45 protein-coding genes and 3 pseudogenes (1 of these 48 cut by a window edge) are annotated in these 57,671 nt (G+C 47.0%); 20 read left to right on the top strand and 28 right to left on the bottom strand.

Annotation, left to right across the window (positions count from 1 at the left end):
* Nucleotides 1–187 precede the first annotated feature (187 nt).
* A complete protein-coding gene (locus tag LFX25_RS07830) occupies nucleotides 188–1,126 on the top strand; it encodes an alpha/beta hydrolase (protein ID WP_238729757.1) in 939 nt (312 codons plus the stop codon).
* A 16-nt stretch (nucleotides 1,127–1,142) separates the two neighbouring features.
* Here LFX25_RS07830 and LFX25_RS07825 read toward each other — a convergent pair whose 3' ends face one another.
* From LFX25_RS07825 to LFX25_RS07800, 6 genes are all read right to left on the bottom strand, one after another.
* A complete protein-coding gene (locus tag LFX25_RS07825; RefSeq protein WP_238729756.1) occupies nucleotides 1,143–1,703 on the bottom strand; it encodes an NADPH-dependent FMN reductase in 561 nt (186 codons plus the stop codon).
* A gap of 69 nt (nucleotides 1,704–1,772) precedes the next feature.
* Entirely contained in the window at nucleotides 1,773–3,989 is a 2,217-nt protein-coding gene (locus LFX25_RS07820) for a PAS domain-containing sensor histidine kinase (RefSeq protein WP_238729755.1), read from the bottom strand.
* 436 nt (nucleotides 3,990–4,425) lie between these two features.
* On the bottom strand, nucleotides 4,426–4,938 hold the full coding sequence (locus tag LFX25_RS07815) for a winged helix-turn-helix transcriptional regulator (protein WP_238729754.1): 513 nt from the start codon (nucleotides 4,936–4,938) through the stop codon (nucleotides 4,426–4,428).
* A gap of 50 nt (nucleotides 4,939–4,988) precedes the next feature.
* Nucleotides 4,989–5,753: an SDR family NAD(P)-dependent oxidoreductase gene (locus tag LFX25_RS07810; protein ID WP_238729753.1), complete on the bottom strand. Its 765-nt coding sequence runs from the start codon at nucleotides 5,751–5,753 to the stop codon at nucleotides 4,989–4,991.
* 225 nt (nucleotides 5,754–5,978) lie between these two features.
* On the bottom strand, nucleotides 5,979–7,427 hold the full coding sequence (locus LFX25_RS07805; protein ID WP_238729752.1) for a catalase: 1,449 nt from the start codon (nucleotides 7,425–7,427) through the stop codon (nucleotides 5,979–5,981).
* A complete protein-coding gene (locus LFX25_RS07800; protein ID WP_238729751.1) occupies nucleotides 7,424–7,990 on the bottom strand; it encodes an ankyrin repeat domain-containing protein in 567 nt (188 codons plus the stop codon). The genes LFX25_RS07805 and LFX25_RS07800 overlap by 4 nt, the downstream gene beginning before the upstream one ends.
* A 160-nt stretch (nucleotides 7,991–8,150) precedes the next feature.
* On the opposite strand from LFX25_RS07800, the gene perRA reads away from it, so the two are divergent.
* Together perRA and LFX25_RS07790 are read left to right on the top strand one after the other, a co-directional pair.
* On the top strand, nucleotides 8,151–8,585 hold the full coding sequence (gene perRA, locus LFX25_RS07795) for a peroxide-responsive transcriptional repressor PerRA (RefSeq protein WP_238729750.1): 435 nt from the start codon (nucleotides 8,151–8,153) through the stop codon (nucleotides 8,583–8,585).
* A 293-nt stretch (nucleotides 8,586–8,878) separates the two neighbouring features.
* Nucleotides 8,879–9,742 (top strand): flagellar hook-basal body protein, encoded by an 864-nt coding sequence (locus LFX25_RS07790; protein WP_238729749.1) that lies wholly within the window; start codon nucleotides 8,879–8,881, stop codon nucleotides 9,740–9,742.
* Here the strand turns inward: LFX25_RS07790 and LFX25_RS07785 are convergent.
* The 5 genes and pseudogenes from LFX25_RS07785 to LFX25_RS07765 all read right to left on the bottom strand — a co-directional run.
* Nucleotides 9,734–9,997, bottom strand: a pseudogene (locus LFX25_RS07785) (MarR family transcriptional regulator); the annotation flags it as partial. The gene LFX25_RS07790 and the pseudogene LFX25_RS07785 sit on opposite strands and share 9 nt — an antisense overlap.
* Nucleotides 9,998–10,058: 61 nt before the next feature.
* Nucleotides 10,059–10,580: an Imm26 family immunity protein gene (locus LFX25_RS07780; protein WP_238729748.1), complete on the bottom strand. Its 522-nt coding sequence runs from the start codon at nucleotides 10,578–10,580 to the stop codon at nucleotides 10,059–10,061.
* A gap of 147 nt (nucleotides 10,581–10,727) precedes the next feature.
* Nucleotides 10,728–12,494, bottom strand: a complete 1,767-nt coding sequence (locus tag LFX25_RS07775) for a PP2C family protein-serine/threonine phosphatase (RefSeq protein WP_238729747.1) — start codon at nucleotides 12,492–12,494, stop codon at nucleotides 10,728–10,730.
* Between the two features lie 118 nt (nucleotides 12,495–12,612).
* Nucleotides 12,613–13,371 (bottom strand): class I SAM-dependent methyltransferase, encoded by a 759-nt coding sequence (locus tag LFX25_RS07770; protein WP_238729746.1) that lies wholly within the window; start codon nucleotides 13,369–13,371, stop codon nucleotides 12,613–12,615.
* A gap of 129 nt (nucleotides 13,372–13,500) precedes the next feature.
* On the bottom strand, nucleotides 13,501–13,875 hold the full coding sequence (locus tag LFX25_RS07765; protein ID WP_238729745.1) for a hypothetical protein: 375 nt from the start codon (nucleotides 13,873–13,875) through the stop codon (nucleotides 13,501–13,503).
* A gap of 96 nt (nucleotides 13,876–13,971) precedes the next feature.
* On the opposite strand from LFX25_RS07765, the gene LFX25_RS07760 reads away from it, so the two are divergent.
* Nucleotides 13,972–14,787 (top strand): helix-turn-helix domain-containing protein, encoded by an 816-nt coding sequence (locus LFX25_RS07760; RefSeq protein ID WP_238729744.1) that lies wholly within the window; start codon nucleotides 13,972–13,974, stop codon nucleotides 14,785–14,787.
* Nucleotides 14,788–14,826: 39 nt separating this feature from the next.
* Here the strand turns inward: LFX25_RS07760 and LFX25_RS07755 are convergent, their stop codons facing one another.
* The gene (locus LFX25_RS07755; RefSeq protein WP_238729743.1) at nucleotides 14,827–15,996 is read right to left on the bottom strand and encodes an adenylate/guanylate cyclase domain-containing protein; all 1,170 of its coding nucleotides are present in this window, start codon (nucleotides 15,994–15,996) and stop codon (nucleotides 14,827–14,829) included.
* 285 nt (nucleotides 15,997–16,281) lie between these two features.
* Here LFX25_RS07755 and LFX25_RS07750 point away from each other — a divergent pair, with 285 nt between their 5' ends.
* Genes LFX25_RS07750 through LFX25_RS07735 form a run of 4 tightly spaced genes read left to right on the top strand, consistent with a single transcriptional unit; the run spans nucleotide 16,282 to nucleotide 19,002 of the window.
* Nucleotides 16,282–17,322 (top strand): MBL fold metallo-hydrolase, encoded by a 1,041-nt coding sequence (locus LFX25_RS07750; RefSeq protein ID WP_238729742.1) that lies wholly within the window; start codon nucleotides 16,282–16,284, stop codon nucleotides 17,320–17,322.
* A 5-nt stretch (nucleotides 17,323–17,327) separates the two neighbouring features.
* Entirely contained in the window at nucleotides 17,328–17,753 is a 426-nt protein-coding gene (locus tag LFX25_RS07745) for a YeeE/YedE family protein (protein WP_238729741.1), read from the top strand.
* Entirely contained in the window at nucleotides 17,750–18,187 is a 438-nt protein-coding gene (locus LFX25_RS07740) for a DUF6691 family protein (RefSeq protein ID WP_238729740.1), read from the top strand. The genes LFX25_RS07745 and LFX25_RS07740 overlap by 4 nt, the downstream gene beginning before the upstream one ends.
* Before the next feature lie 8 nt (nucleotides 18,188–18,195).
* Nucleotides 18,196–19,002, top strand: a complete 807-nt coding sequence (locus LFX25_RS07735) for a sulfite exporter TauE/SafE family protein (protein WP_238729739.1) — start codon at nucleotides 18,196–18,198, stop codon at nucleotides 19,000–19,002.
* A gap of 157 nt (nucleotides 19,003–19,159) precedes the next feature.
* Here LFX25_RS07735 and LFX25_RS07730 read toward each other — a convergent pair whose 3' ends face one another.
* From LFX25_RS07730 to LFX25_RS07715, 4 genes are read right to left on the bottom strand one after another with little or no spacing between them, the layout of a single operon-like run.
* Nucleotides 19,160–20,926, bottom strand: coding sequence for a nitric oxide reductase activation protein NorD (locus LFX25_RS07730; RefSeq protein WP_238729738.1), 1,767 nt, complete (start codon nucleotides 20,924–20,926; stop codon nucleotides 19,160–19,162).
* 6 nt (nucleotides 20,927–20,932) lie between these two features.
* Nucleotides 20,933–21,754, bottom strand: a complete 822-nt coding sequence (locus tag LFX25_RS07725) for a CbbQ/NirQ/NorQ/GpvN family protein (RefSeq protein WP_238729737.1) — start codon at nucleotides 21,752–21,754, stop codon at nucleotides 20,933–20,935.
* Nucleotides 21,751–23,118, bottom strand: a complete 1,368-nt coding sequence (locus tag LFX25_RS07720; RefSeq protein WP_238729736.1) for a cbb3-type cytochrome c oxidase subunit I — start codon at nucleotides 23,116–23,118, stop codon at nucleotides 21,751–21,753. The genes LFX25_RS07725 and LFX25_RS07720 overlap by 4 nt, the downstream gene beginning before the upstream one ends.
* Nucleotides 23,119–23,148: 30 nt before the next feature.
* A complete protein-coding gene (locus tag LFX25_RS07715) occupies nucleotides 23,149–23,835 on the bottom strand; it encodes a c-type cytochrome (RefSeq protein WP_238729735.1) in 687 nt (228 codons plus the stop codon).
* A gap of 413 nt (nucleotides 23,836–24,248) precedes the next feature.
* Between LFX25_RS07715 and LFX25_RS07710 the strand changes: the two genes are divergently transcribed.
* On the top strand, nucleotides 24,249–25,007 hold the full coding sequence (locus LFX25_RS07710) for a DUF1554 domain-containing protein (RefSeq protein ID WP_238729734.1): 759 nt from the start codon (nucleotides 24,249–24,251) through the stop codon (nucleotides 25,005–25,007).
* A 42-nt stretch (nucleotides 25,008–25,049) separates the two neighbouring features.
* Here LFX25_RS07710 and LFX25_RS07705 read toward each other — a convergent pair whose 3' ends face one another.
* Both LFX25_RS07705 and LFX25_RS07700 read right to left on the bottom strand, forming a co-directional pair.
* On the bottom strand, nucleotides 25,050–26,834 hold the full coding sequence (locus LFX25_RS07705) for an FG-GAP repeat protein (RefSeq protein ID WP_238729733.1): 1,785 nt from the start codon (nucleotides 26,832–26,834) through the stop codon (nucleotides 25,050–25,052).
* A complete protein-coding gene (locus tag LFX25_RS07700) occupies nucleotides 26,818–28,440 on the bottom strand; it encodes an FG-GAP repeat protein (RefSeq protein ID WP_238729732.1) in 1,623 nt (540 codons plus the stop codon). Before LFX25_RS07700 ends, LFX25_RS07705 begins: the two co-directional genes overlap by 17 nt.
* Before the next feature lie 578 nt (nucleotides 28,441–29,018).
* Between LFX25_RS07700 and LFX25_RS07695 the strand changes: the two genes are divergently transcribed.
* Complete coding sequence (locus LFX25_RS07695) at nucleotides 29,019–30,746, top strand: FG-GAP-like repeat-containing protein (RefSeq protein ID WP_238729731.1); 1,728 nt, start codon at nucleotides 29,019–29,021, stop codon at nucleotides 30,744–30,746.
* A gap of 46 nt (nucleotides 30,747–30,792) precedes the next feature.
* On the opposite strand, the gene LFX25_RS07690 is transcribed toward LFX25_RS07695, so the two are convergent.
* Nucleotides 30,793–31,833, bottom strand: a complete 1,041-nt coding sequence (locus LFX25_RS07690) for an SH3 domain-containing protein (protein ID WP_238729730.1) — start codon at nucleotides 31,831–31,833, stop codon at nucleotides 30,793–30,795.
* 185 nt (nucleotides 31,834–32,018) lie between these two features.
* Here LFX25_RS07690 and LFX25_RS07685 point away from each other — a divergent pair, with 185 nt between their 5' ends.
* Nucleotides 32,019–32,930, top strand: a complete 912-nt coding sequence (locus tag LFX25_RS07685) for an SDR family oxidoreductase (RefSeq protein WP_238729729.1) — start codon at nucleotides 32,019–32,021, stop codon at nucleotides 32,928–32,930.
* A 40-nt stretch (nucleotides 32,931–32,970) separates the two neighbouring features.
* Here LFX25_RS07685 and LFX25_RS07680 read toward each other — a convergent pair whose 3' ends face one another.
* Nucleotides 32,971–33,981, bottom strand: coding sequence for a hypothetical protein (locus LFX25_RS07680; RefSeq protein WP_238729728.1), 1,011 nt, complete (start codon nucleotides 33,979–33,981; stop codon nucleotides 32,971–32,973).
* A gap of 304 nt (nucleotides 33,982–34,285) precedes the next feature.
* Between LFX25_RS07680 and LFX25_RS07675 the strand changes: the two genes are divergently transcribed.
* Complete coding sequence (locus LFX25_RS07675; protein ID WP_238729727.1) at nucleotides 34,286–34,489, top strand: hypothetical protein; 204 nt, start codon at nucleotides 34,286–34,288, stop codon at nucleotides 34,487–34,489.
* Between the two features lie 38 nt (nucleotides 34,490–34,527).
* On the opposite strand, the gene soxR is transcribed toward LFX25_RS07675, so the two are convergent.
* Nucleotides 34,528–34,980, bottom strand: a complete 453-nt coding sequence (gene soxR / locus LFX25_RS07670) for a redox-sensitive transcriptional activator SoxR (protein ID WP_238729726.1) — start codon at nucleotides 34,978–34,980, stop codon at nucleotides 34,528–34,530.
* A 384-nt stretch (nucleotides 34,981–35,364) separates the two neighbouring features.
* On the opposite strand from soxR, the gene LFX25_RS07665 reads away from it, so the two are divergent.
* The gene (locus tag LFX25_RS07665; RefSeq protein ID WP_238729725.1) at nucleotides 35,365–36,639 is read left to right on the top strand and encodes an MFS transporter; all 1,275 of its coding nucleotides are present in this window, start codon (nucleotides 35,365–35,367) and stop codon (nucleotides 36,637–36,639) included.
* A gap of 187 nt (nucleotides 36,640–36,826) precedes the next feature.
* Here LFX25_RS07665 and LFX25_RS07660 read toward each other — a convergent pair whose 3' ends face one another.
* Together LFX25_RS07660 and LFX25_RS07655 are read right to left on the bottom strand one after the other, a co-directional pair.
* Entirely contained in the window at nucleotides 36,827–37,993 is a 1,167-nt protein-coding gene (locus tag LFX25_RS07660) for a histidine kinase dimerization/phosphoacceptor domain -containing protein (RefSeq protein ID WP_238729724.1), read from the bottom strand.
* Between the two features lie 3 nt (nucleotides 37,994–37,996).
* Nucleotides 37,997–43,000, bottom strand: a complete 5,004-nt coding sequence (locus LFX25_RS07655) for a hybrid sensor histidine kinase/response regulator (protein ID WP_238729723.1) — start codon at nucleotides 42,998–43,000, stop codon at nucleotides 37,997–37,999.
* Between the two features lie 613 nt (nucleotides 43,001–43,613).
* Between LFX25_RS07655 and LFX25_RS07650 the strand changes: the two genes are divergently transcribed.
* Both LFX25_RS07650 and LFX25_RS07645 read left to right on the top strand, forming a co-directional pair.
* The gene (locus LFX25_RS07650) at nucleotides 43,614–44,384 is read left to right on the top strand and encodes a lysophospholipid acyltransferase family protein (protein WP_238729722.1); all 771 of its coding nucleotides are present in this window, start codon (nucleotides 43,614–43,616) and stop codon (nucleotides 44,382–44,384) included.
* Nucleotides 44,381–45,433 carry a patatin-like phospholipase family protein gene (locus LFX25_RS07645; protein ID WP_238729721.1) on the top strand — a complete coding sequence of 351 codons (1,053 nt, stop codon included), beginning with the start codon at nucleotides 44,381–44,383 and terminating at the stop codon, nucleotides 45,431–45,433. Before LFX25_RS07650 ends, LFX25_RS07645 begins: the two co-directional genes overlap by 4 nt.
* Before the next feature lie 130 nt (nucleotides 45,434–45,563).
* On the opposite strand, the pseudogene LFX25_RS07640 reads toward LFX25_RS07645, so the two are convergent.
* Nucleotides 45,564–45,905: pseudogene (locus LFX25_RS07640) on the bottom strand (hypothetical protein); the annotation flags it as partial.
* On the opposite strand from LFX25_RS07640, the pseudogene LFX25_RS07635 reads away from it, so the two are divergent.
* Nucleotides 45,902–46,078, top strand: a pseudogene (locus LFX25_RS07635) (helix-turn-helix domain-containing protein); the annotation flags it as partial. The pseudogenes LFX25_RS07640 and LFX25_RS07635 sit on opposite strands and share 4 nt — an antisense overlap.
* Before the next feature lie 44 nt (nucleotides 46,079–46,122).
* Here LFX25_RS07635 and LFX25_RS07630 read toward each other — a convergent pair.
* The 3 genes from LFX25_RS07630 to LFX25_RS07620 all read right to left on the bottom strand — a co-directional run bounded on the left by LFX25_RS07630 (nucleotide 46,123) and on the right by LFX25_RS07620 (nucleotide 48,033).
* Nucleotides 46,123–46,566, bottom strand: a complete 444-nt coding sequence (locus LFX25_RS07630) for a DoxX family protein (protein ID WP_238729718.1) — start codon at nucleotides 46,564–46,566, stop codon at nucleotides 46,123–46,125.
* A gap of 65 nt (nucleotides 46,567–46,631) precedes the next feature.
* A complete protein-coding gene (locus LFX25_RS07625; protein WP_238729717.1) occupies nucleotides 46,632–47,513 on the bottom strand; it encodes a helix-turn-helix domain-containing protein in 882 nt (293 codons plus the stop codon).
* 148 nt (nucleotides 47,514–47,661) lie between these two features.
* Nucleotides 47,662–48,033: a SnoaL-like domain-containing protein gene (locus LFX25_RS07620; protein ID WP_238729716.1), complete on the bottom strand. Its 372-nt coding sequence runs from the start codon at nucleotides 48,031–48,033 to the stop codon at nucleotides 47,662–47,664.
* A gap of 124 nt (nucleotides 48,034–48,157) precedes the next feature.
* On the opposite strand from LFX25_RS07620, the gene LFX25_RS07615 reads away from it, so the two are divergent.
* The 4 genes from LFX25_RS07615 (at nucleotide 48,158) to amt (ending at nucleotide 54,935) form a co-directional block, all read left to right on the top strand.
* The gene (locus LFX25_RS07615; protein ID WP_238729715.1) at nucleotides 48,158–48,604 is read left to right on the top strand and encodes a MarR family winged helix-turn-helix transcriptional regulator; all 447 of its coding nucleotides are present in this window, start codon (nucleotides 48,158–48,160) and stop codon (nucleotides 48,602–48,604) included.
* 167 nt (nucleotides 48,605–48,771) lie between these two features.
* Nucleotides 48,772–51,936, top strand: coding sequence for an ATP-binding protein (locus LFX25_RS07610; protein WP_238729714.1), 3,165 nt, complete (start codon nucleotides 48,772–48,774; stop codon nucleotides 51,934–51,936).
* A 16-nt stretch (nucleotides 51,937–51,952) separates the two neighbouring features.
* Entirely contained in the window at nucleotides 51,953–52,618 is a 666-nt protein-coding gene (locus tag LFX25_RS07605; protein ID WP_238729713.1) for a LuxR C-terminal-related transcriptional regulator, read from the top strand.
* Nucleotides 52,619–52,802: 184 nt separating this feature from the next.
* On the top strand, nucleotides 52,803–54,935 hold the full coding sequence (amt, locus tag LFX25_RS07600) for an ammonium transporter (protein ID WP_238729712.1): 2,133 nt from the start codon (nucleotides 52,803–52,805) through the stop codon (nucleotides 54,933–54,935).
* Nucleotides 54,936–55,015: 80 nt separating this feature from the next.
* Here amt and LFX25_RS07595 read toward each other — a convergent pair whose 3' ends face one another.
* Nucleotides 55,016–57,671 carry the 3' portion of an LA_1737 family protein gene (locus LFX25_RS07595; RefSeq protein WP_238729711.1) on the bottom strand. It continues 2,987 nt past the right edge of the window, so the window shows 2,656 of its 5,643 coding nt (coding positions 2,988–5,643); the start codon falls outside the window, past its right edge; it ends in the stop codon at nucleotides 55,016–55,018.

Below are 57,671 nucleotides of genomic sequence, written 5' to 3'. Positions count from 1 at the left end.
GTCCTTCTTCGGCTCCTTGATTCGTATACAAACCGCCTCGGGGATCTACGCATTGCTTTGAAGACGAAAACGTACGAAAAACGAAACGAATCTCCTCTTTGTAAGCGGCAAAATCTTCTCGAAAAAAAAACGGGAATTCGAGAAACTTCCAAAGCGAGAAACCTGCAACCGGAGATTGCAAACGACGATGATCCATTTTGAACACAACCCGGCTTTAAAAACTTCCAAATCGACTTCCTCCAAAAATCCGCCCATCCTTTTCGCGCACGGCGCATGGCACGGGGCTTGGTGTTGGAAAGAGAATTTTATCCCCTATTTTCAAAAAGCGGGGTACGACGTTTATACTTTGGATATGAGAGGACACGGAAAAAGTTCGAACCGAGGCGGATCTTTTCGCTGGCATTCGATCCGAAACTATGTTCAAGACGTCCAAGAGGTTCTAAGTCAACTGCCCGAACCTCCGATCTTGATCGGACATTCGATGGGCGGTTTGGTCGTTCAAAAAGTATTAGAAAATACGCATGTTCCCAAGGCGGTACTGCTTGCAAGCGTTCCTCCGCACGGGGTCTTCAAGATCACGCTCGAAATTCTACTCAAATACCCGATCAAATTCCTGAAGGTTTTGATGACCTTGTCCCTTCTCCCCGTCGTCGAAAATCCCAACATCGGAAGAAAGCTATTCTTTTCCAAATCGATCAGCGATGAAAAAGCGCTTCGCTATGCTTCTCGGATGCAGGACGAATCCTTTCTTGCGTTTTTGGATATGCTGGTTCTCACCCTCCCGAAACCGAAAAAGGTAAAAACACCTCTCCTCGTTCTCGGAGGAGAAAAGGACCGGTTTTTCGCACCGTGGGAAGTGAAACGAACGGCTAACGCGTATCAGGCGGAATTCGAAGTATTTCCCGGAATGGGTCACAACATGATGCTCGACGAGGGTTGGGAAAAAGTCGCACGAAGAATCGACTCGTATCTTTCCGATTCCTTCGCGAACTCCGAGAGCGCCGTTCAAGAGGACGGACAAAACGGTTCGAAAGGAATATCGAAAAAGAACGCCTCAACCGTTTCTTCCAAGAAGAAGGTCGGCGCGAAAAAAAGGATACCCTCCAAAAAAAGGAAAACGAAATGACAACAGTCGATTGCGGTTACACGTTATCCGTCACCGACGCCTTCGATTCTGCGATGGCTTTTGCAAATTCCGCAAGCGCGTTTTGAAACGTTTCGATCGTATCTTCTCCGATCAGTTCGTCGTTTTCATTTACCTTTCTGCGCGCCACGGGAACCGGAAACGAAGCCTTTTCGACAATATGTGTGTTCATCACTTTTAGAGTCGTGAGAAGAGAAGCATGCGCTTTTTCCCCGCCGGAATAGGCAGGCGAGGAACTGAGCGCCATCACGGGTTTATTTACGTATTCTCCCGAACCGACGACCCAATCCAAAGAGTTTTTCAAAACGCCGGGGATTCCGTGCGCGTATTCCGGGGTGCAGATCAAAACCCCGTCAGCGTTGTTCAGAGCTTCCCTGTAACGCAGCACAACTTCGGGAGAATTCTCGCCGTCCCGATCCGGGGAAAAAAACGGAAGATCGTCTAACTGCGTATAGGTGATAAACTCCATATCCGAAGGCGCGACTTTGGCAATCGCACGAAGAAGAGAAGAACTGGTTGCCTGGGAACGAAGACTTCCCGAAATAGAAAGAATTTTCATAGCGTAACACTTAGAGCGTTTTGTCCGCCGGTTTGGAATAAAAAAATTTCCTATTTTTCGAGTTCTTTTTTAGAGAAGAATGATTCGAAACGTGGTACCAATGTTGACCTTGCTTTCCACCTCGATCCGTCCGCCCATCGCTTCCACTTGATTTTTGGTGATAAACAAACCGATTCCTTTCGCATCGCGGTTATTGTGAAAGGTTTTGTACATCCCGAAAAGTTTATCCCCGTTTTTATTCATGTCGATTCCGAGCCCGTTGTCGGCGATGCTGAGAACCAGGCGATTCTTTTCGTAAGCCGCGCTGAGAATGATTTCCGGAACTCGGTCCGGATGTCTATATTTCACCGCATTCGTTAAGAAGTTCAAAAGAATACTTTCCATATAAGAGGGGTTGCATCGAACTCGAATCGAATCCGAAACCAGATTTTTGATCTGAACCTGATACTTTTGGATTTCTCCGCCGATCGTTCGAGTGGCCTTATCGACGTATTCCCGCAAAACGATTTCCGTATTCTGAAGATTTTTGTTCGTTTGAATCGAAACGACCTCGTTCAAATTCAGAATCGTATCCATCAAACTGTCCGAGGCTTTCGTGATATATCGAACGACTTCCTGCCGTTCTTCTTCGCTTTCCGACTCTTCCAGAATCGTCAAAAGCATTGTGATATTTCCGGCGTGAGAACGGAGATTGTGCGAAACTATATGAGCGAAATTTAATAATCGCTCGTTCTGATCGTTCATAATATCGAGGGTTCTCTGCAACGCGAGTTCCCTCTGCTTTTGATCGTTGATGTTTTGAAACGTTCCGGAAACACGGATACATTTACCGTTCAGATATTCGGGTTTTCCTACCGAACGGGTCCAAACAAGATTTCCCTTTGCCGTCACGATTTCGATTTCGAGATCGAAAGGTTTTCCGGTCCGTATCGATTCCTCCAGTTTGTCGGCCGCTCGTTTGCGTTCCTTTTCGTTTTTATAAAAACGCGCACCCTCGTTTCCGGGAACGTAATCTTCCGGAACTTCGAAGATGGCCTTGGTCACCTTGCTCCAAATCCGAGTGTTGTTTTCCAGATCCAATTCCCAAGAACCGATCTGCGCCGCCTCGTTGGTTCGCGTAAGAATCTCCTCGAGTTTGCTTCTTTCAAATTCCTTCTTTTTGAGAGCGGTGATATCGGCGGTATACATGAGAATGCCGCCGACTACGTTCTGCGAAACATACCAGGGTCTTACTTCCCAGATGATCCACTGAACCGATCCGTCCAAACGGACAAAGGATTCCTCTTCCTTTCGCATCACCTTGCCCTGCAGACATTCCTGATGAATCCGTTTCCAATCGTCACCGATTTCCGGAAAGATTTCGTAGTGCGAACGGCCGATGATTTCGATTCCTCCGAGACGGTAATCGGTCAACCATTGTTGAGAAGCCGCCATATAACGCATGTTCGTATCGAACATCGCGATCGCGGATGGAGCCTTTTCGATAAAGACCTTGTTGAGTTCATAACTTTCTTTTAATGCGATTTCCGCGTTCTTGTGTTTGGTGATGTCCCAATTCGTTCCGAGCATTCGAAAGGGTTTTCCGGAAGCGAGACGTTGAACGATCGCGATGGCTTTGATATGATGCACCGAACCGTCCGGCCAAACGACCCGAAACTGAGTGTCGAACTCCTTTTCACCCGATACGGCCTGTTTGAATTCGAGCATACAACGTTCTTTGTCATCCGGATGCAGACTCCTTTCCCAATCCGCGACGGCGCCGAGATAATTTTCCGGTCTGATTCCATAGAGATCGAACATCGTGTCATCCCATTCAACCTTCCCGTCAATCAAATCGAAATCCCAAATACCGACTCTCGCCGTACGCGTAGCCAGCGCAAGCCGGTCCACGGTATGCTGCAGTTCGGTTTCAATCCTTTTGGATTTAGTAACATCGAAATAGGTGCCGATCATCAAGACCGGCTTTCCCTTCAGATCCACTTCCACTACCTTACAAGTGCATTTAAACCAAACGATGCTTCCGTTCTTATGAAGAAAACGGATGTCCGCCTCGTAAGGATGACTTACATCCGTCTTTAAATAATCATCGAACTCGTTTCGGATCGGGCCCAGATCTTCGGGAACGATATGCGATTGCCATGTGCGGATCGAATCTTCGAGTTCTTCCTCCCGATAACCGAGCATTCCTTTCCAAGCAGGACTTAGGTAACTGGTGCCATCGACAAAGTTTTTCTCCCAATAACCTGCATGCGCCTGTTCTAGAATCGTTTGAAGAATATGAATCATAATAAGATAGGCATTCCGACCGCCTTTGATCAGAATGGAATGTGTAACGCGCTATATTTTGAACAAAACTCCGCCCTCGGTCAAGCTCAAAAGAACGAACACGTTCTTAGAAACGAATCTTTGAACCGATAAAGGAAGAATTCTCCCGATCCAAGGAATGAAAGAACACGATTTGACAAAAACGGATTCGAACCCAAACAGTTCCGAAAGAATCTTGGAAATTTATTTCCAAGCCGAGCAAGAATGAGTCAGGGACAAAAAAGAAAATCGGATTCGCCTTTCCAGAATTCGATCGACCCGGGATACGGATTTTAAATCCGTGAAAAGAAAACCCGTATTAAGAAATCCTCATTTTATAATTCCGGAGAACATCGTCCGTATTCCAGGAAGATATGTTACAATTTTTGAATGTTTTTACGAACAGTTCGCTCCACGTTTATCGTTTCGATTTTTCGGCGGATGAGGACGCACGTTTTACGGACGACCTCGAACGTCGATCGACGGACTTCTCCAAAAAAAGAAGTCTGACGTCCTTCGAGCCGAGCGATCGGCCGTCTTGGGATTTGATCTCTATCTTTTGAATCGGTTTCCGATTGCGTTCGTCCACGAGAACCTGACTCAGTTCCTTTTTATCGAAGAGATATTTTTCCCCCCATTGTCTGAGAGATACAAGAATCGGAAACAGATCCCTTCCCTTATCCGTGAGCGCATATTCCTGATACGCGCTTCCGTCGCCGGCCGGAACGATTTCTAAAATTCCGTCGGCGACGAGCTTTTGAAGTCTCGAACTCAGAATATTTTTGGCAAGCCCCAGACTTTTTTCGAACTCACCGAATCTGCGTTTGCCTAAAAACGCATCGCGAAGAATGAGAAGAGACCACCATTCTCCGATCGAAGAAAGGGACCTTGCGATCGGGCAATCGTCTTCCTCAAGATTTTTGCGTTTCACAACAAGGCCTCCTCGAATCAGAATCTACGTTGAATCTTGTAAATCGCTTCCTACTTGGCAAGATAAATCGGCGCACCCGCCGGCAAACTGCTCGCACCTCCATCCACGATGATCTCAGCTCCTTGCACATACGAAGAATCGTCCGATGCGAGAAAGGCGACCACGTTTGCGATCTCGTCCGCATTGCCCACTCTTCGTAAAGGAATGGAAGCGGTCAGACCGGAAAGCCTTGCGTCCGCGGATTCGGAACTTCCCCAGATAGGAGTTTTCGTAGCGCCGGGAACGACTGTGTTAATGCGAATTCCTTTCGGACTCAACTCCGCGGCAAGAGACCTTGCCATAGCGCGCACACCCGCCTTGCTCGCAGCGTACGCGCTCACGCCGGCGGCTCCGAGAGTACTGATGACGGAGCCGTTCAGCACGATCGAAGAACCTCGTTTGAGAAGAGGAAGCGAGGATTGGATCGTAAGAAAAACTCCCGTAACATTCACGCTCAGCACCTCTTCGAAAGTCGCTTCGTTCGTATGACCTGCGGGCGTCGGCTTCATGATTCCCGCGTTCGCAAACACTACGTCCAACTCCCCGAATTCTTCCCGGATCGATTGAAAGAGCGCTTCTCTTTGATCGTGATCGACCACGTCCGCACGGATCGCCCTTGCCTTTGGTCCCAATTCTTGAACCGCCGCGTCCAAAGTATTTTGATCTCTTCCGGTAATGATTACGTTCGCACCTTCCGTAACGAATAACTTTGCAGTCGCCAATCCGATACCGCTGTTGCCGCCCGTAATCAAAACTTTCTTATCCTTGAATCTCATGATGTTTTCTCCCGATTCTGGTTTAATAAAAAAACTATATTATCTTGGACCGATTCTGGTTTAATATTGCAACCACTTTTTAAACCAAAATTCGAAAAAAACGGAGCCCCTGAAATAAAAAAAGGAGAAGAAGCGCTTTCGGCGGCGCCTCCTCTCCTTCCGAATTTTCATTTTTTGAAACTCGATTCGTTTTCAAAAAAACGAACGGAGTTTTCCGTTTTCGTATTATCGGATCTCGTTTACTCCCACGCCCGTTTTTTCGGCCAACTTGGTTCCGTATTCGGGATCGCAGCGATAGAAATGTTTTACGTTTGCGACGATCAAACCTTTCGGCAAACCCTTCATCGTTGAAGCGATTGTGGAAGTCAGTCGTTCCCGTTCTTCGGGCTTCATCATCCGATACAAATCCCCCGCTTGCGTATAATCGTCGTTTTCTTTGTGAGAATCATAACGATCCGCATCGCCGGAAATTTTCAGCGGAGGTTCCGCATACGAAGAATCCTGAACCGGTCCTTCAAATCCGTTCGGCTCGTAGTTGTCGTAGTTTCCGTCGGATTGAAATTGAACGCTTCCGTCTCTGTGATATGCGTTCACGGAATTTCTCGGTCTGTTCACCGGAAGTTGTTGGTAATGAACCCCCAAACGATATCTCTGTGCATCCGGATAAGCGAACAATCTTCCCTGCAGCATTTTATCGGGAGAAGCTCCGATTCCGGGAGGCATGTTCGAAGGAGAGAACGCGGCTTGTTCCACTTCTTCGAAGTAATTTTTAGGATTCGCGTTCAGCTCCAACACTCCGACTTCGATCAAAGAATAATCCTTGTGAGACCAGACCTTGGTCAGATCGAAAGGATTGAACTTATACGTTTCCGCTTCCTTTTCCGGCATGATCTGAACGCAGAACTTCCATTTCGGAAATTCTTTCCGTTCGATCGCTTCGAACAGATCTCTCGTCGCGTAATCGGGATCGGTTCCGGCTAACGCGGCCGATCTTTCTCCGCTTAGATTTTTGATTCCCTGCATCGATTTGAAATGAAACTTCACCCAAAAACGTTCTCCCGTAATATTCCAAAGTCCGAATGTATGACTTCCGTATCCGTTCATGAAACGATAGCCGTCCGGAATTCCTCTGTCACCGAAAAGAATCGTCATCTGATGCAGGGCTTCGGGAGCCTTGGCCCAATAGTCCCACATACGGAACGGATTCTTATAACCCGTGACCGGATCTCTTTTTTGAGAATGGATGAAGTCCGGAAATTTCAGAGGATCTCTTTCAAAGAATACGGGAGTGTTGTTACCCACAAGATCCCAGATTCCTTCTTCGGTATAAAACTTGATCGCAAACCCTCTCGGATCCCTTTCCGTATCCGCCGAACCCTTCTCGCCCGCCACGGTGGAAAATCGAAGGAACAACGGAGTTTGTTTTCCCGCCTTTGAAAAAACGGAAGCTCTTGAATATTTCGAAAGATCGTTTGTGATCGTCAATGTTCCGTACGCGCCCGCGCCTTTTGCGTGAACGACTCGTTCCGGAATTCTTTCCCGATTGAAATGCGCGAGCTTTTCGATGAGATGCGTGTCCTGAATCAGAAGCGGACCTCGCGGACCCGCGGAAACGGAATGTTGGTTTTGTGCGACCGGATGACCCCCGGCCGTGGTAAGAGTTTTTCGGCTCATTGTTTTACTCCTTGTATGGTTTGAAAAAGATAGATGATCCAGGATTTAAGAAAGGTTCCGAAACGCACCAAACGGCCGTTCGTCGATACTTCGCTTAACAATTCCGCAACTTCGGTACGACCGAACAGATTCGCAAATTGCAAGGCGGTTTGACCTTTTGGGTTTCGATAATTCTTATCCGCTCCCGCTTCCAGAAGAACCCGAACGATTTCGATATGACCCTTGAAGGCGGCTCCCATCAGGATCGAATTTCCGGCCGCGTCCGTTGCGTTCACGTCCGCGCCTTTGGAAATCAAAAATCGGGTCGCTTCCTCCCTTCCATTGTAAGCGGCTAACATCAGTAAGGTGTAACCCTTAGAGTCCGCTTCGTCGATGTGCGATTCGAAACGCAGGTTACGCGCTAAGCCGACCACATTTCCGTTCCTCGCGAAATCGAAACAAGGAGGCGGCGCCTTTCTACTGCTCCGGTAAGCAAGCCAAGCCTCCGAAAATTCGGACAAAGCTTCCGGAGAAAAGTGGCTTCCGCGGCTTTCTGCGGATTGGTTTTGAACTGAAGATTTCATGTTAAACTGCCTTAAATTCAAGAATACATCGTAAATTTTCATTTTCTAAATAAATTCTTGATTTAGACTAATTCTAAAACAGATTAAAATTAGCTCAAGTCTTTTTTTAGAATTAGTCTAAATTAGTGACAAAAATCAAGGCCCGTGAGAGATTGATCTTATGAAGGATTCGTACGAGAGAAGCAAAAAGATTCTGGAAAACGCGGGAATCAATGTGACGGTTCAAAGACTACAGATGGCAAATCTGCTTTTGTCCGAGCCGCAACATTTGACCGCGGATCAGGTGTTTCAATTGGTAAACGAACACATGCCCAACGCTTCCCGCGCTACTATATTCAATAATCTGAAACTGTTTGCGGAAAAGGGAATCGTGAATCTTCTCGAGTTGAAGTCGGGAATCACTTTATACGATTCGAACGTCGGCAATCATCATCACGCGGTCGACGAGGATACGGGAGAAATTTTCGATATCGATCTGGATTCTAAACTGGAAGAAAGAATTCTTTCCGAACTCAAACGTGACTTCGAATTAAAAACCGGCAGCTCCTTGGAAGATTGCAATCTGTTGATCACCCTCAAAGGAAAAAAGAAATAAGAATTACAAGTATTTTTCCTCGATCGTTGTCGGAACTTTGATTGGACGTGCGGTTCGATCTTGGACCGTATGTCGCTCTAGGTTCGTTTATTTCAAGCCATTCGATTTTCGAGCTTTCTGGAAAATGTAGGATCTCATACGAAATGAGGATATCGGAGGAATTCCCTTCCCTTTTTCATCCGAATTGAAGACCAAATTCGGAAAGTTTCTTCATTCTTTGCCGACTTATGTCCTGAAATTCCTTATGGAATTTCATAAATTCTCCGATTCTAGAAACACTGAGGAGAAAGTGAATGTTACGAGGAATGTATACGGGCGCGAACGGGATGATTATCCAGCAAACGAGAATGGACGTGATTTCAAACAATCTCGCTAACGTCGACAAGACCGCCTTTAAAAGAGACACCACGGTTTTTAAGACATTTCCCGAACTACTGCTCCACCGATTCGACGAAGACGGAGTCGGCAAGGTGCCTATGGGTTCCTTCGACACTGCACCGGTAGTCGGCAAACTCGGATTAGGCGGAGAAGTGAACGAAGTCTATACTCGTTTCGAACAAGGAGCCGTTAAAAAAACGGAGAATCCTTTCGATCTTATGCTACAAGATAGACCCGGCAACGAACATCCGGCATTCTTCAGCGTGATGACAAACCGAGGCGAACGTCTTTCTCGAAGCGGAGCTTTCATCATGGACACGAACGGTTATCTCGTAACCCCGCAAGGCTTTCCCCTGATGGGAGAGAACGGTCCGATCCGGGTCGCTCGCGGTAATTTTTTAATCAAGGAAAACGGCGAAGTCTGGATCAACGGCGAAATCGGAAACGATCCCGTAAACGGAACTTCCATTGAGAAGAACCGTTTTGAAACTCCCGTTCTTTTGGATAAAATCAAAATCCGTACCGTCGAAAATCCGCGCCACTTGGATAAAGAAGGTGATTCTTTTTATGCCGATACCCCCGAGTCCGGCGAGCCCGTTCCTTTTGATCTTAAAGACGAACCTTCGGTGTTACAAGGTTACCTAGAAGCGTCTAACGTGAGTGTTGTTACGGAGATGGTGGAAATGATCGAAGTCAATCGTTCTTACGAAGCGAATCAAAAGACGGTTCAGACGCAGGACAGCTTGCTCGGCAAACTCATCAATGAGGTTCTAAGGTAAATATCCCTTCAGGAGAAAACCAACCGCTGGACCCGATGGTCCTCCGGTTTTCCCCTGAAAAGATCCCCACCTCACCCCTCTTCGTTGACCATCACCCTCAACATCATCAGCAACATTTTTAGCACTCCGAGCATCTTCACACTTACTCACATAGTCTCGATACGCATTCTCACAAATCACATCTAACCCAAATACTTGAGCATTCTTGAGAAAGGAAAACTCATTCAAATACAACGTTGAGTTCTCCGGTTTGACATCCTCAATCGAGCGGGATTCGTGAGAGATTCCATTTTACTTGCAAGATTGAATTACTGAATCAGATTTCATCCGTTCCGGCCTCTCTTTTGATTTCAAGACCTTGATCGGACCATGTTAAGAATTGATAATTCTGGTTCCGCACCAAATACTCCAAGCTACCCATATTTTTACCTTGTAACAAAGTCAGCAATCGATCGACGACATTGTGATGAGCCCAGACTGCGATTACTTCGAGGTCTTTTGCTTCCTCAAACGTACAATCGAATGGGGTACTATCGCGAATCTTTCGTATTGTACCGCTCTGTAAATCGACCGTAACTTTCCAAGCCAGTTCATAGTATTCGGAAGGATAATCGCCGACGCCGACTTTTTCCCATCCGCCTTTACGGGGAGTAGAACGGAAAACTACCACACAAAATGCAACGGGTAAATTTAATATATCATGGATGCTCAGTTCTTTTTTCGTGGATATTTTAAAAAAACGCGTTTCATGATTCGGAACACATTGACAATAACCGTGATTTCCATTCTCCAACGGAAATTTAAAAATAAAACCCGGCTTTTGAACGATTCTTTTCATTTTTCATTCTAAATTCATTTCGGTCTTTTTGATACTGTAAGCACGGAAAAGACTGGCCTATTCTCCCCGCAAAATAAGTGAACCGTCGCCAAGCGGGTGTCATAGCAAATTTTGTTTTGGACGCATTTTACGGAGCGAACGATTCGTTTATGCGAAAGAAGCTGAACTCCGCGCTTTGATTGCTCCGATTATTTTTTTCGCAGGTTCGTATTCGGGATCGATGGCGATCAATCGACCTAAGAGACAATTCACTCGATCCAATTCTCCCGTTCGATAATAGATCTTCGTCAAATTCATCAGACTCTTTTTGCTATTCGGACGACGGTAATGATAACATTCCCCGAGATCGGCCGCAAGTTCTAGATTGTTGATCTTTCGATTGCAGATCGAAGCTATCAAAAATAACGTATCGTGATCTGGATAAGCCTGTATCTGCTCTTGTGCGATCTTAGCTGCGGCTCCAAAGTCCCGCCGTTCCAATGCAAGGTGAAGCATACGACGATTCGTTATGTATTCCGGCCTTATTCCGTTTCGAAATCCGTTCGAAGATTTCTTTTCGCCTTCATAGGAAATCCGCATCAAACTGAAATCGTCTACGAGATCCCCTTGCGCGATCAGAAAATTTTTGATGCCGGTCAAATTTCCCCTGCCGTCTTGCACCGCATTGAGAAAGAGCTGCGTATCCCAGTTCATTTCCAGTCTATCGGCCGCCTTTTTTTTGAGGGAAATATCATCGCGACCGTCGGAACCGATAATGATCGTATCTCCGGGCTGCAACAAAAAAGTTTTCAGAGTGAAAACGTTTTCGACGCAATCATGATAGTGATGTTCTCCCCCGTCTTGAATGACTCGATCGATGATCGGCATTCCCAACTTGCGGATATTCAACTCTTCTTCCAAATAGACCGCTTCTCCTCCGCGATAAAGAACCGTCCACGGATGTTCCGCATTGATATAGTATAAGAAGCCTCGTTCTTCATCCACGAGTCCGAAGACCATCGACATAAACATGGAACCGTCGAAGGACTCGAAAATTTTTTGAAAATCAAGATAACAGGATTTGATCCATTGCTCCGGATAATGCAGTTGATTTCGTTTCGATTTGTTTCTCGCTAAACAAGAGCGAAATACGCTGCCCATGATGATCGCACCGGCCGCTCCTTGCAAAGATTTTCCCATCGCGTCTCCGTTCAGAAACGTTGTGTAATTCTTTCCACGCAAAGTGATTCGATCGGAAATACAAATGTCGCCTCCGATTTCATGGATCTGATCCTTATAATGAAACTTCTTTCTCTGCTCGATCAAAGATTCGACTCGCACCGGACCCGGATGCGCCTTGATCTGACTCAAAGGATTGCTCAAATAGCTGATCAGAAAATAATCCTGCTCCTGTAGTTCCTTCGCTTTCGTAACTTCTCCTAACGCTTCGGACAATTGATTGGATTTCCGAGAGATCGTAGTAAGCAGATAGTAGACGGTGGCCGATACGATTCCTCCGATGGCGACGATGTTCAGCGCGTAAAAGATATCCACGATTTTTTCGGGTAAACGATGGCCGGACGGATTTCCGATCAGGCTCGGTGAAAAGACGGAACCGATCACGACGAGCATGAATGCAAATCCCCAATAAAAAGCGTGACGCGCCCCTTGGTAGATAAACGTCGCGATTACGACCGGAAACATCCAGAGTATGACGCCGCTTGCGTTTTGATATCCTCCCAATACCGTTTGCAAAGTCGGCGGCAATACGAAATACAATCCGAAACAGGTAATCATAAAAACCGAAAATCCTTCCGGTCCCTTGATCCAGTAATAAAGGAGAGTCAAAATCCCGCAGCCCGAATAGATAACGGGGATCAGAGCCGCCGCATGCAGATCATAAATCCAATACGTTACGGACCAAAACGGAACCATAAGAATCGTTACTCCGAACAAGATAACAAGAGAACGTCGCTTTAATTCTTGAGATGAATCCGTATGAATTGGAGATGACCGTACCATTACAAACTCCCGAGTGAAAGGTCTTTCTTCATCAAAGATAAACAGTTACCCGCAAATACGTGGCCGGTATCAAAACTCCGTCCGATTTGCTTTGATTCTGCCCGTTCGCAAGCTCGATCAGTCGACTTCTCAGCTCCTTCACTTTTCCGTTTTTTTCCGCGGCTTCAAACGCGTTCATCGTAGGTCCGTAGAATCGACCGAGTAACTCTACAAGATCTTCCGGAGTTTTATCCGCCGATTGAAAGTTGTACGTATCTTTGATCATCGAAATCCTTTCGACAGGAACTCCGGCCTTTGCGAAATATTCTATAACGCGCGCTTCGACACCCCAAGTCATAGGACTCACAAAACCTTCCGGCGGCAACGGCAGATAGGAAGCGCTGATCGTCAGCAGTTGTGAAACGAAGGAAGTGGAATCGTTCGGAATCCAATTCCCCATCACGATACGACCTCCCGGTTTGGTAACCCGAACCATCTCGCTCGCTACGTCAAAGGGTCTGGGAGCGAACATTGCCCCGAAGACGGAAAGAATTAGATCGAACGAATGATCCGCAATCCCTTGCAGATTGCAGGCATCTCCTTCTTGAAACGTAAGCAGAGAAAGTCCCGCCTCGGCGGCTCTTTGATTTCCTGCTTTAACTAGATTCTCGGCTATATCGATTCCAAGAACTTGCGCACCCGTCCTTGCAAGAGGGATCGCAGTCGTTCCGTCTCCGCAACCAAGATCCAATACGCGTGAAGGTCGTTGTATTGCAAGTGATTCGACTAACTCCTCACCGGATTGCCGCATAAATGCGGCAATCTCCGTAAAATCGCCCTTTTCCCATAAAGTTTTGTTCGGATTTTCCAATTTGGATCCTGAAGATTGTTGTATCATATATGCAAATCCTATTAAGTAGATTCGACGGCACTTCCGATCTTACGGCGCCGAGTAGATTCGGATTTCCGGATCAGCCTTAAGCAAGGGTTTCAAAGCCGTTACGATGTCCTTTGAGAAAAGGTCCGTAGTAAGATAGGCTTCCGCTTGTTTTCGGCTCGCAAAGACGTGCAAGACTTGTACATCTTCATCGCGCAGCAATAGCTCTTTCGATTTTGCGCCTGCGATTTGTTTGAGAAAGGGTTTTTTGAATTTTTCGTAAACTCCTCCTGCTGCGGCTCGATTGTTTGCGTCTACCTTTAAGGTGATTTCAAGATATGCCTTTTCCGCAAAGACAATCGTCGGCGACACGAGCAAGGTTCCGATGAGTAAAACAAAAATTGATTTACTCGTAATACGGGTTAATAATTGATTCATCTAAAGTTCTCCTTTATGCCTTGGATTATATTTGCAGTCGTCGAAAGCTCATTGTATAATTCTGCAAGGTCGAAAAAAAACTAACGGGCCTTTATCATGAAACTGGATTCAACACCGCTCGTACGTCAGGAAAGAATTTGCATTTGGGGGAGCCGTTGTATGTTTGCGGGCTATCTTCCGGATTTAACTCTGCGCCGCAGAGCGGCTGCAACGGTTTGTATCGGCTTAGACGAGGAATTTCAACTTTCTCTGAACGATTCGGATTGGATGAATTTTCGTTCCGTTTTGATTCCGCCGATGGTGGACCATTCCATTCGATTTTCAGGCGGATTTTGTGTTCTTCTTTTTATGGACTTAAGCAGTCCCAATTATGAATTTTTAAGAGCCTCCAACCAGGAAAAAGAAAATCAAGGAATCTTTATAACTCTGCAGGAAGAGAATCAACTCTTCGAGAAGATCAATCAGATCTTGGCGACGGACTCGGAAGAGTCGCTCGTGGAACTGTTGAATCAAATTCCTCCGTTATCCGACGACGAATCGCGGGTTATCGATGAAAGAATTCAAAAGATCGTCGATTTAATCACTTCGATGCCGCAGGAAGATCATTCAGCAAAAGATTTGGCGGAGATTGCGGGAATGTCCGTTTCCAACTTGGAGCACCAATTTAAAAAGGAAGTCGGCATTCCGTTTCATTCGTTTCGCACTTGGTTCCGTCTTAAATTGACCGTCTATTCGTTGTTACACGGAATGAGTCATACCGACGCGGCTCACCGCGCAGGATTTTTCGATTCGGCTCATTTTACGCGAACCTTCCGTTCTACGTTCGGCCTGCCCCCATCCGAAATCTTCAGAAGCACAAGGCAGTTGAAATCGTTCATAGAAGTTCCTGTGAGTTACACCGAATCTTGGTGATCGTAGTAAAAAAAGACCGCGTACATTGGCGAAGAATTCTTATTCGTAACTGAGGTACGTGGTCATCGTTCCTTTTCCTTTCACATCCACGGATCGGCTGAGTTCTATGTTGGATTTATCGCTCAACAATGCGTATGTAGTTTCCGAAATTTGAATTCTACCCGGGATTCCGTGCGATTCCAAGCGACTCGCGGTATTCACAGCGTCTCCCCAAAGGTCGTACGCGAATTTCTTTTTACCGATCACACCTGCAATGACCGGACCCGAATGAATCCCGATTCGAATCCTCAAAACTTTTCCGGAGGACGGATCCCGCATCGTCTTCGTGAACTTCTGCATCTCAATCGCCATCTGCATCGCGGCGTCCGCATGAGCCTCGTCCCAAATCGGAATTCCCGCAACGACCATATACGCGTCGCCGATCGTTTTGATTTTCTCCATCTTGTATTTCTCAGCGAGAGTATCAAAGTGAGAAAAGACTTCGTTTAGAAAATGCACCAATACCTCCGGCGACACTTGTTGTGAGATCACCGTAAAATTTTCGATATCCGCAAACAAGATTGAGACGCTTTGATAGCCGTCCGCGATCGTGGAAGGATTCCGTTTCAATCGATCCGCGATCGGAGCGGGAAGAATATTCAACAGAAGATTTTCCGCACGATCGTGTTCTTGTTTATTTTTAGAAATGAAATAGAACAAACTGAAGAACGTTAATGTGCCCGCGCCGACGATATTGATTACGAAGAACAAAATTCTAAGATTCGGTTCCACTTTCGGAGTCGGCAACCGCAGATAAAATTCCGCGAACCCGCTCAAAGCCAAAACGATTAGAAACGATCCGAACCATACGAGACCTTGCCGAATCGGAGCGAAGGAAAGGGCACCGAGAGGACAGAGAATCGCCCAGATGATTACGCCGCCCGAATTTTCAAATCCGCCTAAACTCAACTGCAACAGCACGGGAAGAATTAAAATAAAAAGAAACTGAAGAAATCGAAACGTTACGTATTTACCCGTGAGGAATACGAAGAACAAACTGAGTAAACTTAAAATCGCATACCATCCAGGAATCAGAGCCGATTGGGGAAATCCCAACCGGAAATAGAGAAAGCTCCACAGAAATCCGGCGACGGTGAAGGCTATCGAAAAAAGAATCAATCCGTTCTTGTGAAGTTTCTCGCGTTCCGCCGTTTGTGCATTCGATGACATATACCCTCGATAGACGATCAAAAAGATATTTCCGATACGATCTTCCAATAGAATAACCTTCGAAAAAACGGTCGCTTGTATAATACTGCAATCCGGCAAAAAAGTTTCAAGGAGAGAACTCTTCTTTTTTTATCGAGGCTGCAGAATTATACAAGGCGATTGTTTTTATGCGAGCTATGCTACCAGACAATGAACATTTTTCCGAAACTTGAACGAGCCTATTCGAATTTCAAACATTGCGCCCGATCGAATTCGGAATACATATGAACATTATAATTTACTAACATGAAAGAAATCCTATTTTATCAACTCTTCGAAACTCAGTCTTCGACTTACACGTATCTCATCGCCGATTGGGAAACGAAAGAAGCCGCAATCATCGATCCGGTATGGGAAACCGTGGAACGGGATCTAAAGCTGATCCGCGACCTCAATCTTCATCTCGTTTACATTTTAGAAACGCATATTCATGCGGATCATATCAGCGGAGCCGATGAAATCCGTCAAAACACGATCGCAAGAACGGCCATAAGCGCGAACGCGGGACTTGATTGCGCTGATATTTCCCTCGAAGACGGACAAGAGCTCCTGCTCGGAAACAAAAAAATCACCGCGATCGCGACACCCGGACATACGAACGCGTGCATGAGCTATTTCTTCGAAGGAATGATCTTTACGGGAGATTCTCTTTTGATCCGCGGAACGGGAAGAACCGATTTCCAGGACGGGTCCGCTTCCAAGCTTTATGACAGCATTACGCAGAGACTTTTTTCTCTTCCGGATGAAACCCAAGTGTATCCGGGTCACGATTATCAAGGTTTAAGTTTTTCAACGATCGGATTGGAAAAAAAATTGAATCCGAGAATCGGAGGCGACCGTTCCAAAGAGGATTTTACGCGAATCATGAGACAACTTCAGCTCGCTACTCCGAAGAAAATGCACTTGGCCGTACCCGTCAATTTAGCCTGCGGCAAATTGGAATCGGTAAAAGTGATGAGCCCGCAGGTAGTATCGGGAATTCCCGTCGTTTCGACGGAGGACGTATTCGAGAACATCGGAAAAATAAAAATTATCGATGTGCGTTATCCGGGAGAATTTCACGGAGCCTTAGGCCATATCAATACGGCTCAACTCTTGCCGCTCGGTTCAGAGCTAACGAAATATTTACAAACCGGAAACCGTTCCGAAGAAATCGTGTTTGTTTGTCGCAGCGGAAAACGGTCCAGACAAGCAACGGAAGAAAGCATTCGATTGGGTTATAAATTCACGGCTAGCATGGCAGGCGGCATGTTGAATTGGAATGAAAGATCGCTGCCGAAGGAGTAAAAGAAATGACCACAGAATGGGTTATGGGATTGATCGGAGGAGCGGTGATCGGGATCGCCGTTTCTCTGATGCTTTTATGGAACGGAAGAGTAACGGGAGTCAGCGGGATCGTATACGGCGTTTTAGTTCCGGTTCAAGGTGACACCGCTTGGCGATGGTATTTCATCGTGGGACTTTTATTGGGAGGAATTTCGTTGAAGTTCACCGCTCCCGAACTTTTAGCGGTAGAACTGCAAACGAAAACCTGGCTCGGCGCGTTAGCCGGTATCCTCGTCGGTTTCGGCGCAATGTTGGGGGGCGGCTGCACGAGCGGGCACGGAGTTTGCGGCGTAAGTAGGTTCTCACTTCGATCGATCGTGGCTACGATTCTTTTTATGGGCGCCGGAATGGGAGCCGTATTGTTTCTTCGAACGATCGGATGGCTCGTATGAAATACAATCTCGGAGCCTTTATCGTGGGTCTGCTCTTTGCCATCGGCTTAGGCATATCCGGAATTTTACAACCGGCAAACATAATCGGTTTTTTGAATGTTTTCGGAAAATGGAATCCCACTCTTCTTTTTACGATGGCGGGAGCGGTTGGAATCCATTTCATCACATATAAATTAATCCGAAAACGAAAAACTCCGATGCTTACGAAAGATTGGTATATCCCGACTCGACAAGAGATCACACCGGCGCTGATCATCGGAAGTCTTATTTTTGGAATCGGCTGGGGATTGGGAGGTTATTGCCCGACGGTGTCGGTCACGTCTCTCGCGAGTTTCGAAACGCGCCCCTTCGTCGTTTTTCTGAGCGTCTTAGCGGGAATGTATCTGTTTCGATTCTTGGATAAAAAAACGAATCTGAAAAACAAACTCGAATAAGAACGTCGATGCTGATACTCGGTTACATCGCATCCTTTCTTATGGGAACTTCGATCGGACTGATCGGAGCGGGAGGGTCCATTCTTATGGTTCCCATTCTTTTCTATATCTTCGGACAGGATGCGGACCAAGCGACGACGAACTCGCTTTTCGTCGTAGGAGTAACCGCGTTGATCGGAGCCTTGCTGAATGCGAAAAAAGGAAATATCGACGGGAAGATAGGAATTCTTTTCGCATTACCGAGCTTTATCGGCATCTATATTGCGAGAGGATTCCTGCTTCCCATTCTTCCGAACTCGTTCGATTCGTATTTCGGAATCGTTCTCTCAAAGTCGCTTTCGATAATGATCGTCTTTGCGATCGCGATGATCTTCAGTGCATGGGGGATGATTCACACTTCCGTTTCGACCTCCGTAGAAACGTCTCGAAATCATGCGGCTTCCGTACCTTGGATGACGATCGGACTCAAAGGATTGATCGTTGGTTTGATCACCGGATTCGTGGGAGCGGGAGGCGGCTTTTTAATCATTCCCGCCCTGGTGCTTCTTCTTAAATTTTCGATCGGCGTCGCGATCGGAACTTCTCTTGCGATCATCGCGGCCAATTCCTTGTTCGGATTTGCGATCAGTTTTTCGACGGCGCAAACGGAAGCTTGTCCCTTCCTTTTAACGATTTGCGTATTGGGAATCGGAGGAATGATTTTCGGACAATTCCTTTCTTCGAGAATGAAGGAACGGTCTTTGAAAAAAGGTTTCGGTTATTTCGTATTCACGATCGCATCCTTGATCCTATTGGATCAGGGTCTTCGTTTATAAGAATTCTTTAAATGGATCGGACCAAAACGAACTTTCACTGACAATTGTCATCGGCTTCTTTGCGGAAATGGAAAGGAGCGAAGGCCCGTTAGACGAAATCCTCTCCCAAACCCGATGATTTTTCGCAAACGTTTCCGCGCGATTTTTCAGATTCCCTTTATTTTATCAGCTTCATATAAAAATCGGAAAGCGCATCCGGAAGATGAACGGGATTGGGAAGAATACGATACGAACCGTGTCCGAGCATCGAAGGGAGATACTGTTTCGCCTGCTTGTCGATCGCAAGAGCATAAAAACCTACGTTTTGTTTTTCACATTCCCGAATCGCTTGTTTTACATCCTCGATTCCGTAACGGCCTTCGTATCGATCGTAGTCGTTCGGCTTTCCATCCGACAAAAGAAGAATCCATCGTTTCGAACTTTTTTCCCGTTCGATCCGAGTCAAAGCGTGCCGAATCGCGGGACCGATTCTCGTATAACCGCTCGCTTGAACGGCGCCTATTTTCTTTCTCGTTTTTTCCCAAACGTCCTCGAATCTCTTGATCGTAAAATAGTCGCAATGATTTCTCGTTCTCGAAGAAAAACAATCCATTTGAAATCGATCTCCGTATTCGGAACAGAGCTGACCGAATAATAACAGCGAAACTTTCTCGACATCCAGAATTCGCCGATTCTCCACAAAAGAATCGGTGGATAAACTCGTGTCCGTCAGTATCAGAATCGAAACGTCGCGAGTCGCTTTTCGTTTGGAAAGATAGATTCTTTCGGAAGGACTTCTGCCGGAGAGAACGTCCGTAGAATGTTCCACGATCGAATCCAGGTCGATATCTTCCCCGTCTAACTGCCGTTTAACGACATTTCGTTCGTTAACGAAACGGTTGAATCGAGACCGGAGTGTGTTCAAAACGGCTCTGTGTTCCGAAACCGCGTTCGCGTAAAACGCGGGATCTTCCCGCAAAAACGTTTTCGGAAAGACGCTACAATACCCTTTCTTATATTTCTTTTTGCCGAAATCCCATTCGTCGTACGAAACCGATTCCTCATTCGAAACGACGTCTTCGGTTTCCCCGAGCGCCGACCCGAACGAATATTCGGTTCGAAAGATGGAATGTGTAGGATCGTCCGAACGGACGGTGTTTCTGAGATCCAATTCCCGAAGGGCTTCTTTTTGTTCCTCGAGTTCGTCGGAACCGTCGAAGTCCCTCCAATTTCCGTTGAATTCTTCGATCGTATCCACTTTTTCAAAGTGATGTTGTAAGGTGTAATCCTTCTGGGATTTCCGATCGACTTGGATCGGATTTATTTTTTCACGAACGACTCCTTCTTCTTCGGTTTCGATCGAATCGTTTCCGCTTAGACGCTCCTTCGGAATTGCGGAATCCTTTTCCGGAAGGACGTCTTTCGGAGCGGACATCCACACTCCGTGAAGAAGCGAAAGATTTTCCTTATATTCGAAAGTTTGATTTTTCTTTTCCCGAAACGCGACTTCGGTTTCGATCACGGAATTTACGAGCCGAAGTGAATCCGGATATTGATCCGCGATGCTCCTTAAAACCAAAGGATAGGTTTCTTTTGCCTTTTGAATGGACGGATTCCTTTCCGGATCGAGACCGTCCTCCCAGTTTAGGCCCAATCGTTTCTGTTCAGTCAGATACAAAATTCTAAAAATATAATATTCTAAATTTCCGTTCTTATCATGCGCATGTGTATAAATCGCGGGGAGAAAGAATCTCCGTTTCTGATATCCGCCTTCTTTCTCTGCGGTGAGAATCTCGATATTCTCTCCCGTAAGAGCTTTTGCAAGAATCGAAAGCCTGTCCTTGATCTCCGCGAGAGATACCGAATTCTCATTCGTATCGGGATCCTGCGATCCGATCCGAAAGAATCGATACAATTGTTTGAATGTAAATTCCTCCCAGCTCACGCGAAATCACAAAGACAAGGCGACCAAATCCTTCAACGCGTTTACGATGTCCCGGTCGTCCGATAAGGGTTGTACGATCGCAACTTCGCAGGACAAACGGGGAGGAAGTCCGCTTACGATCATCTTTGCGGCGTCCACAAGCAACCTCGTCGAACAGGATTCGGTCAATCCTAGTTCGGTAAGATTGCGAATCTTGTGTCCGAGCCTGACCAACTTTCCCGCGAATTCGGACGAAATTCCCGTTTCTCCCCTTACGATCGACTCTTCCACTTCCGACTTCGGATAATCGAATTGTAATGCGACAAACCTCTGTCTTGTGGAAGGTTTCAATTCCTTCCAACCTTTTTGATAACCCGGATTGTAGGAAGCGACGAGCATAAAAGATTCCGGAGCCTGAATCCTTTCGTTTTTCCGATCGAGATAGATTTCCCTCCGATAGTCGGTTAAAGGATGAATTGCGACGATCGTATCGGGTCGCGCTTCCGCGATTTCATCGATATAAAGAATCGCCCCCATTCGAACGCTTCGCGTCAGCGGACCGTCCTGCCAAACCGTTTCCGCTCCTTGAATGAGGTATCGTCCCAAAAGATCCACCGCGGAAGTTTCTTCATGACAAGAAACGATCAACAATGGGAGTTTCAATTTTGCCGCCATGTATTCCACAAAGCGGGATTTTCCGGAACCGGTCGGCCCCTTCAGCAAAAGCGGAAGTTTATTTCGATGCGCGTGTTCGAACGCAACAACTTCGTGCCCGATCTCTTTGTAAAAAGGAAGTTCGAGCCGGACTTGAGATCGTTCCGCCTCTTCTATGTTCGTCGAATTCTTCATCTAAAATTCATTACGACGTCGCCCGATGCGCTCTCGGCGTTCAGAGCTTCGTCGGTAGGCCGACCGAATCGTATAAAGTTTACGATAAACGCGACGATTCCGGACGTGAACACGATGGCGGCTAACGTCAATCCGAAAAAGTGAACCTCGATCTCCTTCTGTACGATTAGAAAATCCATTCCGAATTTTCGTTCCAGATAAACCTGAGCGATCCCGGCCACCGCAAAGGCTCCGGTCATTCCCAACATACCGATGTTAGACGCCCAGAAGGCGTAAAGTCCCGTAGGATTGTTCCAGAGTTTTCTTCCGGTCAATAGAGGCATCGCATAGGTTACGATCGCCAATACGATCATCGCATACGCTCCCCAAAACGCAAGATGGCCGTGCATCGCCGTAATCAAGGTTCCGTGAGTATAAAGATTCACTTGAGGCAGCGTGTGTGCGAATCCTAAAAAGCCCGCGCCTACGAAGGACATCACCGCGCTCCCGATCGTCCAATAAATCGAAATCGCGTTCGGATGATTTCTTCCGCTCTTTCGATACATGGAAATCGCGAACATCGCCATCGCCAAAAACGCGAGAGGTTCGAGCATGGAAAAGAATCCGCCGACCCATTTCCAATATTCGGGAACACCGATAAAGTAGTAATGATGCCCCGTTCCTAAAATTCCGGATAAAAACGTTAATCCGACAATCACGTAGAGCCATTTTTCGATCACTTCCCGATCGACTCCCGTCAACTTAATGAGAAGAAAAGAAAGAATTCCCCCCATGATCAGTTCCCAAACCCCTTCCACCCAAAGATGAACGACCCACCAGCGAAAGTAAGAATCCACGGTCTGACTATTGAACTGAATCATTCCCGGCAGATACAACAACGCCGCGGAAAATAAACCGAAATACAGAACGAGTCCGGTCGTCGAGTTCTTGCTTCCTTTCCAAACGGTCATTCCTATATTGAATAGAAACATTAGGACGTTTATCACGACGAGATAATCGAGAGGTCTCGGTATTTCCAGGAACTTTCTTCCTTCCCATACGTTAAAATGAAATCCAACGATCGAAACGACTCCGACTACGATCAGGGAAATCAATTGTACATACGCCAATTTTTCCGAATAAAGCTCCCTGCCCGATTCTTCCGGAATGATATAATGCGCCGCCCCCATAAATCCCGTCAAAAGCCAAACCACGAGAAGATTCGTATGAGTCGCCCTCGCCGCGTTGAACGGAATCCAATCGTGCAAACCGTCGAACCCCATTCTCGCAAAAGACATTATAAATCCGTAAACTAACTGCAACGAGAGAAGCAGCATACACGTTGCGAAAAACCAATAGGCTATTTTCTGAGATTTGTATTTCATGATCGCTCCACTTATGATTCCTTTTCGATTCTATTTTAACTGGGATAAATACTTCGTGAGATCCTTGATTTCCGAATCCGTCAGAGGAAGTTTCGGCATCGCGGTTCCCGGTTTGATCTTTTGGGGGTCTTTCAGCCAATTTTCCAAATACCCAACTTCGTATTTATTGCCTACAGAGTCCAAAGCCGGGCCTACGTTTCCTCCGGAACCGCCGACCGCATGACAGGCCGTACAGATCTGTTTGAATTTTTCGGGAGGCTGTATATTAGCCGACTGCACGCTAACGGTTTTGGTTTCTTGTTTATACTCCGGTTTCGGAGGGAAACCTTTCAGATCCAACTCTCCGCTCCATTTGAGAAACGCGATCACCTCGTCGATCTGTTGATCGGTGAAGTCGTATCGGACCATCTTCCTTTCGCCCGGATACATCGCTTGGGGATCCTTTAAAAAAACGCGTATCCATTCGGGGCCGCGGCGTTCATATACCTTCGTAAGTTCGGGAGCGTAATAGGCTCCTTCTCCCAAAATCGTATGACATCCCATACAATTATTCGTTTCCCAGATTGCTTTTCCCGCAATGACGCTCGGTGAAATGTTTCGATTCGATTCGTGCGAATAAACATACCGCATCGAATCGAACGTAAGAAATAAGAATACGGCGGAAAACAAAGCGGTTCCGAGTAGAAAAAATAATTTTGCCTGAAACTTACTGAGCATGTTTCATTCCTTTTTTCTGAGTATATTCAAAAATCTGCAGGCAAGAATGATAACGTATATTCGTTTTTTGTCATCGATCTATATCAAATTTACGGGGTTTTTGTAAGGAATATTCGGGGATTTGATTACTTGGGTAACACACAGATCCAGTCCGGTTCGGTCTTTCGCTTATTACAAAACGAGAGCGTATCTTTATCAAAGAAATGCAGAAATGGGACCGAATTGCGCGGGAATATCTTCTTCAAAAAACGTTTTACTCATTTCCCGACTTTTACGCATCGTCGATCATTCCTGAAACGATAGCGTTCGTTCCTTTCCCGCTTTCGGAGTCCGGATTCTTCTTTTGTCAGGAAAATTATTCTTTTCGAATGTGTTTTCATAGATAGAGCGAGACATCCGGGCTCGGAAGGAAAATGATGAAGAACGATTTTATAAAAACGTCCGTTTTGTTCTGGATTCTTTCGTTTACTTCCTATTGCAGCCAAGCGGACCGGATCTCGGTCGATGCTATGAAAAATCCGCTAATCGCCTTAGTGGAACCCGCACGCTTCTTCAATTCTTCCGCGCAACAACCGGGTGACGTTCCCAACTGCAGCACCACCTTGGGTCCTTGTTATATCTTTGAACTCTACAACATCGGAGGAATTCTTACGAATGGGTCGATGGGAGGTATTTCCGGTGCGGACGCTCTCTGTCAAACCGCAGCAGCCGTTCTGCCCGCATCCTTCGGAACTCCGAGCGAATATAAGGCAATGCTTATGGATGAATCCGGTACAAGAGATCTGACTCACAATTGGGTTTTGCATCCGAATACGAGTTATTTCAACGTTAAAAAAAGTTCCTTAAATCCCGCGGATAGTAGACTCGTTTTCACAACGGACTCGCAGGCGATGTTTAGTGCGTTTCCGGCGAGCAACGCGATCATCGTAGATGGAACCAGGCCCATCAGCACTTACACGTTCACCGGCATTCGAAACGATACTCCCGGTTCGGTCGGGATTTGGCTGCCGGGTGCAGGAAGAAGTTGTTTCAACTGGACGAGTACGGCAACGGGAACCACTTACGGTTCCATCGGTTATCCGGAAGACGTCTCCACGTATATGATCGATCGAGGTTATTCAGCGGCAACGGGTTGTAATTCTACCCACGGTCTTTATTGCGTTCGCCGGTAAAAATCGTTAAACGAATCGATTCTCGTTGCGAGCTTGATCGTTTTAACGATTGAATATGTAGACCGCTCCGGAGTTCGGTTTCATTTCATTCCAAGTCTGAATCGTACCTTGCGTAATGGTAGTTTGTCCCGAGTCTTCCTGCGGAGCCCCTGCAAGAATTGTGTCTCCTGAAATTCCGATTCCCATTCCAAACCAATCACCGGTCTGCACATTTTTTGCTTTGAGATAGGATTCCTGTGCCCAGGTCGTTCCGGTTCTTTGATAGACATACGCGGCTCCGGCGCTTTGAAGGGAGTTGTTCGTACTGGCGGTGATTCCGTTCGTAATCTGATTCGCGTTACTTCCCTCCCAATACGAACCGACCACGATCGTATCTCCCGAAATCGCCAGACTATTTCCGAACTCGTTGACGGAACCCGGATTGACCGGCTTGAGAATTCTTTGCTGCGTCCAAGTCGTCCCGACGCGAACGAATACGTACGCGGCCCCTTCCGATTCTCCCGTTGCGCCCGATACGATCGTATCCCCTGAAATCGCGACGCTGTATCCGAGCCAATTCCCCGCGGACGCGTTATTCGCCTTTAGATACGCTTCCTGCGTCCAAACGGCTCCCGTCCGTTTGTAAACATAAACCGCGCCCGATTCGCTTTTACTGTTGTCCGCGCTTGCCGTCGTTCCGTTCGTGATCGTGATTTGATTGCTGCTTTCTCCGTTCGCGCCGACCGCGATGGTATCTCCGTGGATCGCAACGCTGTACCCGAACAGATCCCCCGCATCCGCGTTAGACGCCTTTAGATACGCCTCCTGGGCCCAGGCGGTTCCGCTTCTACGATACACATAGACCGCTCCCGAACTTGCTGCGCTGTTGTCCGCACTCGCTGTAGTTCCGTTCGTGATCGTAGTATCGCCGCTGCTTTCCGCAAAAGCGCCGACCGCGATCGTATCTCCGAAAATCGCGACGCTGTATCCGAAGGAATCTCCCGCTTCCGCGTTCGGCGCTTTGAGATAAGCCTCCTGCACCCAGTTCGCTCCGCTTCTTCGAAACACATAGACCGCTCCCGAACCTCCGGCGCTGTTATCCGCGCTCGCTGTGGTTCCATTCGTGATCGTAGTATCGCTGCTGCTTTCCAAATACGCTCCGACCACAAGAGTGTCTCCCGAAATCGCAAGACTATAACCGAAATAATCGTACGCTTCCGCATTCGGCGCTTTAATATACGCTTCTTGTGCCCAAACCGCTCCGTTTCTCCGATACACATAAACGGCACCCGAACTATCCGCGCCGTTATCCGAACTGGCGGTTGTTCCGTTCGTAATCGTAGTCTGTGCGCTGCTTTCTTGATACGCTCCTACCGCAATCGTATCGCCGTCGATCGCTACGGTGTTTCCGAAATAGTCCGCAATATCCGCGTTAGACGCCTTGATATAGGCCCCGTTTTGCCAGATGCCGACCGAGGCTTGTAATCGAATCGTAGTTTGGACGGAATTCTTCGCATTGCTTGCGGTGATCGTGTATTCCGTCGCTGGAAGCGACTCGGTGGGAATTCCGGAGAGAGCGCCCGTGGTAACGTCCAAACCAATTCCCGTCGGAAGTGACGGAGAAATCGAATACCGACTTGGAACCCCCGTTACCGAAGGACGAATCGTAGGAATCGGAACGAATTTCGTATATTGCAGCATAGGAATCGGATATTTCAGATCGGAAAGAGGTGCGTCCAACAAAAGAGCCAAGTTTCCGTAGAACGGTTTTGCTTCTCCGCCTCCTAAGCACTGGAGAAAAAACAATATGCCTGCAATCGCGGAGAAGATTCTATTTTCGAAACGCATACGCCGCTCCCGACCGATACGCCGAATTGTCCGCGCTTGCGGTCGATCCGGAACTGATCGTTGTTTGATTGCTGCATTCTTGAGAAGCGCCTATCGCGATTCGGTTGCCTGAAATGGCAACGCTGATCCCGAATAAATCCGCTACGTCCGGATTCGGAGCTTTGAAATACGCTTCCATTTCCCAAACACCCGAAACTTTTTGAAACAGATAAGCCGCACCCGATTGCGGCGCTTGGTCATTCCAATCGTTTAAGATTCCATTCGTAACCGTGGTTTGATTGGACCCTTCGTTGATCGCCCCGATTAAGATTCGATCTCCGTCGATCGCAACGCTCGTTCCGAACTGATCCCCGCCTTGGACGTTCGGGGTTTTTACATACGCTTGCTGCGTCCAAACGGTTCCGTTTCTTGCAAACACGTAAGCCGCTCCTGCGCTTCCGTTCGAATTATCGGAGCTCGCGGTCGAACCGTTCACGACCGTGTTTTCGTTGCTGTCTTCCAAAGGCGAACCGACTACGATCGTATTACCGACAATCGCGACACTGAAACCGAATCGATCGCTCGTATCCAAGTTGGAAGCTTTCAGAAACGCTTCTTCCGCCCAAATCCCCGCCGACCTTCGATAGACGTACACAGCGCCCGAAGCGAACTTAGAATTATCCCCGCTTGCGATTCCCCCGTTGATCGATACGGATTGACTGGATTCTTGATAAGCGCCGATCGCGATCGTATCGCCGGAAATGGAAACGCTGGATCCGAAATAATCGCCGCTATCCGAATTCGACGCTTTCAAATACGCTTCCTGCGTCCAAACACCCGTATTTCTACGAAATACGTACGCCGCACCCGAATCGTTTCTACCGTTATTCACACTCGCAGTAGTTCCGTTCGTGATCGTCGATTGATTGCTGTCTTCCCATTGCGCTCCCACTACGATCACATCCCCGTCGATCGCAACGTCGGAACCGAATTGATCCCCCATGTCGAAGTTGGAAGCTTTTAACATCGCTTCCTGAACCCAAGTCGTTCCGGTTCTTTGAAAAACATACGCGGAACCGGAGCTTCCGTCTAACGTCGCACCGACGACGATCGTATTTCCCGAAATCGCGACGCTGATTCCGAACCGATCGTTCGTATTCGCGTTGGAGGCTTTGAGATACGCTTCTTGAATCCAATTTCCAGAAACATTCCGAAACACATACGCCGCGCCGGAGTCCATGAAACTCGTATCCATACTTGCGGTCGGACCGTTCGTGATCGTAGTTTGATTGCTGCTTTCCCGGTAAGCGCCGACCACCATCGTATCCCCCGAAATCGCCAGGTTGTAGCCGAAATATAAACCGCCTAATCCGACGTTAGGCGGCTTGATATAGGCGTCGTTCGTCCATCCGCCGATCGGCGTAGAAGCGGGAGGATTGGAAGTCGGATCGTCGATTCCGCCTTGGGAAGAATTGGAGGAGGAAGTTCCGGTTCCCAAAAGAAGAAGCAGATTCTGGTCATCTTTCGGGCGATATTCGCAATTGAAAAGAATCGAAAAAACGAACAGATAAAGAAGAAACGAACGGAATCCTCTGTTTAAGAATGTTGGTTCTGAATCCGGCTTCAATTTCGATCGACCTTCTCTTTAAAAATGCGAACACTTCTTTCGTTTGAATCGCCTCAATGTATAGGAAAAGCGGACGCAAGTCCCCGTTTCTTATAATCATACAATCGCACTTATGAATCGAATCGCAAAAGACGAATATGCAACATTGGGCATAAACGATTCCGAAAAAAAATCATCGAATCGTAATTTATGGAATCATAATAGACTCGGTAAGAATCGAAGACCGAACCTAGGTTGAAAAAAGGATTCTTTTTTTGCCGAGCCCGCGCGCCGTAAAAACGGTAGAATTTTTCACCAAGAAAGGATTCTTCTTGATTCCTAACGTGAAAACGACGCCGAAAACGAATCCCCCGTTCAGGGGATTTTTCGGATTTTTATGCCCCGAAATTGTTAAGCGAAGACTTGGGAAACGATGTCTCGGCTCGCAGTTTCGGAAATATTTTTCCTCTCGTTTCCGGATTCCGCTTTCCCTCTCGGGGGCCGCGCCAAGTAGAATCCGTTCTAAGGCCCATAACGTCCCGAAAACGAGAAAGCCCGGTAATTTTTACGGATTTATTTTCGTTTAACAATTCAATATCTTGAAAAGAATCTTCGAAATTCTCGTATCCGCGTTCCTCGCTTCGGCCGCTCCGAATTGTGCCACCGAAGGAGTTTACAATCCGGAAATCTCCTTTTCGACGGCGTGGTGGGAAACTCAAATTCTCAAGTGTGTTCTTTCGGGGGCTTGTACGGATCGGACCCCGCCCACGCTCTCAGTCGGCAATCTTTCCTCTTCGCATAACTCGATCTTAGAATCCGGTTTTATCGTCGGAACGGCAAACGACGATCTTCTTCTTTCGCGAATCGAAGTGAGCTTGGACGGCGGTCCGTTCCTTCCCGCAGTCGGAACGAATGCGTGGCAGTATCAAATCCCTTCCCCATGGAGATCCGGAAGTTCCCATTCGGTTCAAGTGCGAAGCTTCGATTTTGCGGGGAATTCTTCTCCAACTCTAAACTTCTCGTTTAAAAAAGGAAACAACAAGGACGTCAACGGAGACGGTTTCCCCGATCTCGCCGCGACCGCGTCCTTATTCTCCACGACCAAAAACGGAGAAATCTATCTCTTCTACGATCTCGGCTCGGGAACGGCCGCACTCAACAGCACTTCGATGGCAAACGTAACGATTGCGGGAGACACGACGAGTTCTTTCGGTTATGCGCTTCAGTTAGGCGATTTAAACGGAGACGGCTATGCGGATCTGGCGGCGGGAGGTTCTTTCGAATATGGAAGCGGAACCGGTCAATTGTATATTTTCTATAGCACGGGTAGGAACGGAATCGTTGCAAGCAGTTTTGCAAACGCGAACCTTACGATCAACGCCGGCCCTTCTACCTTGCTCGGTTATTCTCTTTCGCTCGGAGACGTGAACGGAGACGGATTTACGGATATCGCAACGAGCGGATATCTTGGAGCGGGACGGGCGCTGATTTATTACGGAGGCGCAGCTGGAGTTTCGAGCACGCCCGCAACGACGATCACAGGCCCGGGCTCGAACTTCGGATCGGCGGTTCGTTTGGGAGATTTGAACGGAGACGGGTTCGCTGACATGATCGTTAACGGAAATACTTACAGCGCTTCCGCCGGTCGGCTCTGGATCTTCCATAGCTCCGGTTCTGCGGGAATCACCGCCGTCGATACCTCCGCACCGACTTGGACTTTGACGGGAGTTTCCGCAAGCGACTCCTTCGGAATTTCCATGATAACCGGAGACATCAATGCGGATGGATACGAAGATTTAATCGCCGCCTCCCCCGGCCATTCGGGCAATCTCGGAAGAGTCTACGTCTTTCACGGAGGAACGACCGGAATTTCAGCGGCTTCTCCCGCTACCGCAAATCAAACGTTAACCGGCGCAATCGCCGGAGAACGTTTGGGCGCAGATGTCGCGTTAGGCGACGTCAACGGAGACGGCTTTCTCGATCTTGCGACCGGAGCGATCCTATTCAATACGAACACGGGAAGACTCCATCTGTTTCATTTTTCGGGCGGGACCATTTCCGCTGCGGCCTCCGCAGTGATCACGGGAGAAGCGATCAACGATCAATTCGGAACTTCCGCATTCCTGGATTGCAACGGAGACGGTTATTCGGATCTCGTAGCCGGGGCGCAAGGAAATACGAACTCGGCCGGAAGAGCCTATCTGTTTCGAAGTCCGGGTTCCGGCGGCTTGACCGTTTCCTTGGCGACGAGCGCAAACATCGCGATTTCAGGCTACAATCTTCCCGGCCCTACCGGTTCTATGTTCGGTCCGACATTCGGACATTAAGACTGCAGAATATTCCATTTTCTGAATCAACCATTCTTCTCTCGGATCATTTCCCCTCAAAAAAAATGGTTCGATAATTCCGGATTTCCTCGGTGCATCGGTTTCGACTTTTGGAATACATTCCCGAAAGTTTTTCGACAAAGGAAAAATAAGCGGACGTTTTGTTTTGACCGAGAAAATTCCTGTAACTCTTTTGGGGTTCCGATGCGAGAGAACAGATTTCGTCTTTGCACTCGCACACCGGAGTATTATCCAATCCGTTCGCATAACGATCCATGTAGTCCTTGAGCAAGGCTTCTACTTCGATTTTTTCGGGAATGGGTTTTTGTTCTTTGAGAAAGGTTTCCATCTTCGCGATCCGATTTCTCATTTCTTCCCAAGAGATTCCGATTCCCCCATCGCAGACATACGCATAACCGACCGTTTTCATGAGACGGACGTATTCCTTAAACGGAAAATTATAGTCCTTTAACAGTTTCCAATAGTGATCGTAGTATTCGACCAGTGCTCCGTCGCCTTCGCAGTATTCGACTGTGAGTCCGTGCGCTTTTAGTTTCAGAGCCAATTCGGTATCATACTTTCCGTAATCGGTCTGCAGCTGTTGCTGCAATCGATCGCCGAGGGTTCCGCTCTGAAAATTTACGAACTTCGTATAAATCCGAAACGCATTCTCCGCTTCCGTCGAGTCCGCGGTAAAGGTGGTCAGGAATTTCTTTTCCGCATTTTTTAAAGAGGAGAATTCTCCCGGTTTTAAATCTTCCAGATATTTTAAATAATCCGCAAGAGAATCCTTTCCGGAAACCCGTTTCAAATAGGCGTCAAACACCCAGCCTTTCGTTCCAAACAATTCGACCTCGGTCCAACGTCCCTTTTTGCCGCCGATGACTTCGGTTTTATCCGATGTTCCCGCAAGCTTCAAGATCATTCCAGGAGGCAAAAGAGTCACAGGGCGGCCCTTTTGATTCGCTTCCTCCCGCAGATATAAACCTCCTTCCGCCGCGACCTTCGCATAACCGGTGTTTGACTCCGCGTTTGAAACGTCCCAGGCAACCCAAAGAAGAATGAAAAAGAATAGAAATTTATTCATGAAGAATCGTCTCGTTCGTTATAGAAAATTTTTGCGAGTTTTCAGCGCGTTTAACAATCGGTAAATATATGCGACCTTCGCCTAAACACAACTCTTTATTACAAACAACCGGGACGGGGAAGGTTTGACATTCTTTCCGAAACCCGTACAATAAAGGACCCGAAATACAAACTGGAGATTCCTATATGAGCAAATCATTAAACGATAAAGTTGCCTTGGTCGCGGGAGGAACCAGAGGAGCCGGAAGAGGAATCGCGGTTCAACTGGGAGCGGAAGGCGCTACCGTGTATGTTACGGGGAGAACGACCGCGTCCAAACCGTCGGAGATGAATCGCCCGGAAACGATCGAAGAAACCGCGACGTTGGTCGATCAAGCAGGAGGAAAAGGAATCGCGGTACAAGTCGATCATCTCGTACCGGACGAAGTTCGCTCCCTTGTCGCACGGATCGAAAAGGAACAAGGACGACTTCACATTCTCGTGAACGATATTTGGGGTGCGACTACGATGGAATGGAACAAAACCGTTTGGGAATCTTCGTTGGAAATCGGACTTAGAACGATGCGTCTCGGAGTGGATACGCACGCAATCACGAGTCACTTTGCGCTTCCGCTTTTAATAAAAACTTCGGGAGGCCTGGTGGTAGAAATGACCGATGGAACGAACGATTACAACTCGCAAAACTACAGGGTTTCCTTCTTCTATGATCTTGCAAAGGCCGCCGTCAATCGAATGGCGTTCTCTCTTGCTCACGAATTAAAACAATACAATGCGACCGCGGTCGCATTGAGTCCGGGTTGGTTGCGATCGGAGGCGATGCTGGACGCGTATCGAGTACAGGAATCCAATTGGAAAGACGCAACCAAGATCTCGCCGCACTTTGCGATTTCGGAAAGTCCCGCGTTCGTGGGCCGGGCGGTCGCGGCTCTAGCAAAAGATCCGAACCGTTCCCGATGGAACGGAAAAACCGTATCCAGCGGAGAATTATCCAAAGTCTACGGTTTTACCGATTTGGACGGAAGTAAACCCGATGCGTGGAGATACATGGTCGAAGTGCAGGACCCCGGCAAACCCGCCGATACGACGGGTTATCGTTAAACGAACACAACATTCAATTATTTGAATATTATGTCATTCCTCAGTTCGGACCGGAAGGCCACAAGAATCGATCGAATGAATAGAATCTCACTCTTTGACGATTGCTCTTATCCGTGCAAGCGCAGTTGTTTCCGCCCACAAGGGAACATCCTTGGCAGTATCTGCGATTCGTTTCGGGAGGCGGAGTCGTTACGATCCATTTTTTACCGGTCGGGTCCGTATAAAAGGAGAATCCTCCGGAGTGCCCCGGTTGATACGTCATCGTATACGTCGTCAAAGCGTTATCGGGACCGAGCTTGGTTTGATTTCCTTTCCAAACGCGGATCACGTTCGGGTTTGCGGAGAATAAAATACAAGCCTTATACCATCCGCCGTTTTTATAATATACGTCGCAGTCTTGAACCCCGTCCCTTCCCGCGCTGTTGATATTGTTTCTCGTCGTGATGTCGCTGTAACTTCCGCAACTCCCGTCCGTATAGTTACATTGTCTTTCGTAGTACTGATCGTAGGAATAAAACCTAGTTTTTGCGGTTAGAGTGGATGAGTTCGGACTCGGAATCGACTGCCCCACAAAGCCCACCGAATGATCGAAAAAGCCCAGGTTCTGAACGGTTCCCGCGCCGTTAAACCGATACAACTGCGAACGCATATCGATTCCGTTGCTCGTAAAACCCACGTAAGCCCATCCGTTGTAATAAAAGATTCCGCTTGGATGATCGTACGAAGAACCCGCGTTGAACTTGCGAATCAATCGTCCGTACTTATCGTGCACGAACAGATAAGCGGTGTTGTTCCCATTCGTATCCATGCAGGAAGAATAGAAGAAGTTTCCGTCGAACTTAACTCCCTGAGAATGACATCCGTTCTGGTTGGAACCGATCGTTGCCGTTCCGACGTCCTGCAGAAAATAATCCACGTTTTCCACGGGATAATCCGCGCCGCTTACAATATTCTGAATGTTTAAACCTTGTGCGCTAACGGTAGAATAACTCACAAATAACAAAAGGCTCCCCGTTACCAGAGCCCAAAGATTCGCCTTCAATGCATTCATTTTGAAATTTCTCTCCACGATTTATTTTTTTTGAAAGGTCATGGTCGGCGTATGATGCTTCGAAAAACGGTCGGTTTCAATCAATTTTTTATTTCAAGGCGGCTGCATTAAAAACTACCTTATAAATCAGTGTCTAAAAAAATTCCCGATAGGAAAATGGAAATCGAACAATTCGATTTACAGTTCTTCGCAAATATGGATAATCGTTTCGCCGAAGGTATTTCGGATGATCGGCGTTTGACGAAGGACATTCTTCTTTCCCAAGGAAGCACGAATCCGATCAAAATCTTGGGTGGGCGGTCGTATGAAGAAACAGTATTTCCTCATTCTCCTGTTAATCGAAATCGCCGTATACGGTTGTTCGCAAGAAAGCGACCGCGGAACCGAAAAGGATTGCGAGGAGAAACTCTTATTAGGTTCGGCTTTAATCGGAAATCATCCGGACGCACTCAATCTTTTGATCGCAGACTTTCTGCAGTGTATCGAAAAGGTAAGGCCGAATTGTTAAGCGAAGGAGCAGCAATGTGATGCCGCTTCTTTTTAGGATTATTTTTTTCCTTTTCCCACCCAACGCAAAGGTCCGGAGCCGTACCTTCCCAAACGATCTCCCGGATTCGTGAGTTTACAACGCGCAAGAGATAAACACCCGCAACCGATACAAACTGACAAACCGCTTTTCAACCGCTCCAATTCCGCGATTTTTTCATCGACCCGCAGGCTCCAAGTCTTTGAAAGTTTGGACCAATCCTGACCGTTCGGAGTATAGTCTTCCGGAAGTTTGGCGACTTCCACCGCAATTTCTTCCAGAGAGAGACCGACTCTTTGTGCGAATACGATAAAGGCGATTCGACGTAAAACATGACGCGGATATTGTCTATGTCCGGAGCCGGATCGTCTGGATTGGATCAGCCCTCTTTCTTCGTAGAAACGTAAGGCAGAAGACGCGACTCCGCTCCTTTTCGCGACTTGTCCGATGCTTAAGAGTTCTTCCTTATCCATGATTTCGTCCGATAAATCTTAAAAGACCGGTCCTCGTATAAAAAGCAATCCTTTCCGAAATTTGATCCGATTCAAAACCCGATTTTAGCGCAGAAAGTTAAAGTTTACTTAAACTTTAAATCCATATAACCCGCTTGAATCCCCAAGTCGGTTATCTTTCTTTTTTTCGAAAAATCGTTAAAAAAAGTTGCCGCCGGGTCTTTACTTCAAGTTCACTTGAAGTTATAGAATCGAAGAATCGAATTCTAAATTTCGAGGGAGAAGATTCATGACCTTAGGTAAAAAAGAATCGCACATTTTATTCGAATCGGGTTTAAAGACCGAAACATACGAAGGGCGTTTCCAAAAAAAGAATCGCCTTTCGTTTTTTAAAAAGGAAACATTATGAAATTCTCATTTCACAAATATCAGATCTTCATCATCGCTTTGCTCGCGTTCATTCAGTTCACAGTAGTTCTGGACTTTATGATCCTTTCCCCTTTGGGAGTGCAAGTCATGGAGGATTTGAAAATATCGACGACGAAATTCGGATTGGTCGTTTCGGCCTATGCGATCAGCGCGGGGATTTCGGGAATTCTTTCCGCGGGTTTTGCGGACCGGTTTGATCGGAAGAAAATCCTTCTTTTCTTTTATACCGGATTCGTTATCGGAACAGCATTGTGCGGTTTATCGACCACGTATCAATATCTTCTCGCGGCGCGAATCGTAACCGGAATTTTCGGAGGAGTGATCGCTTCGATCAGCTTTGCGATCATCGCCGATCTTTTTCCTATGGAAGTTCGCGGAAGAGTCATGGGATTCGTGATGACCGCATTCGCGGCGAGCCAGGTATTCGGTCTTCCGCTCGGGGTTTATATTTCCAATCTTTGGGGCTGGCAATCCCCTTTCTGGCTGATTACCGGAGTGGCCGGTCTTGTCGGTTTTGTCGCCTCCATTTACGTGAAACCGATCACCGCACACCTTCAAACATCCGTTCAAAGAAAGGCTATCAAACATCTTTTCCAAACGGCGGCTAATCGCAGTTATATGCCAGGTTTTTTGGCAACGATGCTCTTAGCGACCGGAGGATATATGTTGATGCCCTTCGGAAGCGCATTCACAGTTCACAACCTCGGAATTCCTCTGACCGATCTTCCTACCATCTATATGATCACCGGAATCGTAAGTATCGCCGCCGGTCCGTTGATGGGTCGGCTTGCGGACGCGATCGGCAAATATGCCGTGTTTGCCGGAGCCTCCTTCGCCGCTATCGGCGTGGTTCTTTATTATACGAGATTGGAACACGTTTCCCTTCTTCTTGTGATCGCCGTAAATTGTTGTTTGTTTATCCCGATTACGGCCCGCGTGATCTCCGCAAACGCGCTTACTTCAGCGGTTCCCGATCTGCAGGATCGCGGCGCGTATATGGCGATCAGTTCCTCTTTACAGCAGCTTTCCGGAGGAGTCGCTTCGTATTTTGCGGGTTTGATCGTAGTTCAAACTTCTACCGGGTATCTATTAGGATATCAGCATTTAGGATACGTGGTAACGGCCGCGATTTTGATCACGATCGCGATCATGTATCGAGTGAATCTTCTCGTTGCAAACAAATCCGGATCCAAGCAAGGTCCGATTGCAGCGCCTATTCCGGCGAACCAAGAAGTCTCTCTCGAAAACTAAACAAACCTTAACAATATTCCGAAGTTGAAACCCGGCTCAGGAAAGAGTCGGGGCCTTTTCGATAAAGAAAACGTTCCTAAAGATTTTTTGAATCTAGTTTCGGTTCGATCAATCCTCTTTTTTTTGGTACATCTATCTTATTGAACACATCCTATCGATACAACGGAACCGAATAGAAAAACGAAACTTACTTTTTTACACGACTCATATCCGCCGTAGTCAGCGTGAATTTCGTTCCGTTGTTTCGTTCCAATTCCAGACTCGCTCCGATCTGCTGAGAAAGTATATTCACTAATTTTAATCCGAGTGAATCGGTCTGATTGAAATCTAGCCCTTCCGGAAAACCAACGCCGTCGTCCTGAACCACGATCACAAATCCGTCCTCAAATCCTTTGATTTTTATCAAGATGTTCCCTTTGTCTCTATCCTTAAATCCGTATTTGAACGCGTTGGTTACGAGTTCCGTCACGATCAATCCGCAGTGAATCGCGGTATCCAAGGAAAGATACAACGTGTCCGCTTCGATTTCATAATCGATTCGTTTGTCTACACGATACGTACGGAAAAGATTTTTCACTAGATTTTCCAGATAATCCTTGAAATCCATCTTAGCGAGATCCTTGCTCTGATAAAGCAACTCGTGAATCAAGGCGATCGAACGGATTCTAGACTGAGCGTCTTCGAACATTGCAAGAGATTTTCCGTCCGTGATATAGTTCCCCTGAAGACTGAGTATGCTCGACACGATCTGAAGATTGTTCTTTACCCTATGGTGGATTTCCCGCAGCAATACTTCTTTTTCTTGTAGGGAATTCTTCAGAGCTTCTTCCATACGCTCCCGCTCAGCGATTTCGTTTAACAATTCGCGGTTGACTCGGTTCAATTCGCCGGTTCTTTCCTCGACTCTTTGTTCGAGTTGTTCGTGGCTTTCCCGGAGAAGTTCTTCCTGCAGCATCAAAGTCTTATTCTTTCGATGTAAATCCACGAACACGGAAGTTTTGGATGCGAGGATTTCGGGTGCGATCGGTTTGATCAGAAAGTCCACGGCACCGAGCGAATATCCTTTGAACAACCACGTCTCATTGGTCGCATAAGCCGTCAAAAAGATGATCGGTATGCTCGCGCACTTCTCCCTTTGCCGGATAAGAGACGCGGTCTCGAATCCGTCCATACCGGGCATGTAGATATCCATAAAAATCAATGCGAAATCGACCGGATTCAACATCGCCTTCAGAGCCTCTTCCCCGGAGCTCGCCTTAATCAGATCCAATTCCGGATTGGCCAGAATTTTCTCCATCACCCATAGGTTGTCCTGGTTATCGTCCACGATCAGTATCTTGATTTTCGATTCCATACTTTACCTGCATAACCAAACTCTTAGAAGGGAAAGAAACTGATCCACGTCCACTGGTTTCGTGATGTAATCGCTCGCACCGGCTTCGATACATTTTTCTCGATCTCCCTTCATCGCTTTGGCGGTGAGCGCAATGATCGGAAGCGACGCAAACTGTTTATCTGCGCGGATCGTTTTCATCGCTTCGTAACCGTCCATATCGGGCATCATTACGTCCATGATCACGATTTCAATATCCGATGCGCTTTTTAAAAGTTCGATCCCGTCTTTTGCGTTCTCCGCAAACGCGACCTTCATCTTGTGCTGTTCGAGAATACTCGTAAGAGCGAAGATGTTTCGTATATCGTCGTCCACGATGAGAACTTTATGACCGATCAATATGGGATCGTTGTGGGAGGCCTCGGTTAAAAGCGCTCTTTGCTCGGGTGAAATACTTTCTTGGGATCTATGCAGAAAAACCGCGGTTTCTTCCACCAGTGCGGCAACGGTTTCCGCTTCTTTGATCGTATTCGTTTTCTTTAATCCTTGAATTTTAATACGATCCTCTTCTCCAAACGCGTTATCGGAATAGACCACGATCGGAATCTGATCGAAACCGGATTGATTGATCTCTTTGACAAGATCGAACACGTTAGAATCCTTCAGTTGTAGAGAAGAAATCATACACTCGAAGGATTCCTCCTTAAGACTTTCCAAAACTTCGCGGCTCGAAGCGGCAACTTTCGCGATTACATCGCCGTTTCCGATCAGTTCTAAAAGTTTTTTACTGTGTTTCCGATCGGAGTCGGCGATCAAAAGATGTCTCGGCTGCGATTGTATGAACTTGCGAACACGATTCAGTTCTCTCTGTAAAGCTGCTTCGTCCACGGGTTTGGCGATATGGCCCAAAGCCCCCATTCTCAAACTTCTTCTCCATTGATCGTCCTCCGATACGATCAGAACGGGAACGTGTCTGAACTTCGGTTCCTTCTTCAGCCAATTGAGGATGAACCATCCGTTCATATCGTCCAGATGAAAGTCCAAAAGAACCGCTTGAACGGAATAACCTTTCAAAAACGAAAGACCCGTTTTTCCGTCCATCGCAACGAGTCCTTTGAATCCGTTGGCTCGAACGCTTTTCAACAATCGTCTCGCGAGGGCCTCGTTTTTTTCGATGATGAGAACGACTTCTCCCGAGAGATTGGAGCGATCGTCCTCGATGACCTCCCTTTGTTTTTGGGAATGATCATCGCCTAATATCGATTTGCCGATAATGTTCGGAATATAGGTTCCGCCTCGATCGTCCAATACCGGAGATTGCACCCACTTCGGTTCGTTCATGTCCTCCGGTTCTAGATTGATCTCGGTGGGAATGTATTCGGCGGGAAGATACAACGCGAATCTGCTTCCTTTTCCCGGTTCGCTTATCAATTGCAATTCGCCGCCCAACAGTCTCGTGATTTCTTTGCTGATCGAAAGTCCGAGTCCGGTGCCTCCGTATTTTCGGCTCGTACTTCCGTCTGCTTGGCGGAACGCTTCAAAGATCAGGCTTTGTTTTTCGGCAGGAATTCCGATTCCCGTATCGGTTACGGAGAACTCGATTACGGTTTTCGCCTGCTGAAGAATTTTGTGTTCTCTGTCCCAACCCGTTACGACCGGCGCGATCCTCAGATCCACGCCGCCTTTTTCGGTGAACTTGAACGCGTTCGAAAGAAGGTTGCGGAGAATCTGCTGCAGTCTCTGTAAATCGGTCGTCATGCGGATCGGCAACCCCGAGTGCAGTTCCACGCGGAACTTGAGTTCCTTGTTTCTCGCCGTTTCGCGAAACGATCGTTCCAGATAATCCGCGAGTTCGCGGAAAGAGATCGCATCCAGATCGACCGTCATCTTACCGGATTCTATTTTAGAAAGATCTAATATATCGTTGATCAATTGAAGCAGATCGTATCCGGAACTGTGAATCGTTTTCGCGTATTCGATCTGTTTCGGCGACAGACTTTCGTTTTCGTTGTCGTATAACAATCGTGAAAGAATCAGCATGTTGTTCAAAGGAGTTCTCAGTTCGTGGGACATGTTCGCCAAAAACTCGGACTTATACCGGGAAGTGAGCGCGAGCTGTCTCGCCTTTTCTTCGAGAGAATGTCTCGCCTGTTCCACTTCCTGATTTTTGCGTTCCACCTCGTCGTTGTTCTTTGCGAGAAGACGCGCTTTTTCCTCCAATTCGTCGTTCTTTTCCTGCAATTCCTCCCTTTGCTTTTTGAGAAGATCTTCTGAATCCTGCAGCGACTTGGCTTGTTCTTCCAGACGTTCGTTCGTTTTGGTCAATTCTTCCTGACGTCCTTGAAGTTCTTCCGTCAAGGTTTGGGATTGAATCAAGAGTTCCTCGGTTCTCATACTTGCCGCAATCGTGTTCAACACGATTCCGATACTTTCCGTAAGCTGATCCACGAAGTTCAAGTGAATGGGAGTGAAGTTCGAGAAGGACGCAAGTTCGATGATCGCCCTGACTTCTCCTTCGAATAACACCGGTAATACGACGATGTTCAAAGGAGCCGCTTCTCCGAGCGCCGAACTGATCTTGATGTAATCCGTGGGCACGTTCGTAAGCATGATTCTTTCCTTTTCAAGAAAACACTGGCCTACGAGACCCTCGCCCGGACGGAATCGGTTCGATACGTGTTTGCGCTCCTGATAGGCGTAGCTTACGAGCAGCTTCAAGGACGGTTCGTTCTCGACTGTCTCCGTAATAAAAAACGCCCCGTGTTGCGCGGAGACAAGAGGTGCCAATTCGGAGAGAATCAGTTTGCTGACGTTCACCAAGTTTCTTTGACCTTGCAGCAAGCGCGTGAACTTGGCGAGGTTCGTTTTGAGCCAGTCTTGCTCGGTGTTGATTCGGGTCGTTTCTCTCAAGTTGCGGATCATCTCATTGATGTTATCCGATAAGGCCGCAACCTCTCCGGCCGCCTTTACCATTACGGTTCTGGAAAGATCCCCTTTCGTAACACCGGTTGCGACTTCCGCGATCGCCCTCACCTGAGAGGTCAAGTTACTCGCGAGCTGGTTCACGTTATCCGTAAGGTCTCTCCAAAGACCGGCCGCTCCGGGGACGCTCGCTTGTCCGCCGAGTTTTCCTTCGATTCCAACCTCTCTTGCCACCGTCGTCACCTGATCGCCAAACAGTCCTAAGGTGTCGATCATGTCGTTGATCGTATCCGAAAGCTCGGCGATTTCTCCCTTCGCTTCCAAGTAGAGTTTCTTTTTCAAGTCTCCGTTTGCGACCGAGGTCACGATCTTCGCGATGCCCCGCACCTGAGTCGTGAGGTTGTTTGCCATGAAGTTTACGGAATCCGTTAAGTCCTTCCAAGTTCCCGCGACACCGCGCACATCCGCTTGACCGCCGAGAATCCCTTCCGTACCCACTTCCTTTGCAACACGAGTCACCTCCGATGCGAACGAGTTCAACTGGTCCACCATCGTGTTGATCGTATTCTTAAGTTCTAATATTTCTCCCTTAACGTCCACGGTGATCTTTTTGGACAAGTCGCCTCGCGCAACCGCGGTCGTTACGTCCGCGATGTTACGCACCTGACCCGTTAAGTTCGACGCCATCGAGTTCACGGAATCCGTTAAGTCCTTCCAAGTTCCCGCGACACCGCGCACGTCCGCTTGACCGCCGAGTTTTCCTTCCGTTCCCACTTCTCGCGCCACCCGAGTCACCTCCGATGCGAACGAGTTCAACTGATCCACCATCGTGTTGATCGTATTCTTAAGTTCTAATATTTCTCCCTTAACGTCCACGGTGATCTTTTTGGACAAGTCGCCTCGCGCAACCGCGGTCGTTACGTCCGCGATGTTACGCACCTGACCCGTTAAGTTCGACGCCATCGAGTTCACGGAATCCGTTAAGTCCTTCCAAGTTCCCGCGACACCGCGCACGTCCGCTTGACCGCCGAGCTTTCCTTCCGTTCCCACTTCTCGCGCCACCCGAGTCACCTCCGATGCGAACGAGTTCAACTGATCCACCATCGTGTTGATCGTATTCTTAAGTTCTAATATTTCTCCCTTAACGTCCACGGTGATCTTTTTGGACAAGTCGCCTCGCGCAACCGCGGTCGTTACGTCCGCGATGTTACGCACCTGACCCGTTAAGTTCGACGCCATCGAGTTCACGGAATCCGTTAAGTCCTTCCAAGTTCCCGCGACACCGCGCACGTCCGCTTGACCGCCGAGCTTTCCTTCCGTTCCCACTTCCTTTGCAACACGAGTCACTTCCGATGCGAACGAGTTCAACTGGTCCACCATCGTGTTGATCGTATTCTTAAGTTCTAATATTTCTCCCTTAACATCCACTGTGATTTTTTTGGACAAGTCGCCCTTCGCGACCGCGGTCGTTACGTCCGCGATGTTACGCACCTGACCCGTTAAGTTCGACGCCATCGAGTTCACGGAATCCGTTAAATCCTTCCAAGTTCCGGCGACATCGCGCACGTCCGCTTGACCGCCGAGAATCCCTTCCGTACCCACTTCCTTTGCAACACGAGTCACCTCCGATGCGAACGAGTTCAACTGGTCCACCATCGTATTTACGATCTTTGCCGTGCGGAGGAATTCTCCCTTTAAAGGTCTTCCTTCGATTTCGAGGGACATGTTTTGCGAAAGGTCGCCGCCTGCTACGGCGCCGATCACACGCATAACTTCCGTATTCGGTTGAACTAAGTTTCCGATAAGAGAGTTAACCGAATCCATACACTTGGCCCAGGAACCGGTTGCAGTTACGGCGCTGATTCTTTTGGAGATCTTACCTTCTTGACCGACTTCGTTGCTGATGCGCTCGAATTCCTGCACCATTCGGTCGTTCTGATCTATGATGTCGTTTATCAAATCCGCGATTTTGCCCGAGATACCCGGCGAATCCAAAGGCATTCTCTGAGAAAGATCGCCGCGTTTGAGCGCGGAGAGAACCTTTAAGATCTGCTTTAAATCCAATGCATCCCGTTCTACGTATTCCGCCACCCTTGTATTTGCCATATCGACACCTCGGATATAAACGTCGGATCATCGTGAATTTTTTCACAAATCTTGATTATGAAACAAAATTGAATATTAAGCAACAATAAACGAATTAAAATCGATCGCATCAACGGAGTTTCATGAAATTTATTTCATTACACTGCAAAAGCGCGTGTTTTTAAATCGGAATGCTCATTAAATATAGAACAAACGGATTAAAAATAAATCAAACGTTTGTTAAACGAAATGGCATTGTATACTTTTTATGAAACGAATTTGAGGAACGAAAGAATTCTATAAGGTTTCTCTCGTTTACCGAACATTTCTCTCTTTAACAAAAGAAAACGAAGAAAAAGAAAACCAGGCTCCCTAAAGAAATCGTCCGCGTATCCGAAAAAAAACAAAGTAAGAAAACTTCGCAATGCGAGCAAACGCTCAAAGTGAACTTCAGACCGTTCTTCCCCGTAAAGCGGCTCCCTCCTTGCCGTTCAGACGCGGACAAGGAGGCGAATCGATATTAACAAATGTTAATTTCTTCCGTAACAAAAACGTAACGAAAAAGCCCGGAAATTGCGAAAAAATCTCGCCATTTTTTGCAACCGAGAGCCCGCTTTCGACTCGGATAAAACGTATGAATTCGAAACGAAAACGCGCTCAAAAAGAAACGAAACAACCCAAACGAAAATACGACGCACCCGACGCGGAACCGGGAGTGCATCCGGGAAGCTCTCACAGAGTTCGGAAACTTCTCCGTTGGTTCGGAAACATCTACGGAAGTCTTTTGTATAAGACCGAGCTGATCGGGATCGAAAACGTTCCCAAAGAAGGGACCGTACTCGTGCTCGTAAAACACCAGCGCAACGACGACATTCCCGTTGGACTCGCCAAAGGACTTTATAAAGCGCGCTGGGACATCTGGGCGATCATGAAGGACTCGATGGCCGATCCTAAATTTTTCGACTTCTTTTTAAAATGCGGGGGAATTCCCCTCAACAGACTCGAACCGCGCAAAAGCAAACGCGACCTTCTTTTTGCAAAGAAGGTTTTGTACAACGGAAATATGCTCGTGATTTTTCCGGAACAAACCACCGTCCCTTATAAGATGGGAAAGGGAAGACCCGGAGCGTTTCGTTTTATCGTCGGAAAACCGGAAGCCCCCCTCCCCGTTTTGTGTTTAGGACTGGACTATAGACCGAGGGGATTTTTTCGTAGAACGAAACTAACGATTCGAATCGGAGAATTGAAGTATCTGAATCCGAATCAGGACCCGGAAGAATTTCTACACGAACGTATGCACGAAATCGCCTCGCTCACGAACATGACATATCCATTCGAATTCAAAAAAGCTAAATTAGAAAGTTTTGAAGAACCGGACACACAGGCGGTCGAATCCATCGTATGAAAATTCCAGAAGCCAAAGGAAGTAAACGCGCCCTTTTAGTGGAGGGCGGCGGTATGAAGGGGGCATTTGCCGGAGGAGCATTACATTCTTTGCATACTCTGGTCTCACCCAAACATTTCGATCTAGTGGTAGCGGTTTCGTCCGGAGCTTGTTCCGCCGCGTATTACGTGACTATGCCCAAACCGGAACCGGAAAAAAGTCTCAAGACTCTCGCGATCTGGTATTTCGAACTTGCCGGAAGAAAGTTGATTTCACCGTTTCATCCGTTCCGCGGAAAAACGTTTCTCGATCAGGAATATCTCGTGGACGATCTGTTCGGTTCGAAATATCCTCTGCCTGCGGAGAATTTCGAAAAGTTCGGCCTTCCCGAATTTCGAGTCGCGGTCAGCAACCTTCAAACAAGAACCATCGAATACGTGCGCGCAACCTCTTCGAATATATTCGATCTTTTGAAAGCGGCCACATCGCTTCCGATCGCGACTCGCGGAAAACACAGAGTCGACGGACGTTTGTATTCCGATGCGGCGGTCCTCAATCCTCTTCCCTTGGAGGATCTGATCGAAGCGGGATACAAAGATATTACGGTTGTCTTAAATTCTCCCGTGGAAAGGGTTTCGCCGCCGTTTAGTATGCTTACCAGTCTTCTTTCCTTTCCTAAGGACTGGAGAATGGCGAAGTTGATGAATCGCTGGCATCATCATCATTTCAATCTCGCACGGGAAGTCGCGCAGAAACCTCCCAAAGGCGTGCGGATTCATACGATTTCACCGGATGATCCGTTGCCCGTAACCCTCGTAACGACGAACGGTTCCAAACTCAAAAAGACGGTGGATCTGGGAATCGATAAGGGAGAAGAAATCGGCAGACTTTTGTTGAAACTGTTTACCCAAAGCAAGAACGGCAAGAAAGCGAGCGAATCGAATGGAACGGGTTCCGTAAAAAAAAGGAACGTCGTAACCGTTTCCAATACGGTCAAAACCGCTAAAAATCGAATTCGTTTAACAAATCCCAAAAAGAAATCGGCGACCAAAAGAAAAAAATCCAAATAGTTCTTTTCTACCGTTCGGACAAAACCGCTTTTCAACAAGAACGGTCCGTGAGAGTATTCAAAGGATCGATTGACGATTCCAAACGAACACCGAGGCCGCGTTATCGCGGACCTCGATAAACTTTGAAACATTAGAGTGTTAGAATATACTCGACTAAGTCCTCCACTTCCGAAACGTTTCTCGAACACCAGGGATGAGGGGCCGCGGGCAAGCCGATCGGCTGTTTGGTTCCCATTTCTTCGGGACCGTATTCCCTTCTCATCTTTTGATAATCCCAGTAATACCAATCCGGATCGTTCGGAAGCGTCACGAAATACTTGTGCCTTTCGATAAAACGGTTCCGTTTTTGACCCGCGTCCGTATTCGGAGATTTGAATACTCGAAACACGTCCCCTTTCCGGTTATGAGGGGGATACGGCTGCGGGAAGTCGGGACCGCCGAGCGGAGGCTGAACAGATGCGTGCAGCGTATATCAACCGTTATCGAATTGCTGAGGCGGTCTCCCTCTTAAACGAAAATCCGGAACAAGACATTCTTTCCATCTGTTACTTTGTGGGATTCAATTCCAAGTCTTCGTTTAACGATTCCTTTCGAAAGATCACCGGAAAAACTCCGAGTCAAACCAGAAGAAAAGCGGCAGTATAAAAAGATCCCGAGTTTCCCCGGGATCCAGTGTGGAAAAGGAAACCTTATTCGAACTTCTCCGCGATCAAAGCGTCTATCGAAAACGCTCCGCCTCCTTCGAACAACAACGCGATCGCGATTCCGATCGCAAGAATGTGGTATTCGAAACCTTCTCCGCCTTGGTTGCCGAACCAGTTCATAAAGAATCCGTGTTCCCTGACAAAGAATGCGGCTCCGATCATCGTCAGCGCGATTCCGAACGCGGAAAGTTTCGTACAAAATCCGAGGATCAAACCGAGCGCACCGAAGGATTCGGCGACGATCACAAGAAACGCGACCAAGGAAGGGATTCCCTGAGAAGAGAAAAAGTTCATCGTGGCTCCGAAGCCGAAACCTCCGAACCATCCGAAAAGTTTCTGCAATCCGTGAGGAAGCATAACAACGCCTAACGTGATTCTCAAACAGGTAAGAATCCAACTGGCTTCCGTATGAAAGAATTTATCGACCATTCAAATCTCCTTAAAGATAGGAGAACTATAGAAAATTTAAACCGAAATGTAAATGGACGGATTTTCTATTTTGTTGTGTTTTTCGTCCGCGATTCCCGAAACTTTTCCGGCGAGATCCCGGACTTCGATTTAAAATACCGGCTGAAATACGCGTTATCCTCGAATCCGAGTTCGTATGATATTTGCGTAATATTCAAATTCGAATGTAGCAGAAGCCGTTTGATTTCGAGAAGAATCCGATCGTGGATGACTGCTTTGACCGACTTACCGAGAGATTCGTGACAGATCCGGTTGAGCGTGTTGGGTGCGATTCCGATTTTTCTCGAATAGAAGGTAGTGTTGCGTTCCCTCAAAAAATTCTCTTCCAATAGACTCTGAAACGAAACCACCGTTTCGGATTTTCCCGAATCCGTTCGGGCGTCGAATCCACGGGCGTATTCTTTTTTCGCCTGATAAAGCGCAACCTGCGTTAATGCGAAAAGCATTTTTTGATCGTTATCCGATACGAACTCTTCCAAAAGTCTTTGAAAGTCGGAGTTCAATCTCGAAACGTCATCGATTCCGATTTTGGACAAACCGGGTGCAAAGGAGAAAAAAGGAAATTCGCGTAAGGAAGAAAGAGTTTCTCCCCGTTCCGAATAGAATTCGGGAGAGATTTTCAACGCGTAACCCTTCACCGGATTTGAAAATTTCCAAGAATGAACCTGACCCGGTTTTAAAAAGAACAATGAGTTCGGCTCGATCGTAAATTCCTGAAAATCGATCGTATGAATGCCTTCTCCTTTCTCAAAGAAAAAAAGCGCAAAGTAAGAATGACGATGCGCGCTATCGTATTCTTGAAAGTTAGGCGGAAGATCCTCCAAACGCCCTATATAGAAAAAACGATCCCGTCGTTCAACGACGTCGGAAAGAGCGAGCATCGGAGGTTTGTTTTTTCTCGGAGACATTTCGTTTCCAAAGAAGCCGTACGGAAAAAAAGCGCAATCGTATAAAAAAAAATCCGGGAAAAATCCCGGGAACGGGTATGAATCTATTCTACCGAGCTGTTTGAAACCGAGTACGGGACGGGAAATATTTTCCCATCCCGTTGATGACTCAGTTGACCGAGTAGTAAAAACGCTCGTGGATGATCTTTCCATCCTTCCAAGTTTGTACGCTTGCTTGCGTCGTTTTGATATGACCCCATTCCTTATGAACGTAATCGATTTCCCATTCGACGACGCTTCTGTTTTTTTCGTCGTCAATGATCGAACTCAGTACGGCCGCGTGATTCCATTTCACTTTGGAAACGAAGTCCTTTTCTCTCGCGAGATTGGCTTCAAAACCTACGGTCGGGTTTTGCGTGTTTTCCTGCATCACGACGTTCGGATGATAGAATTCTTCGAAGGCTTTGATTACTTCTCCGGCAAGAATCATTTCGTTCAGTTTGGTCACGTTCTTCTGGATGGTTTGGGTTTCGGTACTCATTGTTTACTCCTTTTGAATTCTTGCCGGTTAAAATTCGGAAAGAACTTTAGTTGCAATTGCAACTAATACAATTTACGAAAATTTAGTTGTAATTACAACTAAAAAATTTAAACCGTCACCGAAAATGAAGGAAAAAATCTCCAAACCGACCATAGATTCCTGGGCCGCCGGATTGAAATTTTACTCAGCCGCTTCCTCCAAAATCGAATCGGAGCTCGCGAAAACCAAGGCGATTTCCCTTACTTGGTACGACGTTCTCTACTCGGTTTATACGAAACCCAAAAGAAGATCCAGAATGTCCGACATCGCGCAGGAAATCATCCTCAGTAAAAGCGCTTTGACCCGCTCGGTGGACAAACTGGTAGCCGAGGGTTTTTTAAAACGGGAAAAAAGCGAAGAAGACGCTCGGGAATTCATCGTGGAAATCACATCCTCCGGAATCCAAGCTCTCAAAGATTCCTGGCCGATCTACGAAGAAGGAATCCGCGAACTTTTCGCATCCAAGCTTACGTCCAAAGAAACCGGAGAATTGCTTCGAATATTCAGGAAATTGAATCGGAGTTCGTCTTAACAAAAACGTTAAGCGACTTTCTAACGCGGAGAATCGAAACCGAATCCTTTTTCAATGATTCGACGTTCCACTCGAACGAGTAGGTTTCCATCGCGGCAAACCTCGGGAATTATCGAAGAAGATAAAAATGGTTTCCTTATTTCGATTCCTAATTTAAGACATTCCTTATGTTCAAGGCCGGGAAGATCCGTACATATCGATCCGTTTGGATTTTTCCCTTCTTTCTGTTTCTGCAAACCTGCGGTCCGCTTCTCTATACGGAAAAACCTCCTCTCGTCCAAGCGGGAGTTTTGGATCTTCGGCCGGGATGGGATTTTTCTTCCAAGGGACATCTAAGTCTCGACGGAGATTGGCTGTTCGATTGGGGTCGACTTTATTCCGACTTATTGCGGGAAGAGAAAAAGAATTCCTCCCGTTCCGACACGAATCAAGCGATTCCCTTTTATGCGAACGTTCCGGATGCTTGGAACAATTATGGAATGGAAGGAAAAAAGTTTCCGAGCTTCGGCTATGCGACGTATCGTATGACGCTTCTTCTCGAAAAGCCCGAAGAAACGATGGCCGTAAAAATGCTCGAAGCGGCAACCGCTTACAATCTGTACGTAAACGGTGAAAGGGTTTTATCCAGCGGAGAAGTGGGAACCTCTTCGGAATCGAGTCGCCCTTTATATCGTCCCGCTGTCAGCCGTCCGTTCCGTTTGGAGAAAAAGAACGAGATCGCGATCGAGGTTTCCAATTTCGCTCATTCCAAAGGAGGAGTTTGGGCCAAGGTTATTTTAGGGAAACATTCCGAGCTCGTCACGCTTCGGGAAAGAACGATCTGGCTGGATCTTTTTATCACGGGCGGATTGTTGATCGGAGTTTTCTATCATCTCAGTTTATTTTCCCTTTTGCGAAGGGAACTTTCTCATTTATTCTTTGCACTGATAGGAATCGTCGCGATCGTTCGAATCGTTTTAACGGGTGAACGTTTGCTTTATACTTTATTTCCGAAGTTCGATTTCAATCTAGGATACCGTTTGGAACTTCTTTCGGTTTATATCGGCGGTTTCATTCTGGCGTTATTTATACGTTCCATGTTTCCGAACGAATTCAATCGGAAGATTTTGTACACGTTCGGATTCGCATTCTCCGTTCTTTCCCTGAGCGTAGTGGCAACGGACTTGGCTGTTTATTCCAAAACGCTTCCGATCTTCAGTTTGTTCGTATTTCTGGAATGTATCTACATCGTTTACGTTTTGATTCGCGCCATCGTCAATCGACGCGTGGGAGCCTGGATCGGACTGATGATTTGCATTCTTCTGTTTATAATCATTGTAAACGATTTATTATATGCGAATATGGTGATAAACACCTCGTATTTCATCTCGTACGGAATTTCCATCTTCTTTGTAGCGCAGGCATTCATCATTTCGAAACAGTTCGCGATCTCTTTTTATCTCTCCCAGAAACTTTCGGCGGATCTCCAAACGTCGAACGATCGATTGATTTCTTTGGATAAACTCAAGGATGAGTTTCTTGCGACCACCTCCCACGAACTCAGAACTCCCTTGCAGGGAATTATAGGAATCGCCGATTCCCTCAAACGTGGAGCGGCGGGAGAATTGACGCCTTTCGTGGAACGTCAGTTGAAGATGATCGTCGCAAGCGGACAACGTCTCGCCAATCTGGTCAACGATATACAGGATTTTTCCAAGCTCAAACACAGCGATCTCAATCTACGAAGAATTCCGGTCGACATCAAACAGGCGGCGGACTTCACTCTGGAACTCAATCGAGTCAACGTGGATCTTTCCAAAATCCAATTGTTAAACGAAATCGAAAACGACTTCCCTCCTTTGTGGGCGGACGAGGATCGGCTTCAGCAGATTCTCCAGAATTTAATCGGAAATGCGATCAAGTTTACAGAATCCGGCAGGATCTCCGTAAGCGCTAAGATCGTTAACAACCGTTATGCGGAGATCAGCGTCACGGACACGGGAATCGGAATCCCTCTCGATCAACAGGAAAGAATCTTCGAATTTTTTGAAAGAATCAACGCAGGCGATTCCGGAAGCGCCGGAGGAACCGGACTCGGACTTACGATCAGCCGAGCCCTCGTTTCCCTTCACGGCGGAGAGATAAAAGTCGAATCGACTTCGGGCGCGGGTTCCCGCTTCTACTTTACGATCCCGCTCGCGATCGAAAACGAACACTCGAAAGAGTCCAAAAAACAAAGTCGTTTAACAAAATTCGTTTCCTCTACGAGCGCGGAGGATCCGGTACAAAGTCTCATCTCCGCAAGAAACGGATCCGATTCTAAGATTCGAATCCTCGCCGTGGACGACGAACCCGTAAATCTGGAAGTGATACAGAATTATCTTTCCCTCGCAAACATGGAGTGTCTCGTCGTAAAGAGCGGTTTCCGCGCCCTGGAAATTTTGAAACACGATTCCGATTTCGGCGCGGTGATTTTGGACGTGATGATGCCCCGCCTTTCCGGTTTGGAAGTCGCGAAAGAAATCAGGAAGACGTTCGATTCTTTCGAACTTCCGATTCTGATGTTGTCCGCTAAAAACAGGGATTCCGACCTGATCTCCGCATTGAACGCGGGCGCAAACGACTATCTCGTAAAACCCTTCGATTTCGTACAACTGATGAGCCGTATCAACAATCTTCTCGAACTCGCCCAGGGTCGTAAAAAACGTCTTGAACACGAAAACGAAAAACGGGAAGCGATTCATCAGGTCAGACAAAGGATCAACATCGATCTGCACGATCACTTAGGCGCGAAGCTGATCGATCTGAAATTTCTCTCCGAAGAGCTTCTCAGCGGAAAGATACAACCCGATCGAACGCTCATCGAAAAAATACACGGCTCGATCAACCAATCGATCGGAATGTTAAGGGAACAGATGCTCCGTATCGAAGACTTGAACCTCGTCTCCGAAAATTTCATCGCGGGAGTCAACCTCGTTCTCCTCAGACGTTACTCGGACGCTGGAAGGGAAATCGATTTTCGATCCGACGAAGACCTACTCCGTCTTTTCGAATCGCATCGCGACGAATCGGGTCTGATGGAATTTTTCGGAATCATCAACGAGGTTACGAACAACGACCTCAAATACGGAAAAGGAATTTCAAGCTGGGCCTTCTCTTTAGAAAATCATGAAATTCGAATGGATATGAGATCGGAATCGGATTATAAACTCTCCAACGAACGATCCGGAAGAGGAACCGAAAACCTGATCCAAAGGATTGCGAAACTAGAAGGAAAGCTTGAAATGTCCCTTTTAGAAAACGTATATTCCATAAAATTAAGAATTCAAGCCGGCCGTTTTTTAGCGGTTTAATGCAATGGAGGAAACGATGGAAACGAAAGATATTAAGATCGGAATCGTGGAAAACGACGAGAATTACAAAAATCAAATTCTCAAAGTTTTGGAATCCGTTCCCGACGTGGAGGAAATTCTTCACTGGGACTCGGCAGAATCCTTTTGGAAGGATGAAAAAGGAAAGTCATTGGACATCGTTTTTTTGGACATCATGCTTCCCGGCATGAACGGCGTGGAACTTGCCGCAAAACTTTCGGAAAGGGACCCTGCGACGAGCAAGATCATGCTCAGCAATATGAACTCGGACGAGCTGATCTACAACTCCCTTCGCTACGGTGCGATCGGTTATATCCTCAAATCGGAACTCAAGGACATTATCGAGGTAATAGACACCGTTTTACGCGGCGGAGCCATCATCACTCCGACGATCGCGTTTCGAGTATTAAACAACTTTAAATTGAAAAAAGTAGGAGACGGAGTCAAACTTACGAATAAGGAAAAACAGATCCTGGATCATATGGTTACCGGAAAAACGATAAACCGTGTGGCGGAATTCTTGGGCGTAAGCAAATACACGATCCAACATCACGTTAAGAATATATACAAAAAATTGAATGTTCATAACAGGGCCGAATTGGTGAAAAAAGCGAGCGACTTCGGACTATTGCCTATATCCGGATCGGGGCTCGGAAACGAATAAGACCCGCGTCCAAAGACCGAGCTTTAAAACTGGCTTTTCTGACGCGGTTCAAATCAGAATGCCCGGTTTATAAGCATAGTATAACGTTATTTTCGCTTTCGATTCTTCCCTTTCTTTAAACCGAAAATCGAATTCGCAAAATGATTCTTGCAAACTTTTCTCGTCTGAATCATACAAGACGCAGATGCCTAAAACGAATTTCGACATTCTTTGGATCATTCTTTCCTCCGGACTTGTGTTCTTTATGCAAGCGGGGTTTCTTTGTCTCGAGTCCGGTTTGACAAGAACGAAGAATTCGATCAATGTCGCGATCAAAAACATCACGGACTTCGGCATCGCAACCTTGATCTTTTACGCGATCGGCTTCGGTTTTATGTTCGGCAAAAGCGCGGACGGTTTTTTAGGCATCGACACATTCTTCCCCGAGTTCTCCGCTGAAAATCCGAACGTAGCGGTCTTCTTCTTATTCCAACTTATGTTTTGCGGAACGGCGGCAACGATCGTTTCCGGCGCGGTCGCGGAACGGATGAAGTTCGGCGCGTACATCGTAGTAACCGCGGTCATATCGGCGATCATCTATCCCGTATTCGGTCATTGGGTTTGGGGAAAGGATCTCTCTCATTGGGAAACGACAACCGGTTGGTTGGGCAAGATGGGCTTTGTCGACTTTGCGGGTTCGACCGCGGTTCACAGCGTGGGCGGTTGGGTCGGACTTGCGGCGATGAAAATTCTCGGCAATCGTTCGGGAAGATATGCGGAAGACGGCTCGATCCGAAATATCACGGGACACAATCTTCCATTGGCGATGCTCGGCACGTTGATCTTATGGCTCGGTTGGATCGGCTTTAACGGTGGAAGCACATTGGCGTTCACCGGAGCGGTTCCTAAGATCATCGTCAACACTATGTTCGCAGCCGTCAGCGGTATGGCGTCCTCTTTGATTTATGGATGGATTCGTCTTCAATATGCGGAAGCCACTCTCCCCTTAAACGGCGCCCTTGCCGGATTGGTTGCGATCACCGCATCCTGTCACGCGGTCAACTCGATCGATTCCGTAATCATCGGATTTGTTGCGGGAATTCTTATGTTCGAATCCAGATCCCTTTTGGATAGGTTGAAAATCGACGACGCGGTCGGTGCGATTCCGGTTCACCTAACAGCGGGTATATGGGGAACGCTCGCGGTGGGAATTTTCGGAAATTCCGAAATTTTAGGAACGGGCTTGTCCCGCTCCCATCAGATTTTCGTTCAGTCGATCGGAATTCTTTCCTGCGGAGCCTTGGCATTCGGATTGAGCTATGTCGTTTTGAGCGCGATCAATCGTTTTTTCCGCTTTCGCGTTTCAGAACAAAACGAACACAAAGGACTCAATTATACGGAACACAGAGCTACGACCGAACTCATCGATCTTTTTTTGGAGATGGAATATCAAAAACGAACGGGAGATTTGAGCAAGGATCTTTCGATCGAACCGTTCACCGAAGTCGGACAGATCGCGGAACGATACAATTCCGTCCTCGGAAAGATCCGATTGAATATCAAGGAAAAGGAAGTTCTCGCCAAAGAACTCGAGGAAAATTTGAACCTCATCCAAAACGACCTTTCCACGGCGAAAAAAATCCAATCCGGAATCATCTCCCATAAGGATAGAACCTTAGGCGAACTCGAGGTCATCGTCCGCTATCTTCCGTTAAGCGAAGTGGGAGGCGACTTTTTCGACATCATGGAACTGCGCCCCGGTTTGACCCGCGTTTTTCTCGCGGACGCGACCGGACACGGGATACAAGCAGCCTTGATTACGATGGCGATCAAGGCCATCTACGAATCGCTCAAACGAGGAATCTACAGCGTTACGGAAATTCTATATCACCTCAACAACGAGTTCCTGCATACATTCAAAAATTTGAATCAATTCTTCACATGCATCGTTTTGGACATAGACACGAATTCGGGTAACGTGCGTTATGCGTCCGCCGGTCATATTCCTCAATATCTGATCGGACCGGAAGGAATTCAAAAACTCGAAAAGACGGGAAGAATCATCGGAGCCGTTTCGAAAACACAATACACTTCCAAGGACGTAAAAATTTCCCCCGATTCGAAACTCGTGTTGTTTACGGACGGTCTTGTGGAACAATGGAACGTGCATAAAGAGGAGTTCGGCGAGGAGCGAGTGGAAAGTCTGATTCATTCCTTAAACACGCAGTCGATTCGGGAAGGAATCGATTCGATTCTAAGCGAACAAGAAAAATTCTTGTCCGGAGTTTCCAAACAAGACGACATCTCCGTAATCGGGATCAATTGGAAACGGTCTTAAATATGCGTGTTAGATTTTTTCGATAAAGCGAACGATTTGTTTCGACCCACTTCGCTTAACAAAATCTTCCGAATCAAAGATCAATCTTTCGAATCCCCGCCGTTTCCAAATAAACTGTCATAAACTTGCCCCCAGTTTACTCCAAGAATCCGATTTGTCACCTTTCCTTTGTAAGCGGTTCGGCTATAAACGAACTTCAAAACGGAAGTTTTTTCAAAACCGGTCTCTTCCTCGTATTCGTAATTCCAGAGCAGACCTCCGATCAAAGGAAATCCGAAAACTCCGTGATTTTGATAACCGCGAGCCGCTTTCTTTTCGGAGAAATAAGCCAAACCGCCCAAGACGGAGGTCGTTTCTTCCTTATAATATTCGGAACGATTTCGATAATAAAGAATACCAAGACCGCCTAACGTAAGCGCTCTGTTCGTGTCCTTTTCGTGATAGGTAAGAATCGGAGGCGCCAATAAGGAATAACCGTCCTGAGTTTCACCGTATCGATAGATCGGCAAAAAGTTCTGAACCCTTTCGCGCGGGGAATTCAAATAACGGATCCAGAGAAAATTCCAATCCATAACTTGCGGACTCGATTCGTATCCGAGTAAAACTCCTCCGAACACACCCCAACGGGTCCGATCCTTTTCGAACTCCGCGTTGAAAGCGCCCAAAAAGAGCGTAAGTTCTTTTTTCTGTTCCTTGAGATACGTTTCGTAATCCACCAGATACAAAAAGTTATAGCGGTTCGATAAAGAATTCTTTCTTTGATAATAACCCATGAGGAAGAATTTGGATTCTTCCTCATTCGAAGAATTGTATACGAACGGAAGAACAAAGAACGTGCTTTCCTTCAACTTGGAATCGTTTGAAAAATACAAGGACGGAAACAAGTAGAAACTTTTCGTTCCCGCTTCGTCATCCCGTTTGTAGTTCATCAAAATACCGAGAAAATTGGTATGAGAACGGATCAGACCTTTACTTTCGTTATAACTTCTATACGATACGATCGGAACAAACCAGCGATAGGATTCGTATTCCTTATGATCCGCGCTTTTGTAAAAAAAGAGAGGAAAGAAATACGAACTCGTTTCGTGTTCGTCCCGGTTTCCGTTCGTTTCATATCCGAAAATCGCCAATAAAAGTTTGAGAGAGGTCGACTCATGACCGGAATGAAGATACTTCGTGTTTTTGTAATTGGCGAGAAAGAGCCAATCGAATCCCCAAACGTCCTTGCGAACCTTGTCGTCCCGAACGCGGCTCTCGAACGTATGCAGCAAAGGCAAGGGAAAAATCGGATAAAAACGATCCGCGGTAAGATTTCCCCCGCCAACATCCTGAACCGATTTGGACTGTATTAGAAACGTATAATACGAAAACGAATCCACGTAGCCCGGACGAACAACCTCGCGACGATCATACCAAAACGGAAGCAGCATGTTCCGTACGAATCCGGTCTTTCGATCCTCTTTCGATCCCGCGATTAGGAAATAGGAAGTATCGGAAGAATCGGCCGTAGTTTCGTTCGAATAAACGATCGGAATGAGAGTGGAGGAATACGTTTGTACGCCTTTGTCCTGGACCGTTTTGCGGAAAAAGAATAGGGAAAGATTCCAGGACAGGGATTCTCTCTGCGGATCCTTTGCGGAAGAATAACCCCAAATTCCTCCGAGCAAAATTTTGAAATCCGATTCTCTCTTTTGCAGACTCGGAAAATTTCTTGTTTCGTAATTCGCAAAGAACAACCAATCCCAGCCGTTTTTTTCTTCCACGGTTCCTTTGACCGGATCGGCTTCCGTTACGCTTTCATACGTCGACAGGAGCGGAAACGGATAGAAATTTTTTTCATACGTGGACTTAACCTTCGAGTCTCCCTGCACCGCCTTTCTTTGAAAGTGCAGCGGATGATACAATGAAGTTTCGGTTTGTCCGAAGAGATTTCTTTTTTCTTCCCAGTAAAAGAAAGGAGCAAGAGTCACTTTCGAATAACCTTGATTCGGAATCGATTTACGGCTGAACAAAAGCGCCCATCGAGTTTCGGACGAAACGGGAGTCGTTTCCGAAGAATAAAAAATCGGGATCACGGTTGAAGTGGAACTCCATTCTCCCTTATCCAGCTTAGTGGTTCGAAAGAAGAAAGGGAACGCGTGCGAAAACGTCTCCTCTTTTTGTTCCCGCTTGGTATTGGAAGAACCGAATAAAAGCAGGAAATTCCAAGACGTTCTCTCCGGAGACGTGGAACCGTAATATCCGAAAACGAATTTGTATTTTTCGTCCCCTTCCTGCCCCCAAAAAACCAAAGGCAAGGGAAGCACAAGATTCAAATCGGAAACGTATTGTTTCTCTAATATTCTTTTTTCTTCATACGATGAGTAATAAAAAGGACTCAAAACCGAGGACGATTTGGAATTCGTGAAAGAATCCTCTTTGGACGAATACAAAAACAACGGTGAATAAAGGTTTCTTTCCTTAAATACCGAAACGCCTCCCGTTACGCGGTCCTCGTAATTCCGATAATAAAACGGAAAAAAAGCGCTGTATCCCGATCCGGACACGGAATCGTTCTTCGTAAAGATTTCCTCGGAAGCTTGATACAACGGAAACAAAATTCCGTGAAACGAGGAAGCTTCGTACGATCCGGTCTTTTCTTTGGATCTATAATAAAAAATACTCTTCGTTTCGAGACGATCCGCGGCTTCCCTATGCGCGAAAAAAGGAAAGAATCGATACGAAGTTTCCTCTTTC

The organism is Leptospira sanjuanensis (assembly GCF_022267325.1).
Classification (GTDB): domain Bacteria; phylum Spirochaetota; class Leptospiria; order Leptospirales; family Leptospiraceae; genus Leptospira; species Leptospira sanjuanensis.
The sequence above is the reverse complement of the archived record's forward strand: the minus strand, read 5'-3'. Positions and strand labels throughout refer to the sequence as shown.

Bases quoted from the DNA above. Each gene is read 5' to 3' on its own strand.
- LFX25_RS07830 (WP_238729757.1), top strand. From the start codon at position 188: ATGATCCATTTTGAACACAACCCGGCTTTAAAAACTTCCAAATCGACT.
- LFX25_RS07825 (WP_238729756.1), bottom strand. From the start codon at position 1,703: ATGAAAATTCTTTCTATTTCGGGAAGTCTTCGTTCCCAGGCAACCAGT.
- LFX25_RS07820 (WP_238729755.1), bottom strand. From the start codon at position 3,989: ATGATTCATATTCTTCAAACGATTCTAGAACAGGCGCATGCAGGTTAT.
- LFX25_RS07810 (WP_238729753.1), bottom strand. From the start codon at position 5,753: ATGAGATTCAAGGATAAGAAAGTTTTGATTACGGGCGGCAACAGCGGT.
- LFX25_RS07805 (WP_238729752.1), bottom strand. From the start codon at position 7,427: ATGAGCCGAAAAACTCTTACCACGGCCGGGGGTCATCCGGTCGCACAA.
- LFX25_RS07800 (WP_238729751.1), bottom strand. From the start codon at position 7,990: ATGAAATCTTCAGTTCAAAACCAATCCGCAGAAAGCCGCGGAAGCCAC.
- perRA (WP_238729750.1), top strand. From the start codon at position 8,151: ATGAAGGATTCGTACGAGAGAAGCAAAAAGATTCTGGAAAACGCGGGA.
- LFX25_RS07790 (WP_238729749.1), top strand. From the start codon at position 8,879: ATGTTACGAGGAATGTATACGGGCGCGAACGGGATGATTATCCAGCAA.
- LFX25_RS07780 (WP_238729748.1), bottom strand. From the start codon at position 10,580: ATGAAAAGAATCGTTCAAAAGCCGGGTTTTATTTTTAAATTTCCGTTG.
- LFX25_RS07775 (WP_238729747.1), bottom strand. From the start codon at position 12,494: ATGGTTCCGTTTTGGTCCGTAACGTATTGGATTTATGATCTGCATGCG.
- LFX25_RS07770 (WP_238729746.1), bottom strand. From the start codon at position 13,371: ATGCGGCAATCCGGTGAGGAGTTAGTCGAATCACTTGCAATACAACGA.
- LFX25_RS07765 (WP_238729745.1), bottom strand. From the start codon at position 13,875: ATGAATCAATTATTAACCCGTATTACGAGTAAATCAATTTTTGTTTTA.
- LFX25_RS07760 (WP_238729744.1), top strand. From the start codon at position 13,972: ATGAAACTGGATTCAACACCGCTCGTACGTCAGGAAAGAATTTGCATT.
- LFX25_RS07755 (WP_238729743.1), bottom strand. From the start codon at position 15,996: ATGTCATCGAATGCACAAACGGCGGAACGCGAGAAACTTCACAAGAAC.
- LFX25_RS07750 (WP_238729742.1), top strand. From the start codon at position 16,282: ATGAAAGAAATCCTATTTTATCAACTCTTCGAAACTCAGTCTTCGACT.
- LFX25_RS07745 (WP_238729741.1), top strand. From the start codon at position 17,328: ATGACCACAGAATGGGTTATGGGATTGATCGGAGGAGCGGTGATCGGG.
- LFX25_RS07740 (WP_238729740.1), top strand. From the start codon at position 17,750: ATGAAATACAATCTCGGAGCCTTTATCGTGGGTCTGCTCTTTGCCATC.
- LFX25_RS07735 (WP_238729739.1), top strand. From the start codon at position 18,196: ATGCTGATACTCGGTTACATCGCATCCTTTCTTATGGGAACTTCGATC.
- LFX25_RS07725 (WP_238729737.1), bottom strand. From the start codon at position 21,754: ATGAAGAATTCGACGAACATAGAAGAGGCGGAACGATCTCAAGTCCGG.
- LFX25_RS07720 (WP_238729736.1), bottom strand. From the start codon at position 23,118: ATGAAATACAAATCTCAGAAAATAGCCTATTGGTTTTTCGCAACGTGT.
- LFX25_RS07715 (WP_238729735.1), bottom strand. From the start codon at position 23,835: ATGCTCAGTAAGTTTCAGGCAAAATTATTTTTTCTACTCGGAACCGCT.
- LFX25_RS07710 (WP_238729734.1), top strand. From the start codon at position 24,249: ATGATGAAGAACGATTTTATAAAAACGTCCGTTTTGTTCTGGATTCTT.
- LFX25_RS07705 (WP_238729733.1), bottom strand. From the start codon at position 26,834: ATGCGTTTCGAAAATAGAATCTTCTCCGCGATTGCAGGCATATTGTTT.
- LFX25_RS07690 (WP_238729730.1), bottom strand. From the start codon at position 31,833: ATGAATAAATTTCTATTCTTTTTCATTCTTCTTTGGGTTGCCTGGGAC.
- LFX25_RS07685 (WP_238729729.1), top strand. From the start codon at position 32,019: ATGAGCAAATCATTAAACGATAAAGTTGCCTTGGTCGCGGGAGGAACC.
- LFX25_RS07680 (WP_238729728.1), bottom strand. From the start codon at position 33,981: ATGAATGCATTGAAGGCGAATCTTTGGGCTCTGGTAACGGGGAGCCTT.
- LFX25_RS07675 (WP_238729727.1), top strand. From the start codon at position 34,286: ATGAAGAAACAGTATTTCCTCATTCTCCTGTTAATCGAAATCGCCGTA.
- soxR (WP_238729726.1), bottom strand. From the start codon at position 34,980: ATGGATAAGGAAGAACTCTTAAGCATCGGACAAGTCGCGAAAAGGAGC.
- LFX25_RS07665 (WP_238729725.1), top strand. From the start codon at position 35,365: ATGAAATTCTCATTTCACAAATATCAGATCTTCATCATCGCTTTGCTC.
- LFX25_RS07660 (WP_238729724.1), bottom strand. From the start codon at position 37,993: ATGGAATCGAAAATCAAGATACTGATCGTGGACGATAACCAGGACAAC.
- LFX25_RS07655 (WP_238729723.1), bottom strand. From the start codon at position 43,000: ATGGCAAATACAAGGGTGGCGGAATACGTAGAACGGGATGCATTGGAT.
- LFX25_RS07650 (WP_238729722.1), top strand. From the start codon at position 43,614: ATGAATTCGAAACGAAAACGCGCTCAAAAAGAAACGAAACAACCCAAA.
- LFX25_RS07645 (WP_238729721.1), top strand. From the start codon at position 44,381: ATGAAAATTCCAGAAGCCAAAGGAAGTAAACGCGCCCTTTTAGTGGAG.
- LFX25_RS07630 (WP_238729718.1), bottom strand. From the start codon at position 46,566: ATGGTCGATAAATTCTTTCATACGGAAGCCAGTTGGATTCTTACCTGT.
- LFX25_RS07625 (WP_238729717.1), bottom strand. From the start codon at position 47,513: ATGTCTCCGAGAAAAAACAAACCTCCGATGCTCGCTCTTTCCGACGTC.
- LFX25_RS07620 (WP_238729716.1), bottom strand. From the start codon at position 48,033: ATGAGTACCGAAACCCAAACCATCCAGAAGAACGTGACCAAACTGAAC.
- LFX25_RS07615 (WP_238729715.1), top strand. From the start codon at position 48,158: ATGAAGGAAAAAATCTCCAAACCGACCATAGATTCCTGGGCCGCCGGA.
- LFX25_RS07610 (WP_238729714.1), top strand. From the start codon at position 48,772: ATGTTCAAGGCCGGGAAGATCCGTACATATCGATCCGTTTGGATTTTT.
- LFX25_RS07605 (WP_238729713.1), top strand. From the start codon at position 51,953: ATGGAAACGAAAGATATTAAGATCGGAATCGTGGAAAACGACGAGAAT.
- amt (WP_238729712.1), top strand. From the start codon at position 52,803: ATGCCTAAAACGAATTTCGACATTCTTTGGATCATTCTTTCCTCCGGA.